Source organism: Veillonella sp. CHU594 (assembly GCF_003992265.1).
GTDB lineage: Bacteria > Bacillota > Negativicutes > Veillonellales > Veillonellaceae > F0422.
The window spans coordinates 1-57,671 of sequence record NZ_RQVB01000007.1 but is presented as its reverse complement, the minus strand read 5'-3'; the positions used below and the strand labels follow the sequence as shown (position 1 = coordinate 57,671).

Here is a 57,671-nt window from a genome sequence, read left to right as displayed (position 1 = left end):
TTTGGCTATCGTAAATCTATCTTAGGTAGTTTAGTGGCTATGGCTATTGTAACGGGGCTTATGAGTACTGTGCAAAGTTATGAATATGGCTTAGTGTTGCGCTTCTTATTAGGTATTGTATCAGGCCCTGTACAATCTGCTTGTTTGAAAGCTATTGGAGAGCATTTCAGTGCAGAACAACGTGGTACCGCTGTAGGTATTTTCATGAGTTGTACATCATTTGGGATTACCGTGGTTAACGGATATGCACCATTTGTGGCTGTTCATTACGGATGGCAAATGGCATTTTTAATTACCGCTTTATTGCCATTACTAGTATTCTTTTTAGCTTTGTTTACGGTGAAAGAAGTACAAGCTTTCAGAAAGAACCATACAGTAGAAGTACAAGGAACAGAGCCACGGTGCATGTCATTAGCACAAAGCTTACGTTTTGTAGGAACAAACCGCAACATTTTATTGTTAGCAGTGATGGGATTTTTCGCAACAGGCACTACTTGGGGTGTTACCACTTGGGCTAACTTGTATTTAGTGAAACAATTGCATGTGACACCTATCTTTGCAGGCGCTATTATGAGTATTTACGGTATTGCAGCAGTGATTGCCAAACCGACTATCGGATTCATTTCAGATAGAATTTCTTTACCACGAAACTATTTAGCGGCCATCGTTATGTTTTTGTTCTCTCCAGCTTTGCTAATCTTTGCGAACACAACCAATCCAGATATGTTATACATTACAGCCCCTCTATTAGGTATGGGAGCATTTATGTATAGCCCATTAACCAATGCTATCATTATCCAAGCAGCACCACCAGAACTAAGAGGTACCACAGCAGGGTTCGTAAATCTATTTAACCAAATTGGCGCACTCACAGCACCTATCATTTTGTCCACAGTATTAACAGCTACTGGCAATTACCAAACAGCCTTAATGGCATTGTCCATCTCCCCAATTATTGGAGCTATTTTATTGTCATTAATTCGACTAAAATAAGAATATACGCTTTTATGAGGTACTCCTTATAACTTTGAGGAACATAATGTAAAAGTGGCATGTCCAAAGAACACCATAAAGATATTATCGTGACGCAAGTTTCATTTGCGAAGATTCAGATTTTGTGAGACAATAAGAGTAAAGAAAAGGAATTTTCAAGTCTATGTCGAATTATAGTGATATAGGCAAGTTACATAGTAGCACAGTGACAATATGGAGGAGGTCTTACTATGGTGGAATATAAAAAAATAATTGTTCCTGCAGATGGATCGGAAAATGGTAAAAGAGCGTTAGAACATGCATTGGCAATTGTTAAACGTAATGATGCGGAATTGATTTTAGTGCACGTAGCAAACATTGTATCCGCAATTTCTAATTTTGACCAAACTCCAATCAGTGGTGGTTATGTATCTGAACAAATTGCTGAAGATATGGAAGAAACAGGTAAAAAAATCTTGAGCGAAGTAGCAGAAGAGGTACCAGCTGATATGAAAGTTAAATGCGTCTTTGAAGTAGGGTCTCCTGGACCTGCTGTATTAGCGGTAGCTAAAAAATATGATGCAGACTTAATTGTTATGGGGAGCCGTGGATTGGGACCTTTAAAAGGTTTATTTATGGGTAGTGTAAGTAGTTATGTAACTAGTCATTCCACATGTCCAGTATTGATTGTTAAATAATAGGATATAAGGCTTTGTTCTCTGAGCAAAGCCTTTTTTTATGGAGAGGCATATGAATGTAAAACATATACATTGGTTGCACAAAGAGCTTGACCAATGGAAAGAAGAGGGAATTATTTCAGAAGAACAGAGCCATCAGCTACAAGCAAAGTACGGTTTTATCCCTAAAGAGGGCCCATCTTGGACACGATTAATTACAGTTTTAGCTGGAGCTATACTTATTTTGTTGGGAATTATTTTGCTTTTTGCGGGATACTGGTATGGTTTTTCACCTAATGGACGATTTGATTGGTCCTTGGCAATCTTGTTATTAGCTATTGCTGTGGTCGGTGGTGGTGTATGGAAAGCAAAGCCAGCTAGCATGATAGCAGAAAGCATTACTGTTATTTATATGGGACTGTTGACAGCCACTACTTTGTTGGTAGCAGATACTTTCTATACAGGCGAGCATATGGGGCTATATGTGCTTATCATTCTTTGCTGTGCCTTGCCGATTATTTATGTCTTGGATTCGGCTCTAGGTATGATTTTGTATCTTATTGGTGTATTGGGGTGGAGTTTTTCTAGCCATCCTTTAAATACTTGGGTAGGGCCTGTAGCAGTGGGAGGACTTTTATTAGTAGCAGTACCATACTATATCCGTAGATTTGGTAAGTATCAAGGGTCGAAAGATTCCTTGTTAGTATCTGTATCTTGGGCCTTTATTGGTGCCATTTTTGGTGAAGTATTCTTCATCTTATCCACCTATGAGCCACAAATGAATTTATTTTTTATTAGTGTATTGGGCGCCGTTACCTACGGCTTAGGAACATTAGAAAAGAAAATTGCCCTCTTAGCACTTCCTTGTAAAGGCGTAGGTGCCATTGCTCTGTTGTACACCATTGTGGAAGGTACTTACATTAGTACATGGATGCGCATTGGTGAAAGCACCATGGCATGGTGGCTATGGTTTTGCATGGTATTGAGCTTAGGCATAGCAGTTCTTGTATTGCGTCGTTTAGTATTAGCTAAGCGTATTGAAAGCACTATCGGATTGATTCCTTTTGTAATCTTTGGATGCTATGTGGTCACTGTCTCTGGGGCGACACCTATTTTGACGTCCATCCTATTTAATGCATATATTTTAGTAGCAGCTTTAGGGACTTTTATTCGTGGCACCTTGGTGAAAAAGGTGAGCTTATTGAATAGTAGTATTTTGACGCTAATTGCTATGTTTGGTGCTCGATTCTTTGATCCTAGCTTTACTTTTGTGGAGCGAGGTGTATCGTTCTTAGTGTTAGGGGGCATTGTATTAGGTATCAATGCCTTATATTTATGGCGTAAACGACTACAAAGGGTTAAGGTAAATCAGCGTGTTCGACAAGCTCGTCGTCAGTCAACAGATCCAACAGTGGAGGAATTCACGTTAGGAGAGCAAGTTATATCAAAGGACGTGAAAGTAGTAGACTCTGAGGGTGTAGTGAAGGAGGAAGAACGATGAGATATCAAAAATGGATTGTCTTTGCTCTGGCTGCTATCGTTGCCTTGCTAAGTCAATTCTATATTCAACAACGATATACGACCTTGCTACAAGGTGGTGCGGAATACCAATGGCCTGTGAAAGTAAGTCGACATATTGGATGGGTTCCGTCAGATTACTTAGAGATAGAGTTTTTAGGGTCTTATGCGAATTGGGAAGGGAAGCAAACTCCAGAAGTAGGACATGAAGTATATATTGTTGTAACACCTAAACAGTCTGGTGTATTGCAAGTGGTATCCGCCACTGATGAAACTCCAAAAGATCAAGAATACATTCGGGCTAATGTGAAACGATTTGATCATGGTGTAGTGGAGTTTTCAATTCCTTTCAATCGTGTGAAAGTAGACCTTAGCAAGGTAGATAGTAAGTTTTATACCAATTATCGTGGTACTTTAATTGGCACCTTGAAATTACGTGATGGCTATGGAGTCGTCACTGGTGTTTATGCCAAGGGGGTACCATTGGAATTAGCTACGCCAGAGAGCGTAGTGGATCAAGAAAAAGATTCACGAGTTCTTTTGGAAAAAATTGGTGATACAGAACAAGAAAAAGATGATATAATAGTAATACCGAACTCTAATTAGAGGACGGACTACTATATGATAGCGAGGTTAAGATGGAAACAAATCAACAAGAGTTGGAAACACAATTGTTAGCTGAACTATTTAAGGTCCTTGGTGATCCAACGCGGTTGCGTATTGTTAGACATCTGCTTCAGAAAGAAATGTGTGTAACTGAAATTGCAGATGCTATGGATATGGGCCAGTCAGCTATATCTCATCAGTTGCGTGTGTTGCGTCAAGCAAGACTTGTAACATTTAGAAAAGAAGGAAAAACAGCTTGGTATCGCTTAAATGATGACCATGTAATTGTTCTTATTCGTCAAGGATTAGAACACGTGGGACATCAATAAGTGTAGAACATGTAGAAGGGTTGCGAAAGCAGCCCTTTTTGCATGGAAAAACCCTATTCAACATTGTACTGATGTAGTGTTGAATAGGGTTTTATTATTGTATGTTTTTATGTAAGGATGGAATATATCGTAGTAGTTCTTGTGTATGAGTACGTATCTAGAATGCTAGGTTGTCTATCTAAATAGTATTTATACGTTATTTATACAGAATTTATGTAGTGTGCCTGTATAAGCGAATTGACGTATCATAGTATTAGTTATAAGGGAAATACATAGTAGGCCAATAAAATTGCCAGTGGCATGGTGAAAGAAGAAAGAACTGTAGTAGCTAGTACGATTTGCGTAGCTAGTTCTGGATTGTTGTTCATCTCCACTGCCATGAGGGCAGTGTTTACTGCAGATGGGACTGCGTAAGCGATGATAATGCTTTGCGCTGCAATAGCACTTAGTGGTGTGTAGTACATGGTAATAGGAAGTACTACAATTAATGCTAATACAGGACCTGCGATTAACCGCAAGAAAGATGTAATCATTACATCTTTTTTGATAAAGTTCCAAGGTGTTCGATTCAACTGTACTCCTAGAGTCAGCATAGCGGCACCAACAAAGCAGCGCCCAAAAATATCTAAAGGCCCCCATATAATGGTTTGGGTGAAATCGATAGGAATGTAGTAATGAGCTATGATAGATATAGGTACGCAATAAATGATAGGAATATGTAAGATAGTACGTAAAGATTCTGCAGTGGTTAACTTTCCTTTGCCAGCTTGATAGAATCCCAAGGAATTACAGAATACAGTTTGGATAATAAAAGTAGCGATAATAGCGATAACCCCATCATGTAAATAGGGGGTAGATCCATCGATGATGTATGGATCATTGGCAAAGACGAAAGTCCCTAAGGCTACTCCTAAGTTACCAATGTTGGAAAACATCACTGCATTGCGAACAATTTCTGTTTTTCCTAAGTCATAGCCTTGCCATTTTGCTACGATGCCAGCTAGGGCGGAGTTGGCAAATAAGATAATGAAAGCACAGGCGAATATTTCAAAACTTTCATGGGTTAAATTGGTGACATAAAAAGATTTTAGAATATAGGCTGGTAAAAATAAATAAAAATTTAGTTTGCTTAGCGTTCGTAAATCGAGGTGAAACCATCGGTCTAAGAGAACCCCCATCAGTGTGAGTAATAGGATGGGGACGATACTAGTCAGTATGATGTGAAAAAATAATTCCATAATGCATAGCCTCCTTATGTAGTATAGTTGTCACATCTATTGTACCACATGTGACTAAAATTATTTGGCGCAGTGTTGTTTTTCTAGTATAATGAGAATATGTAGTAAGCTTCTAAGTGTATATATTTAAATTAGGGAGGATATCATTATGAAGCGTAATTGGTTAATGGGTTTAGTTATGGCAGGTATGTTAGCCTTAGCTGGCTGCGGTGGACAACAAGGAACAACGACGTCTACAGCACCATCCACGAATGAAACCATCACTGTATCTGCAGCAGCTAGTATGCAAGGAGCATTGGAAGAGTTAAAAGCAGACTATGTGAAAAAACATAACTTAAAACCTGAACAAGTGAATATTGTCTATGCAGGTTCTGGCACTTTACGTCAACAAATTGAAGAGGGTGCGCCATCCAGTATCTTTATTTCTGCGAACAAAAAGAATATGGATCAATTAAATGAAAAAGGTTTAATGGATAATATCCGCCCATTCGTAGCAAACACATTGGTAATGATCGTACCAAAAGGTAAAGAGGCTGTGACATTAGACAATATTGCGAATGCAAAACGCGTAGCTATCGGTACAGTAGAAACAGTGCCAGCTGGTAAATATGCAAAAGAATCTTTAACAAAAGCTAATTTGTGGGATGCAGTAGAACCGAATATTGTATTTGCGAAAGACGTAAAAGCAGTCGGTGCGTATATTGCTGAAGGCGCAGCTGATGTAGGATTTGTATATAAAACTGATGCATTGGCATTGAAAGATAAAGTAGATATTTCTGCAACAGTAGATGCTAAATTACATGCACCAATTGAGTATCCTATCGGTGTGGTGAAAAAGAACCAAAATAAATTAACAGAAGATTTCTATGCGTTCCTAACAAGTAAAGAAGCTAGCGAAGTATTGGCTAAATGGGGATTCGCTGAGCCTACTAAAAAATGATAGCTTTACAGTTATCCATAGAAGTCGCATTCATAGCACTTATAATTAACGCTATTTTCGGGCTAAGTTTGAACTATGTGATGAAACACTATGCCTTTCCAGGGAAATCTTTAATTGATTCCTTTTTTACACTGCCTTTGGTATTACCACCGGTGGTATTAGGCTTTGTGCTACTCATCATATTCACGCCAGGTAATGCCTTTGGCGCTTGGTTAGAATCTCACGGAATTCGTGTGGTATTCTCTAAGATAGGCGCTATTATTGCATCTGCAGTGGTGAGCTTTCCGTTATTTTATCAATCAGTGCGAACAGCCTTAGCTGCCATTGATAGCGATATGGAAGATGTAGCTCGCACCTTGGGAGCCTCCGAATTTCGCGTGTTCTGGTCGATTTCCTTGCCATTGGCGTGGAAAGGAATCCTCAGCGGTTCCATTCTGTGTTTTGCGCGTGGACTTGGTGAATTCGGGGCTACTATTTTGATCGCTGGAAATATTCCAGGTGTGACGAGAACTATGCCATTAGCCATTTATTCTCTCGTAGAATTTGGCGATTATAACGGTGCATTTGAATTAGTGATTTATATTTGTATTTTAACATTGGGGCTTGTGTGGGCCATTCAAGGTCTAACCAAAGGTTCCCTCTTCTCAAATCGGTAAGGAGGTACTATGATTTCCTTTGATATCGTCATAGAACGAGGGACTTTTGTTGTGAAAGCCCAAGGCACATTACAAGAAGGCATTACTACATTGATGGGCCCTTCTGGAAGTGGAAAATCTACATTTTTGAAAGCTTTGTGTGGATTGTTGACGCCAAAAGAAGGTAGGATTACAGCCAATAATGAGGTATGGTTCGAAAAGGGAACAGGCGTACCTACCCAAGAACGACACATTGGCTATATGCCGCAAGGCAATATTGTATTTCCTCATATGACTGTAGAGGAGAATATTCGGTACAGTAAACAAGGTTCTCCAGAGCTATTCGATCATATTGTGGAGCGTTTGCGATTGACACCACATCTTAAGAAGAAAGCCAAAGGCTTATCTGGTGGGGAGCAACAACGGGTGGCCTTAGGACGAGCACTGTACTCAAAACCAGTATTACTTATCCTAGACGAACCGCTTACGGCGTTAGATGTGAACTTACGTGCTCAGTTGCAACAAGATTTAGTAGCTATTATTTCTGAATGGGCTATCCCCTGCTTATGGGTCACGCACAGTGAAGAAGAGGCTGCTGCGGTAGGGAATCATCGACTGTTGTGTCGTGATGGGATGATTGCAGAAGAGGCGTAAATAGCATGATAGCATAATAGAGGAATGTTGATACACTTAGGTCAGCGTTCCTCTATATTACTTTTCCCCTATTTAGGAGGATATGCTAGTATCATTGTGCTGTGATACGAACATGTGTCCTTCAATGTTTTGGGGGCATATGTGTTTATTTCTTTACAGTAACAGCTCATATGAAGTATAATACTACTGATTATGACTATTTTTAAATGACATAGGAATTATCAAGAGAACTGTCGAAACACATACAAAGGAGGAACCAAATTCGTAAAGGCGAATAGCGCAAGCACTGGAAAGAGACAGCTTTCACAGTAGACGAGGTAGAGGAGTATCGAAATTCAGCGGATGCCTCTCGGCTAGCTTCAGTCGTAAAGGTAGAGCAAAACACCAAGGTAACTAGGTGCACAAAGGCTACTTTCAGAAGCAACAAGAATGAATTAATCAAGGAGGAATATACCATGTGTGGTATCGTAGGATATATTGGATTTGAAAATGCAGCAGATTTTATGCTGGAAGGTTTGGAGAAATTAGAATACCGTGGATATGATTCTGCAGGGATTGCCGTAGTAGGCGAAAATAATGTAATTAAAGTACAAAAGAAAATGGGACGCTTGGCGAATTTGGAAGCTGTGGTGAAAGCAGATCCTAACCAAGGTCATATTGGTATCGGTCATACTCGTTGGGCAACTCATGGTCGTCCAAGCGATATGAATGCGCACCCACATACAAGTACAGATGGCAAATTTGCCGTAGTGCACAATGGTATCATTGAAAACTACATGCCATTGAAAGAAGAATTATTGGCTAAAGGTGTTGAATTTACGTCTGAAACAGATACAGAAGTAGTAGCTCACTTATTGAGCGATATGTACGATGGCAATTTTGAAAGTACAGTTCGTCGCATGTTAGAACGCATCGAAGGCTCGTACTCTTTGGTGATGATCTGTGCCGATGAACCAAATAAAATCATTGCTACAAAAAAAGATAATCCATTGGTAGTGGGCTTAGGAAAAGGGGAAAACTTCATCGCTTCCGATATCCCAGCTATTATTCAACGCACTCGTGAAACATATATCATCAACGACAACGAAGTTGTTATTGTGACACCAGATAGCGTGACAATCACGGACCGAGCTGGTCAACCAGTACAAAAAGATATTTATCATGTCACATGGAATGCAGAAGCGGCTGAAAAAGGTGGCTATGAGCACTTCATGTTAAAAGAAATTTACGAACAACCAAAAGCGATTCGTGATACGTTGAGCGGTCGTATTAATAAAGATGCTACAGAAGTAGTGTATGATGAATTAAACTGGACACCAGATACAGTGAAAGGTATAAAACGTATCTTGATTACAGCGTGTGGTACAGCGTACCATGCAGGGTTAGTAGCGAAATATTACATTGAGCAATTAGCTCGTATTCCAGTAGAAGTAGATATCGCTTCTGAATACCGTTACCGTACACCATTAACGGATGAAGATACCTTATGCATCGTCATCAGCCAATCTGGTGAAACTAGCGATACATTGTCTGCCTTGAAAGAAGCAAAACGCTTAGGTGCTAAATCTTTAGGTATTACTAACGTAGTGGGTTCCGCCGTATCTCGTGAAGCGGATCAAGTAATCTACACTTGGGCAGGTCCTGAAATCGCCGTAGCATCCACAAAAGCGTACACCACACAATTAGTAGCTTTATTGTTATTAGCAGTGTACTTAGGTCAATTAAATGGTCGCATCGATGAAGCAGTAAAACACGAAATTTTGACAAATTTACAAGAATTGCCTACATTAACTCATGAAATCTTTGAAAACGTAGACGAAATTAAAGCCTTTGCCAACCATTATGGTTACAAAGAGGATGCATTCTTCTTAGGACGTTTAATCGACTATGCCGTAGCTATGGAAGGGTCTTTGAAATTGAAAGAAATTTCTTACATCCATGCAGAAGCCTATGCAGGTGGTGAGTTGAAACATGGTACTTTGGCATTGATTGAAGAAGGCATTCCTGTTATCGCCTTGGCAACACAAGAATCGGTACGTGAAAAAATGATGAGCAACATCAAAGAAGTAAAAGCTCGTGATGCTATCGTAATCGGTGTGGGTATGAAAGGTGACGAAGAATTGGCGAAATATGTGGACCATACTATCTTCGTGCCAAAAACTGACGCTTTCACAGTGCCTATCTTAGCCGTTGTACCATTGCAATTGTTGTCCTATTATGCAGCTATCACTCGCGGTGCTGATGTAGATAAACCAAGAAACTTGGCAAAATCTGTAACCGTAGAATAGGAGATACTATGTCTGTTATATTTTCCGGAATACAACCTAGCGGTGAGTTAACCATTGGCAATTACCTTGGAGCTCTTCGCAACTTCTTAACATTCCAAGATGACCATGATTGTTTTTACTGTATCGTGAACCAACATGCCATCACAGTACAACAAGATCCAAAGGATTTAATCCACAACACTCGAAGCCTTGCTGCCTTATATTTAGCAGTAGGTTTGGACCCTAATAAAGTGACTTTGTTTGTGCAATCCGAAGTACCTGCTCATGCGCAGTTGGGTTGGATTTTAACAACCTTAAGCTCCATCGGTGAATTAGAGCGTATGACGCAATACAAAGATAAATCGGCGAAACAAGGGGAAACCATCCCAGCTGGTTTGTTGACATATCCACCATTGATGGCAGCAGATATTTTGTTATACCAAACCAACTATGTGCCTGTAGGGGATGACCAACGTCAACATATCGAGCTTACTCGTGACTTGGCGCAACGTTTCAATTTCAAATATGGTGAAGTATTTGCTATGCCAGAAATTAAAACTACCGTAGGTGGTGCTCGTGTCATGTCCTTACAAGATCCAACGAAAAAAATGAGTAAGTCCGATGATAATAATTGGGCGACTATTCGCTTGTTGGATACACCAGATGTAGTGGTGAAGAAGATTAAAAAGGCAGCTACTGACTCTGAAGGGGTCGTGCGCTACGATAAAGAAAAACAGCCAGGTATCTCCAACTTGATGGGCATTTACAATGCTTTAACAGGAGATTCCTTTGAGGCTATTGAAGCTATGTATGCTGGTAAAAACTATGGAACTTTCAAAGGTGATATTGCAGATCTATTAGTAGGAGCGATGACACCGATCCATGAACGGTATGCAGAATTAATCGACAGTCCAGAGCTAGATACGATTTTGACAGAAGGTGCTGAAAAAGCAGCCGCTGTGGCGAATGTAACATTGGCTCGTGTAGAAGAAGCTATGGGCCTACGACGTAAGTAATAGTAAGATGTAATGAGATGCTTTTGGGGCATTTCATTACATCTTTTTAATCATCTATACTAAGACGTTGTGAGGAAGTATAGTGGGATATGTATGAAGCAGACAAGTAGATGCTGTCTATAAAGGTGTTGAGTGGAAATACATAGAGGTTGGAGTGCTATTTGGGAGAGGAACTATGAAACGTGAAGAATTAGAGAACATGTTTCCCTGTGGAACGATTCAAGAAGAATTACATAATTCCTCTGTTATGATATGGGGGTTTCAACTAGTGTATGCAGCTATCGCTGCTTGGGGACTGTATCGTGGAGTGCTTCTATATCGAGAACTGGGTCATAGCTTCAATATGTGGATGCTTCTTCTTATGGTGGTATCTGCCTATGCATTATTGCGCATGTACCAGCAAGACGATGTGGAGATTTATATTGCTACAGAAGGGCTCATTCTAAAACGAACACCTATATTGGTAAAAGAACGAATTGAACGCTTTTTTGCACCAGACTTATATTTGACCTTTGTTCATTATCAAGGCATCATGGGATTTGGAGAAGACTGGAAAACCTTGTATGTGCAAACAGAAACGGGCGGTATATATATCGTGCCTATTAGCTTACAGTTTTTGAGTCATCGAGATAAAATGAAAGTCTTAGAGGCACTGAATCGATATAAAAATACTTGAATAGGACTAGAAAACATGTTACCCTCTTATCAAGGAGTAATATCTGTTCGTTATCCGGCAGGGGCTATTTTCGCACGAGGGAGAAAATCTATATGTTTGGTGTATTGCTAATTCATGCGGCTTATGCAGTCTTGATGGTTGCCTTTAGTTTTAGAATCATGGTAGTTCCTCATGCTATTGCAGTAGCATTTATGGGTATCTATATGATTGTTGAAAAAGGACTTATCGTTGCGCCTATTCTATCGTTTGTATACTCATTTTTTGCTATCCTATTGGCTACTTCTGATGAAGCCACTTGGGATGACGGTACAGGTAATGAACTCATTTGGTTTTGGGTAATCTTTTGTTCTGGACTATCCTATGTTATCTTTGAGTTCCTCTACTAACCTATCATATATAGATATAATTTAAAGATCAGCTTAAGGTGTAATCTATAGATTCTAACTTTTTGTTCTGACATAGTTTCTTTATAATGATATTTCAAAACCGCTGCAACGGTTCTTGGATTACGTAGATGGTCATACTGCATCGGATGAGTTACTAAGAGATCTTGAAAGTGCCGTAGATGAAGCAAAACATTGTGAGGCTTGGAGGGAGGAATATTCAATGCTATCAATGGATCATTATACATATTGGAAAGAAGGCGTGGCTGAAGGTCGGGCAGAAGGTAAAGCTGAGGTTGTCATTCAGATGTTGCGTAAGCATTTGTCCTTAGAAATGATTGCAGAAGTCACTAACTTTACTGTAGAAGAAGTAAAGGCTATTGCGAAAGAGCATGCATTGATATAAAACATATAGGTAAAGAGCAAATCAGCGATATAGTGAGTACATAACTTACTATATCGCTTTTTGTTTTGATAGTTAGTTATTGGAGGGGCGTTGTCAGTATAAATTACTTTCATAATACATGATAAAATTTTTGCGATTTATCTCTTTACAACTTTAATTAACTAAAGTATAATGTAATCATGAAATAGAGATTACATAACTGTAGAGAGGAGAAAGTATTATGAATTGGCTACAAAAATGTTCTAAAACAGTATTAGCAGCAGCTAGTGCACTGGTAATTGTGGGGTTAGTGGCAGGTTGTGGGGCGTCTACGAAGCAGGCGAACACAGAGGTGCCGAAAAAAATTGTTATCGGCTTAGATGATAACTTCCCTCCTATGGGATTTAAAGATGAAAAAGGTGAACTCGTAGGTTTTGATATCGATCTTGCGAAAGAAGTGGCAAAGCGTATTGGTTCTGAAGTGGAATTTAAATCTATCGATTGGGATAGTAAAGAAGCAGAACTAAAATCTAAACGTATTGATGTGTTGTGGAATGGTTTAACCATTACGAAGGAACGGGAGCGCAACATCTTGTTCTCTAAACCATATCTTCGTGGGGACCAAATTATTGCCGTAAAATCTGATTCTGGGATTGCTGACAAATCCCAACTTGATGGCAAACGCGTAGGCGTTCAATCAGGTTCTACTGGTTTAGAAGCGGTAAAAAATGATCCACAATCTAAAAACTTTAAAGAAATCAAAGAATATGGCGATTATGTGAATGCTTTCATGGATCTAGAATTAGGCCGTATTGATGCGGTCGTGGTGGATGAAATGGTAGGCCGTTATTTAATCGGCAAAAAAGGTAATAATGTATTTACTGTAGCCACAGGCTCCTTCGCCAGTGAAAAAGTAGGTGTAGGTATGCGCAAGGAAGAGGAAGCGTTGAAAGCAAAAGTTGACGCTGCGTTACAAGAAGTGATGAATGATGGTACGGCTGACAAATTGGCGCAAAAATGGTTTGGCGACACATCTATCTTGACGAAAGAGGAGTATAAATAAACATGGACGTATTGGAGTATATGTTACAAATAGTTCCGGCTATTGCTGGCGGATTCCAAGTGACCTTGTCCTTGTTCTTCATCGTCATCATCTTGTCAGTGCCAGGAGGATTACTCTTGGCACTGCTCCGATTGAGTACAAACCGAGTGGTGACAACGATCGTGGATGCTTACGTATACGTGATGCGTGGCACCCCGTTAATGTTACAAATTTTGCTCATCTATTACGGTTTGCCATTTATGATTGATGGATTTGAACTCACAGATATGACGGCGGCGGTACTGTCCTTCGTGTTGAATTACATTGCCTACTTATGTGAAATTTTCCGTAGTGGCATTCAATCCATTCCAAAAGGGCAGTATGAAGGAGCGAAGGTATTAGGCTTTACCTATGTGCAGACGATGTACAAAATCATTTTGCCACAGGTCATCAAAAGGGTCTTGCCACCATTGGCAAATGAAACGATTACACTACTGAAAGATACCTCTCTGGTGTATGTCTTAGCTATGAATGATATTTTACGAATCACTCGTAGCATTGTACAACGTGATTTCGATATTACAGCATTCATCGTGGCTGGCGTATTCTACTTGGCCATGACATTTGTGTTGACGAAACTGTATCAATATTTAGAACGCCGTATGGCGATTTACGAAGATTAGGAGGAAACCATGGCTTTCATAGACATGTTACATATTGAAAAGAGCTTTGGCTCAGTGGCGGTCTTGCAAGACGTGTCACTATCCATGGAACGTGGCGAAGTGGTGTCCATCATCGGTCCCTCTGGATCGGGCAAATCCACCTTTCTTCGTTGCTTGGGACAACTAGAAACCATACAAAAAGGAACCATCCTCGTTGATGGGGCAACCTTAGTAGACACGCCGGCGAACACGGGAGCAGCAATCTACGTAGGGAAAGAAGAACAGCAACAAATCTTGCTGAAAATGGGGATGGTATTCCAATCTTTCAACCTATTTCCACATATGACCGTCCTAGAAAACATCATGGTCGCCCCTCGTATGGTGAAAGGAATGAAAGACGCAGATATATTACCTATAGCTCAGTCCTTGCTAGAAAAAGTAGGCCTTTGGGATAAACGAGACGTATACCCAAGCACCTTGTCAGGGGGACAAAAACAACGGGTCGCTATTGCTAGAGCCTTGGCAATGAAACCAGAAATCATGCTTTTCGATGAACCTACATCAGCCTTGGATCCAGAGTTCACTAGTGAAGTATTACGGACTATCAAGGAACTAGCCGAAGAAGATATGACCATGATCATCGTCACCCATGAAATGGCATTCGCTCGTGAAGTAGCAGACAGAGTCATCTTCATGGCAGACGGTAAAATACAAGAAGAAGGAACCCCAGAACAGGTCTTCGGGAAACCACAAAACCCAAGAACACAAGCGTTCCTAAACTCCATGCTGCGAGTATAAAAACAATATATCGAACTTAAATTACCGTACGGAGCACCAGTTACAAATAATACTGTATGATATTTGTAGCGAGGTGCGCCGTATTTTTGTGTACAACTATACTTTATATCCTATACGTATTTCTTCGGAGATAAGCACAATCTGTTTCCTTGAGGATCTCCCTCACATACTGATGATCATACACAATTTTATAGGCAGACCCAAAGGAGATGATTGCCTTTGACTAATGGAGGTATGATGTTTGGAGAGATAAGTAAGTAGGCTAGCTTGATTATACAAGATAAAGGTTGAGAAGAATGCGGTATGCTCCGCAGCAAACATTACGAAGTGCCGTTTGTGAGGAAGCATGCCGCATTCTGACTGACTAGTAAAGGGAAATATAGCCTACTTACCAAGGATAAAATGCCCTCAGTCAAAGGCGAACATAAATTGCCAATCCGCCATGAGATTGTGTATAATAAGAGGTATGTATAATCCGATTGTAATGGGAAATGAGGAATGACGATGCGAATTGATGGTCGTAGTTTAAAAGAAATACGCCCTGTGAAAATTACTAGGCATTACACTGCCTATGCAGAGGGATCTGTACTAATTGAATGTGGCAATACAAAAGTCCTTTGTACGGCTAGCGTTGAGGATCGCGTTCCCCGCTTTTTGAAAGGCACTGGCACAGGGTGGGTGACAGCAGAATACTCCTTGTTACCACGAGCTACACATACTCGTGTACCTAGAGAGGCAGCAAAAGGTAAACAGACAGGGCGCACGGTGGAAATCCAACGTTTGATTGGTCGTGCCTTGCGAGCTGTTGTAGACTTAGAAGCTTTAGGCGAAGTATCGATTACGGTAGACTGTGATGTACTACAAGCTGATGGTGGCACTCGTACTGTCTCGATTACAGGGGCTTTTGTGGCTTTAGTAGATGCTATCTATTCTATGTACGATGGATATGGTAAGTTTCCTGTAACGGACTATTTAGCAGCTATTTCTATGGGAATCGGTGAAGATGGTCCTATGCTAGACTTGTGCTATGAAGAAGATAGTGCAGCCATTGTGGATATGAATGTGGTTTGTACCGGTAAAGGCCAATTAGTAGAAGTGCAAGGAACAGGTGAACATGGGACTTTCACAAGAGATGAGTTGAATAGCCTATTAGATTTAGGTGAAGCTGGTACACAACAACTAATGGCAGTACAACGTGAAGCATTAGGTGAAATTGGTAACATGGTGGGTCATGAAAATGCACCGAAAGCAGTGGTATTAGCCACACGGAATAAAGGAAAAATTCGAGAGTTTACCGCAGCCTTTGAAGAATTAGGCTTTGAAGTGCGTACTATAGATGACGTTGTAGATATTGACGAACCAGAAGAAATTGGCACTACCTTTATGGAAAATGCAGAATTAAAGGCTTTATACTATGCAGAGGCTTGTGGTTTACCTTGCGTGGCAGATGATTCTGGCTTAGAAGTAGATGCCTTAGGCGGTGCACCAGGTGTATATTCTGCGCGCTATGCAGGACTGCATCGCAGTGATGAAGATAATAATCGGCGATTAGTAGCGGAATTGGTGGATGTTACTCCAAGTGATAGAACAGCACGTTATCAATGTGCTCTTGTATGGGCTACTCCGGATGGACAATGTGTTCGAGCTACAGGCACTTGTGAAGGACTTATTCAGTTAAGCCCAATGGGAAAAGGTGGATTCGGTTACGATCCATACTTTTACATTCCAAAATTAAAAACGACGATGGCCAATATTTCTATGGAACAAAAGCAAGCTATTAGCCATCGAGGTAAGGCGCTACGGGCATTGGTGGAGCAATTGCGACACACTATAATTAAGTAATTAATAAAAAAATGAAAATTTTATATCGAAAGTCTTGAATATATTTATTTAATTCGATATAATAATGGTAGGTATTATAAGGAAGGCAGATATTAAGTTATGGATACATCTGTAAAATCAAATAAAATGAAACTCTATGGGTTTAACAATTTAACGAAAACCTTGAGTTTTAATATTTATGATATTTGTTATACGCGTACAGAAGAAGAAAAACGCCAATATATTGAATACATTGACGAAGTTTACAATGCACAGCGCCTGACTGATATTTTAACAGAGGTTTCACATATTATCGGAGCCAATGTGTTGAATGTGGCAAAGCAAGACTATGATCCACAAGGAGCAAGTGTAACTATCCTGATTTCGGAAGAACCTGTTGATAAAGTAGATAAAGATGATGTGGTAATGCATCTCGATAAATCTCACTTGACGGTTCATACCTACCCTGAAAGTCATCCAGACAATGGAGTCAGTACATTCCGTGCAGATATCGACGTGTCCACATGTGGTCAAATCTCTCCGCTCAACGCATTAAACTATCTTATCGATAGTTTTGATTCTGATATCATCAGCTTAGATTATAGAGTGCGTGGATTCACTCGTGATATTCATGGTAAAAAATTATTCATGGATCATCGCATGAACTCCATTCAAAATTACATTAACTCTAAAACACGTAATCTCTACAATATGATCGATGTGAATGTGTATCAAGAAAATATTTTCCATACCAAAATGATGCTGAAAGAGTACGACATTAATAATTATTTGTTTGGTATTACCGAAGAAGATTTGACGCTAAAAGAGCGCAAACAAATTAACCAACAACTCAAACAAGAGATGGCGGAAATATTCTACGGTAGAAACTTACCATCATTGAAAATCTAGGAGGTTTTCCCATGGACGTAAAACAAGAGGCAATTGAAAAACGCTTGGAACTAAAAGGTTTCTTGCAAACTGGAACAAAATACGAATTAAAAGATGCTCATGACTTAACGGTAGCATACACTCCAGGTGTAGCAGAGCCATGCCTTCATATCAAAGAAGATGAAGACAAATCCTTCGACTTAACGTGTCGTTCTAATATGGTAGCCGTTGTATCTGACGGTACTCGCGTATTGGGTTTAGGTGATATCGGAGCAGCTGCTGCGATTCCAGTTATGGAAGGTAAATCCCTATTGTTTAAACGCTTTGGTAATGTAGATTGCATTCCTTTGGTGATTGATACAAAAGATCCAGACGTGTTAATTAATACTGTAAAATTAGTGCAAAAAAACTTTGCTGGCATTAACTTAGAAGATATTTCTTCTCCTAAATGCTACGAAATCGAAAATCGCTTGAAAAAAGAGTTAGAAATCCCTGTATTCCATGATGATCAACATGGTACAGCTATCGCTTGCTTAGCAGGTGTAAAAGCAGCCCTTCGCTTTGTGAAAAAAGATTTATCCAAAGTTAAAATCGTTGTAAACGGTGCTGGTGCAGCGGGTGCTAATATTGCTCGTCTATTATACTTAGCAGGCGCTCGTAACATTACATTAATGGTAAGCTCCGGTGTATTGAACAAAGACTACAAACGTCTTGATTCTTTACAAGCTGAGTTGATCAAAACATTGGGTCAAGAAACAAAAACTGGCAACTTAGCAGAGATTGCAAAAGGCGCTGACGTATTGTTAGGTGTATCTGCTGCTGGTGCTTTCACAAAAGAAATTTTGGAAAGCTTAGCGGAAGATGCTATTGTATTTGCTATGGCTAACCCAGTTCCAGAAGTTATGTACGAAGAAGCGAAAGCAGCTGGCGTACGTGTTATGGGTACAGGTCGTAGTGATGCGCCTAACCAAATCAATAATGTGAATGTATTCCCTGGCATCTTCCGTGGAGCCATCGATGTACAAGCACGTGAAATTAATGATGAAATGAAATTAGCAGCCGCTGAAGCATTAGCAGCTCTTGTAACCGATGAAGAATTAGCAGAAGACTACGTAGTAGCCAATGCATTCGATAAACGTGTTCCATTAGCAGTGGCAAAAGCAGTAGCTGAAACAGCAATCAAAACGGGTGTAGCTCGTAAAACAGAAGTTCCTTACTAAGAATAGGAATTGATATATAGTATAGAGGTAGGTTGAGTGTAGACTCAATCTACCTCTATCTTTTTTTATTTTGTTTATAGATGACATCTAACAAAAAATTAGAAAACCTAAAAAATATTTAGAAAAAGTATTGAATTATGAATATGACGGTGCTATAATAAAGGCATACCTAATAAATTGTTAGATAGCCTAAAAAATAGTTAGGAGACAATTATGAAATTAGAACAATTAAAGGTAATTGCGCATGGTATTGCGACACAATTTGGAGCTTCATGTGAAGTGTTGATTCACGACGTGCAAATAGAGACATTAGAGAGTTCTATTGTGTATATTGAGCATGGAGATATTTCTAACCGAGATGTAGGTGATGGCGCCTCGCATGCAGTACTAGATGCGATACGAAATGACGATGGTCAGTGTCAGGGTAAACAAGCTTATCTCACACGAACCAAAGATGGAAGAGTTCTTCGATCGACGACGATGTATATACGTGATGATAATGATAAATTACAGTATTTATTGTGTATCAACTATGATATTACTGATTTTATTACATTGCAAAACTCTTTAGATCGGATTATTACATCCAGTAATCATGCGTGGGAAACAAAAGGTGAACGAATTGTTACATCTGTTAGCGATTTGTTGAGCGATATGTTATCTCAAGCTGAAAAAGTAGTAGGGCGACCAGCACATTTAATGAATAAGAATGAGCGCTTGGAAGCAATACGATATTTATATTGCCAGGGCGCTTTTTTGATTTCAAAGGCATCTGATAAAATATCGGAATATTTCAACGTTTCTAAATTTACTTTATATAATGATTTGAACCAAGTAAAAGAGGAGGAAGAGTTACATGGAACGAATTCAATGGGTTAAGAACACTATGCCCGCTTCAGAGGATTTGAACACCTGTGCAATGAATGTAAAAGAAAGTGAAGGTGTGCGCGAGTTTCATAAGAGTTTCCCACAATATCAGGAAACACCGCTTACTGAATTACCACGCATGGCAGAACACTTAGGATTAGGCCGTTTATTCATTAAAGATGAATCCTATCGTTTCGGTTTAAATGCATTCAAAGTGTTAGGCGGTTCTTATGCAATTGCGAAATTCATTGCTAAAGAAACAGGTAAACAAGTATCTGATTTGCCATATGACATCTTGACATCAAAAGAATTGCGTGATGAATTTGGACAAGCTACATTCTTCACAGCTACTGATGGAAACCATGGTCGTGGTGTTGCTTGGGCAGCAAACAAACTAGGTCAAAAATCAGTGGTATTTATGCCAAAAGGTTCCACAGAAACTCGTAAACAAAATATTGCAGCAGAAGGTGCTACAGTAACTATCGAAGAAATGAACTATGATGACTGTGTACGCTTAGCTACAGCAGAATCCAAAAAAGTAGATCATGGTGTTGTTATCCAAGATACAGCTTGGGATGGTTATGAAGAAATCCCTACATGGATCATGCAAGGCTACGGCACAATGGCTCTAGAAGCTACTGAACAATTAGAAAAAGCTGGCGTAGATGTACCTACACACGTAATTGTACAAGCAGGGGTTGGTTCCTTAGCTGGTGCTGTTACTGGTTATGTGGTAAATCGTTATAAAAATGCACCTGTGAAACCTAAAATTGTAGTAGTAGAAGCATCTGCAGCGGATTGCTTGTACAAAGGCGCTAAAGCAGGCGATGGAGATTTACGTATCGTAGGCGGCGACTTACAAACAATCATGGCAGGACTTGCTTGTGGCGAACCGAATACGATTTCTTGGGATATTTTGAAAAACCATGTGGATGTATTTGTATCTGCACCAGATTGGGTAGCATCCTTAGGTATGAGAATGTCTGCAGCACCAATCAAAGGCGATGCAAGCATTATCTCTGGAGAATCTGGAGCTGTTCCATTTGGTTTAGTAGCAGCCGCTATGACTATGGAAGAATATAAAGATTTGAAAGAAGAATTAGGACTTACTAAAGATTCTAAAGTACTTTGCTTCTCCACAGAAGGAGACACTGACCCAACACGTTATCAAGAAATTGTGTGGCAAGGAAAATTTTAATCTAACTATTTAAGTCATATACAGTTAATTTTAACTTTAACGTATACGTATATGTGTGTTTAAGGAGGAAATGGTAATGGATTTACAAGCAGTAAAAAAAGCAGCAGAAGCTTATGGACCAGCGATGACAAAATTTTTAAGAGAAATCGTCGCATTCCCTGGTGAAAGTGCGGAAGAAGAACAACACGTTCGCCGCATTGAAAAAGAAATGAAAGACTTAGGATTCGATGAAGTAGAAGTGGATCCTATGGGTAACATTCTTGGATATATGGGAACTGGTAAAACATTGATTGCTTTTGACGGACATATTGATACTGTAGGTATTGGTAACCGTGACAACTGGAACTTTGATCCATATGAGGGGTTTGAAAGCGACACTGAAATCGGTGGCCGTGGTGTATCTGACCAATTAGGTGGTATCGTATCCGCAGTATACGGTGCAAAAATCATGAAAGACTTAGGTTTATTGAATGATAAATACCGTGTATTAGTAGTTGGTACAGTACAAGAAGAAGATTGCGACGGATTGTGCTGGGAATACATTATTAAAGAACGTGGCATTCGTCCAGAATTCGTAGTATCCACAGAACCAACTGATGGCGGTATCTATCGCGGTCAACGTGGTCGTATGGAAATCCGTATCGATGTAGAAGGCGTATCTTGCCATGGTTCTGCACCAGATCGCGGTGATAATGCCATCTACAAAATGGCTGACATTTTACAAGATGTTCGTGCATTAAATGCAAACAATTCTACAGAGACTACTCGTGTTCGTGGCTTAGAAAAAATGTTGGATCCAAAATTCAACCCTGACCATTATGAAGAAGCTCGTTTCTTGGGCCGTGGCACAGTAACAACTTCCCAAATTTTCTACACATCCCCAAGCCGTTGTGCAGTAGCAGACTCTTGCGCAGTATCTCTTGACCGTCGTATGACAGCAGGTGAAACATGGCAAAGTTGCTTAAAAGAAATCGAAGATTTACCAGCTGTACAAAAATACGGTGCAAAAGTATCCATGTACGAATATGCTCGTCCATCCTGGACTGGTTTAACATATCCAATCGAATGCTACTTCCCAACATGGGTAATTCCTAAAGATCATAAAGTAACAAAAGCATTGGAAGAATCTTACATCTCCTTATACGGTACAGAACGTATTGGTGCAGAAGTTACATTGGCAGAACGTAAAGCTCGTCCATTAACTGATAAATGGACATTCTCTACAAATGGCGTATCCATCATGGGACGTAATGGTATTCCTTGTATCGGTTTCGGTCCTGGCGCAGAAGCACAAGCACATGCTCCTAACGAAATCACATGGAAACAAGACCTTGTAACATGTGCAGCAGTATATGCAATCTTACCTACAAACTATTGCAAATAATAGTTTACATTTTATAAAGCTATAAATTATTAATGAGGTGCAAAAAATGGCAGATTTCAAAAAATGTGTAGACGCATTAGCTAAGTTAGACACAAAAAACATGTACAACAATGACTTCTTCTTGACTTGGGAAAAAACAGACGACGAATTACAAGCTGTTTGGGCTGTAGCTGATGCATTACGTGCATTGCGTGAGCGCAATATCTCTACAAAAGTATTCGACAGTGGTTTAGGTATCTCCTTATTCCGTGATAACTCCACTCGTACTCGTTTCTCCTTCGCATCTGCTTGTAACTTATTAGGTTTAGAAGTACAAGACTTAGATGAAGGAAAATCTCAAATCGCTCATGGCGAAACTGTACGTGAAACAGCTAACATGATCTCCTTCATGGCTGACATCATCGGTATCCGTGATGATATGTATATCGGTAAAGGTAATGCATACATGCATGCAGTAGCTGATGCAGTAGAAGAAGGCCATAAAGACGGTGTATTAGAACAACGTCCTACATTGGTAAACTTACAATGTGATATTGACCATCCAACACAATTGATGGCTGATACAGCTCACCTTATCAATGAATTTGGTGGACTTGAAAACTTAAAAGGTAAAAAAGTGGCTATGACTTGGGCATACTCCCCATCCTATGGTAAACCGCTTTCCGTACCACAAGGTGCTATCGGTTTATTCACTCGTTTAGGTATGGAAGTTGTATTAGCGCATCCAGAAGGATACGAAGTAATGCCAGAAGTTGAAGAAGTTGCTAAAAAACAAGCACAAGCTAGTGGCGGATCTTTCAAACGTACAAACGACATGAAAGAAGCTTTCAAAGATGCTGATATCGTATATCCTAAATCCTGGGCACCTTTCGCAGCAATGGAAGAAAGAACTGACTTATATGGCAAAGGCGATACAGCAGGCATTAAAGAATTAGAAGGTCGTTTATTAGAACAAAATGCACAACATAAAGATTGGGCTTGCACAGAAGATATGATGAGTCTTACAAAAGACGGTAAAGCATTATACTTACATTGCTTACCAGCTGATATCACTGGCTTAAGCTGTGAAGAAGGTGAAGTTGACGCATCCGTATTTGATCGTTATCGTGTACCTCTTTACAAAGAAGCAAGCTATAAACCATATGTAATTGCTGCTATGATTTTATTAAGCAAATTTGAAAATCCAGTAGAATTATTAAAAGAGCTAGAAGAAAAGGGAACAGAAAGAGTTCTCCGCTAAGAGCAAAGGGGCTGTCTGTTCAGACAGTCCCTTATTTTAATCCCTACAAAGTAGTTAGGAATATATACACCATAGAGAGGTACCCTATGAAAAAACGTGTTGTTATCGCTTTAGGGGGCAATGCCCTAGGCAATACATTACCAGAACAAATGATTGCGGTGAAAGAAACATCGAAAGCAATCGTAGATTTAATTGAAGCAGATTGTGATGTGATCGTTACTCATGGTAATGGCCCTCAAATCGGTATGATCAATAATGCTATGGCTGCATTAACTAGAGAAGTAGAAGGTCAACCTAATACTCCGTTGTCTGTATGCGTAGCCATGAGCCAAGCGTATATCGGATATGATTTACAAAACGCATTGCGTGAAGAGTTGTTGAACAGAGGTATTACAGATTTACCTGTGACAACAATGGTTACACAAGTTCGTGTAGATGCAGATGATCCAGCATTCTTAGATCCAACAAAACCAATTGGTCACTTTATGACAAAAGAAGAAGCTGTACATGCAGTGAACCAATATGATTATGTGGTAAAAGAAGATGCAGGTCGTGGCTATCGCCGTGTAGTAGCATCTCCAGCGCCAAAAGAAATCATTGAATTACAAGCTATCAAAGGCTTAATCGGTCATGAATTAGTAATCGCTTGCGGTGGTGGCGGTATCCCTGTAGTTCGTGAAGGCAATCATTTAACAGGTGCATCTGCAGTTATTGATAAAGACTGGACTAGTAGCTTACTAGCACAAGAAGTTGATGCAGATGTATTGATTATCTTAACAGCTATTGAAAAAGCAGCGATTAATTATGGTAAAGAAAACCAACAATGGTTAGAACATATTACAGTAGAAGAAGCACAAAAACATATCGACAATGGTGAATTTGCAGCAGGCTCTATGAAACCAAAAATGGAAGCAGCTGTAGCTTTTGCTAAATCTAAAGCAGGTAGAAAAGCAATTATCACACAACTAGAAAAATCTAGAGAAGGTATTGAAGGAAAAACAGGCACTCACATCGAATTATAATAGTAGTATTTCATTGAATACTGTTTTTCATAGAAAGGAGCCTATCTATGATTTTATTAGGAAAAGGAACTGTCGTTACACGCAATCCATTACAACCGATTATTGAAGACGGTGGCGTATTAATGGATGGCACTAAAATTGTGGCAGTAGACTCATACGAAACATTGCGCAAACAATATCCAAAAGCATATCGAGTAAATGCTCATGGGCGCTTGATTATGCCTGGTTTTGTCAATGCTCATCACCATATTTATTCTGCCTTAGCCCGCGGATTATATATCCCTGGTAATAACCCAACAAATTTTAAAGAAATTTTAGATGGATTGTGGTTCTACCTAGATAAACGTCTTGCTAAAGAAGACGTCTGGGCAAGTGCTATTGTGACCTATATGGCATGTATCGAAAATGGTGTGACTTCCATATTTGACCATCATGCAAGTTATGGGGAAACAGAAGGTAGCTTATCTGTTATTAGCGAAGTTGCTCAAGACTTCGGCGTTCGTTCTTGCTTGTGCTATGAAGTAAGTGATCGGAATGGACAAGAGGAAATGGAGAAAGCTGTAGCAGAAAACGTACGCTTTGGTAAAGAAGCAAAAGAAAATCCTGAAACAATCGCAGCTATGATGGGGTTACATGCATCTTTCACATTGAGTAAAGATACATTGGCTTATGTTCGTGAACAAAACGTAGACAATTTGGGATATCACATCCATGTAGCAGAAGGTACTACAGATCAAGAAGATAGCCAAGAGAAATATGGTATGCGCGCAGTGCATCGCTTGCATGAAGATGGCATCCTAGGACCAAAAACGATTGCTGGACATTGTATCCATGTAGATGATAGTGAAGTAAAGGTATTAGCTGAAACTGGAACCATGGTGGCTCATAATCCAGAAAGTAATATGGGTAATGCGGTAGGAGCACCTAATGTATTAAAACTTATGGAAGCAGGTATTCCAGTGGGTCTTGGTACAGATGGATATACTAGCGATATGTTAGAATCCTACAAAGTAGCAAATTGCTTAGTGAAACATAACATGCAACATCCAAATGTTGGTTGGACTGAAATTCCACATATGTTATTCAACACTAACCCAGCAATGATTGAAAAATTCTTCCCTGTAAAAGTTGGTACCTTGACACCGGGGGCAGAAGCAGATGTAATTGTTTTAGATTATATTCCTAGAACAGATTTACATGCTGATAATATTAATGGTCATTTACTATTTGGCCTAAATGGTCTTAATGTAATTACAACTATTTCTGGTGGTAAGGTACGTATGCTAGATCGTCAATTATGTGGCATGAATAAAGAAGAATTGCTACGAGAAGTACGACAAATTTCCCATCGTTTATGGAAACGATTAGTCCCATAATACACTTTCAGTAAGGAGTGAATACTATGAGCGATATCATGTATCCGGTAAGTTTCGGACATTTAATGAACCATATTCTAACAGAATATGCTACCCACAATCGAGTATATAATGTGGAGCGCATGCACACAACAGGTACGGATCAACGGTTATCCTTATTTGGTCGTAACCTGGAAAATCCATTAGGCCCTGCAGCAGGTCCACATACTCAATTAGCTCAAAACTTAGTAGCAGCCTATGTTGGGGGTTCCCGATTCTTAGAATTAAAAACAGTACAAATTATGTTCGGTGAAGAATTGGGTATCCCAAGACCATGTATTTATTCAAAAGATGAAGCATACAATGTGGAATGGTCCTCTGAGTACCATTGCCATGCAGCTGCTGATGAATACATTAAAGCATGGTTTGCTATTAAATTAATTAGTAAAGAATGGGGCATCGGCGATCCAGATGGATTCATCTTTATTATGAGTGTTGGCTACAACTTAGCGGGCATTAAAAGTGAAGATGTAGATTCCTATATGGAATGTTTACGTGCAGCACGTACTAAACCAGTTTGGAAAGAATGCGAAGAATGGGCATTAGCTAATGTACATCAATTTAAAAATGTAACAGAAGAGTACATTCGAAATATTGATGACAACATTTGCCAAGGTATTACATTATCCACAATGCACGGCTGTCCTGCAGGCGAAATTGAATCGATTTGTACATACCTAATGAAAGAAAAACATCTAAATTTATATCTAAAATGTAATCCAACATTATTAGGCTATGATCGTGTAAGAGAATTATTAGATCAAGTAGAATTTGGATATATTGATTTTGATGCACATCAATTTGAAGTAGACTTATCTTTTAAAGAAGCAGTGCCAATGATTGAACGATTGTTGACGATTGCAGAAGAAGAAGGTTTAGTGTTCGGTGTGAAACTGACAAATACATTCCCTGTTTCGATTCACGAAAAAGAATTACCAGGTGAGCAAATGTATATGTCTGGTAAATCCTTATTACCATTATCTATCGGTGTAGCTCAATTATTGAGTGAAACATTTGGCGAACGCTTACCAATGTCTTATAGCGGTGGTGCAGATGCGAAAAATATTGCAGCTTTATTCCGCACAGGTATTTGGCCAATCACAGTATGTACAACCTTATTACAAGGTTTAGGTTATAACCAATTGGATAACTTGGCTAAATTAGTAGAAGCAGAAGATTACGATACTGCTAAGGTAATTAAACCAACAGAAATCAAATCTTTTGCGGAGGCAATGGGAACAGCTCCAACATACAAAAAATCTGCAGCTGCTAAGAAAAAACGCGAAGAGCAACCAGGTTTCCCAACAGCTCATGACAAAAATCATGAATGCCGTGTTGTATGTGGTACTTGCGTACGTGTATGTCCAAATAGAACGAATGAATGTATTACTGTAGATGGTAAAAAATTAATTATTCATATTGATGAGTCTTGTAATGAATGTGGTAACTGTGCTTGTCATTGCGTACAACCATGTTTCCCATATAAAGATAAATTAACATATTTTATTGATGAAGAACGCTTATTAGCAAGCGATAATGACGGCTTTTATATTCAAGGTAAGGAATGCGGATATCGTTTCCAAGGCGCTACAGGTCGCACAGCGATTGATGCCTTACCAGAGGTGTTGAAAGGAGTTGTGGAAGCGTTCATTAAAGAACTTCCATATTATATCTATGATACTCATTGAACAAGGATATCTTGTACTCCCAACGGGAGTCATGCAAGGGACGATAGCAATTGAAAACGATACAATTGTAGAGGTAGCTCCTCATATTGAGGCAAAACCAGGAGATGTACGAATCGATGCAAAAGGGCGCTATGTGTTGCCTGGAGGAATCGATACACATACCCATTTTGAAATGACCAACGCTTTTGCCACCACGGCAGACGATTTTGAAAGTGGTACAAAAGCAGCCATTATGGGGGGGACCACGACGATTATTAATTTTGCATCGCCTTTTGAAGAATCTTTGTTAGAAGGTTTGCGACGCGATAAGAAACGGGCGGAAGGACGTTGCTCTTGTGACTATAAATTTCATATGGAATTATTAGATATGAATGAGCAAGTAGCAGCGGAAATTCCTAAGGTCGTTGAAGAAGGCGTCGCATCCTTCAAAGTATATATGGCCTACAGCTTTAGTATTGACGATCGGTCAATTTATGAAGCAATCAAAGCAATCGCCCCAACCGGTGCGTTGGTGGCAGCCCACTGTGAGAATGGAGCGATGATTGCAGCTAAGGTACAGGAAATGAGAGAGGAAGGAGATACAGAAGCAAAGTATCATCCGCTTTCAAAACCAGATACCATAGAAGCAGAAGCAATGCATCGTTTCATTCGACTAGGGGAATTAGCAGATTATCCAGTACATATTGTACATGTGAGCTCTGCAGCAGGATTAGATGTGATTGAGGAACGCAGAAAGAATGGGGCAAAAGTGACCTGTGAAACCTGTCCTCAATACTTATTACTGACAGATGAATTGTATAATCAGCCGGATGGAAAAGGATTGAGATATATCTTAAGTCCACCTCTTAGAAAACAAAGAGATGTGGAGATTTTGCAAGCAGCGGTAGAACGTGGAGTTTTCCAAACTTTATGTACGGATCACTGCAATTATACATTAGCGCAAAAAGCGCAGGGTCTTGGTGACTTTACGAAAACACCAGGTGGTTTGCCAGGTGTAGAAGAGCGGATGATTCTAATGTGGGATATGTTTGTTCATAGTGGACGAATCGACCCTGTAGAATATATGAAATTAACTAGCGAAACACCAGCTAAGTTATATGGATTATATCCAAAAAAAGGAACGTTACAGGTAGGAAGTGATGCGGATATTGTGATACTTTCACCAGATGTAACAGAATGTATGACTTCGGATAAAACTCATAGTCGGTCAGATTATACACCTTATGAAGGAATGACTGTACATGGTCGAATAGATGATGTATTTTTACGTGGGCACCATGTGGTGCAAGATAGAAAATTAGTGGAAGCCTATAAAGGGGAGTTCCAACAATAATTGGAGGGAGGTCTCTGTATGTACCGATTTCAAGTTAACGGTATTTGGCGTGAGGTGGAAGAAGATAAACGACTAATGGATTATCTTCGTGATGACCTACGCTTAACCGGAACAAAGGACGGTTGTAGTGCAGGTGCTTGTGGAGCTTGTACAATTCTCATTGATGGGAAAAAGGTAAAAGCTTGTATAGGTAAAGTTTCGCAAATGGAAGGCAAATCAATTATTACCATTGAAGGCCTTACAGAACGTGAAAAAGAAGTGTATGTATATGCTTTTGCGGAATGTGGAGCTGTACAATGTGGTTTCTGTATTCCGGGCATGATTATCAGTGCTAAAGCATTATTGGATACTACATTAGAACCTACAAGGGCAGATGTTCAAAAAGCTTTATTGGGAAATATTTGTCGTTGTACAGGATATGTAAAAATTGAAGATGCTATTTTATTAGCGGCTCGTTTATTTAAAGAGAACGCACCAGTTCCTAAAAATGATGCAGATGGTACTGTAGGATCTCGCTTACATCGTATAGATGCGGCTGAAAAAGCATTGGGTACAGGATTATATGCAGATGACATGGTGGTAGATGGCATGATTTATGCCAAAGCGATCCGTTCTAAATATCCACGTGCTCGTGTTGATGCAATCCATATTGAAGAAGCTTTGGCACATCCTCAATGTGTGACTGTATTAACGGCGAAAGATGTACCTTTCAATAAAACAGGTCATATTGTTCCTGACTGGGATGTTATGATTGCAGAAGGTGATATTACTCGCTATGTAGGTGATGCTATTGCTGTAGTAGCAGTAAAAGAGAAAAAATATTTGCAAGAAGTATGTAATTTGGTAACGGTAGATTATACAGAATTAAAACCTGTATTAACTCCAGAAGAAGCTTTGGCAGAAGATGCACCATTATTACATCCAAATGGAAATATCCTATCTCATCAAGCGTTAAATCGTGGGAATGCTGATGAAGTCATTGCCAATGCGGCTCATGTGGTAACAAGACATTACTCTACACCACAAACAGATCATGCATTTATGGAACCTGAGTGTGCAATTGCTGTGAAAACAGAAGATGGCATACAATTATACACAGGTGGACAAAGTATCTATGATGAGCAACATGAAGTATCTCGCATGTTAGGCTTGGAAGAATCTCAAGTTAAGGTACATAGTATGTTAGTAGGTGGCGGTTTCGGTGGTAAAGAGGATATGAGTGTGCAACATCATGCAGCACTTGTAGCTTGGAAAACTGGACTTCCAACGAAAGTACAATTAACTCGTCAAGAAAGTTTAGATGTACATCCAAAACGTCATGCAATGGAAATGGATATTACTACTGCATGTGATGAAAACGGTAAATTGTTAGCTACAAAAGTTAAAATTGTATCCGACTGTGGTGCTTATGCATCTTTAGGTGGCCCAGTATTACAACGGGCAGGTACACACTCTAGTGGACCATATAACTTTGAACATTTCTCTATGGATGGTATTTGTGTGTATACGAATACTGTACCAGGTGGTGCATTCCGTGGTTTTGGTGTAACACAAACTATATTTGGACAAGAGATCAATATCGACTTACTAGCTAAAGAGGTAGGCATGGACCCTTGGGAATTCCGTTATAAAAATGCGGTTCGCCCTGGTGATTACTTGCCGAATGGACAATTATGTACACCGGATACTGGTATAGCTGAATGCTTAGAAGCAGTAAAAGATGCATACTATGCGAGTGATCGTACAGGTCTTGCGATTTGCTTGAAAAATAGTGGGGTTGGTGTAGGATTGCCAGATACTGGTCGAGTTATTTTAGAAGTTCGTGATGGTAAAGTACGTATTCGTACATCTGCTGCATGTATTGGTCAAGGTGTAGGCACAGTGGCATCTCAGATTGTATGTGAAGCCACAAAATTGTCTCCAGATCAAATTATAGTAGAAGCACCAGATACGGAACGTACACCAAACTCTGGAACTACAACAGCATCACGACAAACGGTATTTACAGGGGAAGCAACACGTAGAGCGGCTATAAAATTAGCAGAATTGTTAGCCACTAAAACGTTAGCTGAACTTGAAGGAATAGAAGTTTATGAAGAGTTCCTTGGCGTTACGGATCCATTTGATTCGGACAAAGATCATCCTAAGAGCCATGTGGCTTATGGATATGGAGCTTGCGTAGCTACGATTGGAGATGATAACAAAGTAAGTGAACTTCATGTGGCCTATGATGTAGGACGAGTTGTAAACCCACAATCTTGTGAAGGGCAAGTAGAGGGTGGAGCTATCATGGGTATGGGCTATGGTGTAACAGAAGACTTCAAGTACAATGAAGGTAAGGTAGTTACAAAATATGGCACATTAGGCTTGTTAAGAGCTACACAACGTCCAGAAATTAAATGTACATTCATAGAAAAAGGTACACCAGACCAATATGCATATGGTGCTAAAGGTATTGGGGAAATCAGTAGTATCCCAATTGCTCCAGCTATTGCCAATGCATATAATCGTTTGGACGGTATGGAACGTCGTTCTTTACCACTTGAGAAAACTGGATATCGAAAATAATCAGTAAGGGAGAGAGTGTGCTCAGTCTATGAAGTTCGATGTTGTAGCAAGTATGCGAGTGCTTGCTACTTCATCAGATGATGTCTAAAATTCAAAACATGATATAAGCATAAGACTAGTATATTCTATTAAGTAATATGAGGTGATTCATATGGCACATCAAATTCAGGGAGTTAATCATGTAGACGGAATGTTACCAATTCCTAAATTGTTTGCTTACGGTTTACAACACGTATTGGCAATGTATGCAGGAGCAGTAGCGGTTCCAATTATCATAGCACAAGCTATGGGGTTATCAGAGGCGCAGTTGATTCAATTAATTAACGCAGATTTATTTACTTGTGGGATTGCCACTTTGATCCAAACGTTAGGATTTTGGAAAATCGGCGCAAAAATTCCTTTGATTCAAGGGATTACATTTGCTGCGGTATCTCCAATGATTTTAATTGGTCAAGAGCATGGTATGACAAGTATTTACGGGGCCGTTATCGTAGCCGGGATAGTCACATTCTTGATTTCTCATCTATTTAGTCGTTTAATCCGCTTTTTTCCACCTGTAGTTACAGGTACTATTATTACAATTATCGGTATTACATTAATGCCTGTATCCGTTCGTTGGGTAGGGGGAGGTAACCCTAGTTCACCTGAATTTGCAAGTCCAATTAACTTGCTACTGGCTACCTTAACATTGGCAATCGTAGTAGCAGTGTATCGATTTGGTAAAGGATTCTGGAGTAATGTAGCAGTTTTAGTAGGTTTAGTAGTTGGAACATTAGCGTCAATGGCACTGGGTGTAGCTAACTTAGGGGCCGTTGGTCAAGCAGAATGGTTTGCAGTCGTAACACCATTAGCGTTCGGATGGCCAACATTTGAATTTTCCTCTATTATTTCTATGGTCATTGTTATGCTTGTTGTTATGACAGAAACGACTGGTGACTGTATTGCAATTGGTGAAATCGTTGAGAAACCAATTGGTAAAAAAGAATTGGCTGATTGCTTACGTGCAGATGGTTTTGCAACTATGATTGGTGGATTCTTAAATAGTTTCCCACATACAGCATTTGCGCAAAACGTAGGTTTAGTAGCTGTAACAAACGTAAAAAGCCGTTTCGTAGTAGCTGCTTCTGGTGTTATTTTAGTAGCATTAGGATTATTCCCTAAAATGGCAGCGGTTGTAGCAAGTATTCCTAACCCTGTATTAGGTGGTGCTGGTATTGCTATGTTTGGTATGATTATTGCGAGTGGTATTCGCTCTTTATCTAAAGTACAATTTGATGGTACTTACAATCTTATGATTGTAGCCATCAGTATTGGTGTGAGTATGATTCCGTTAGCAGTACCAAGTTTCTATAATCATTTCCCTGAATGGTTAAAAATTGTTCTTCATAGTGGTATTACATTCGGTAGCTTAATGGCAGTCATTCTTAATGTATTGTTAAATGGCTATGGCAATGAAACGCATGTGGTCCAAAAAACTCGTCGTGAAAAAGCGATTGCTCGTTTGGATAAATGGAAAGCAGAACGTAAAGTTCGTAGAAATCAATCTATTTAATCAAAATACTGTATATGGTTAGACTTAGGTTACATATATAAGTGCTTTCTTTATACAGAAAGTAGCACGAAAATAGGTAAGCACCAATTATATGTATAATTGGTGCTTACTTTATTTTTAATATGTAATATTCTAGCTATAAGGGTGTTTGTGTTGTAATAGATCTAAGCTATTTAATATAGTATCTACTTCATCAGCTGTGTTGTGGTAGCCAAAGGAAAAGCGAACTGTTCCTTTAGGATAGGTACCTAGTACTTGATGAGCAGTAGGAGCGCAGTGCAACCCAACTCTAGTGATAATATGATAATCTTGTTCCAGTTTGTGAGCCAGTTCTGCTGGATCACAATGAGTAGGAGAAATAGAAATCACGGCTGTCCGATTTTGAATGTCGGGAATTCCGTGAATAGTATATTTCGATAATTCTTGCAAACCACATATGAATTGCTTGGTCAAAGACAATTCATGTTGGTAAATACTCTCGATACCTATTGTATTGAGATAGGATAGACTAGCATGGAGGCCGAGGATTCCAGGAATATTGGGCGTACCTGGTTCAAAGCGATCGGGAAAGGTAGTGGGAATCTCTAAGGTATGAGAAAAACTACCTGTGCCACCACTTAGTATGGGCTGTATTTGATGAGCTACATCTTTTGTAAGGAGAAAGCCGCCGATACCTTGAGGCCCAAGTAACCCTTTATGACCAGTAAAGCATAGAACGTCGATATTCATATCTTTCATATGGATAGGTAAGATACCAGCTGATTGGGCAGCATCTACGATACATAATAGATTGTGTTCTCTGCAAAAAGCTCCGAGTTCAGCGATAGGTTGTATGGTACCGCATACATTAGAGACATGAGTCACTAGAATAGCCTTTGTAGTAGGTAAGAGAAGTGATTCTAAGGTGGAGGTAATCATTTCACCTTGAGGTGTGCTTGGAATAGTGGAGTAAGAAACACCTTTCATAGATAATTGATGGAGCGGACGCATGACTGCGTTATGCTCTAAACTGGAGATTAGGAAGTGATCACCAGCGGAAAAAAGACCTTGTAAGACCATATTTAGACTAGTTGTCACATTGGGAGTAAAGATGATGTATTTTGGACTAGGTCCACCTAATAGTTGTTGTAACTGTTGGCGTGTTTCTAGGATCAAACGTTCCACTTGGTACGCATCTTCGTTAGAGGAGCGATGAACAGAAGCTCCATTATAGGAAATGTAATCATACATAGCTTGCGCTACAGTGGGCGCTTTCGGGAAAGAGGTACTGCTATTATCTGCATAGATAGACTTCATAATTATAACTCCTTTTAATATGTATATTATATTTAGTATAAAGTAATGCGTGCAAAATATCAATTTGTAGGGACTGAAGTAAACTAGTCGAAGAGGTAATGTTTAGTAGGAGAGGTACTATGAGTGTAATAAGTGAAAAGCAAAGAATTATTATTGCTGGATTAATTATTGGTGCGATTGCTAGTTTATTAGTGCTAGCGGGAAACCCACAAAATATGGGTTTTTGTATTGCCTGTTTCATTCGTGATTCTGTAGGTGGCTTGGGTCTGCATAGAGCAGCACCAGTACAATACATTCGTCCAGAGATTATTGGATTAGTGTTAGGAGCCTTTTTATTATCTTGGTTCCGTGGAGAGAGAGCGGCTAAAGGTGGTTCCGCTCCAGCAACACGATTTACCTTAGGGTTCTTTACTATGATTGGCTGTCTTATTTTCTTAGGATGTCCATTCCGTATGATTTTGCGCTTAGCAGGTGGTGACTGGAATGCAATCATGGGTCTATTAGGATTCACAGGTGGTATTGCAGTAGGTACAGTATTCTTAAAACGTGGATATTCCTTGGGTAGAACGTACATTGTATCTAAAATGGATTCCTATATTATGCCAGCAGCACAGGTGATTCTATTAGGTCTTGTGGTGGCAGCGCCAGCGTTCATTTTCTTTACTGAAAAAGGACCAGGTGCCATTCATGCTCCGTTATGGATTTCTTTAGCAGCTGGTTTAGTAGTAGGTGGCTTGGCACAATATAGCCGTCTTTGTATGGTAGGTGGTATCCGAGATATCATTTTATTTAAAGAAACAAAATTAATTCTTGGTTTTATTGCGATTCTTGTAGCAGCGTTCCTAGTGAACATTTCTGTAGGTAACTTCCATCCTGGTTTTGTGAAACAACCAATTGCGCATACAGATGGATTGTGGAACTTCTTAGGTATGGCCTTGGCAGGTTTATGCTGTACATTAATGGGTGGTTGTCCATTGCGTCAATTAATCTTATCTGGTGAAGGTAACTCCGATTCCACAATTACAGTAGTGGGCCTAGCAGCAGGCGCAGCATTCGCACATAACTTTGGATTAGCAGCCACTGGTACAGGTGTTCCAGTAGCGGGCCAAATTGCGGTAGGTGTAGGTTTTGTGATTGCCTTAGTAATTGCTGTTAAAAATATGCGTAAATAGGAAACATAGGAGGTAAGCATGATTGATGTAAGAGGACTATCTTGTCCAGAACCAGTTATTATGGTACAAAAAGCAATGGCATCAGGTGACAGTGAATATACTGTACAATCTGATTCTAAAACAGCGGTAGAAAATATTACTCGATTTGTATTGGCTCAAGGTTATACAATCGTGTCTAAAGAAGAGAATGGTGAGTATATCCTCACTGTTACAAAACAATAATATGGAATATGTAGCAACATTTTATTCTCATTTTGGAGCTATACAATTTGAACAGTTTTGTAAACAAAGAGCGATTACTGTACATTTACAGCCTGTACCGAGGTGGTTAAGCTCTTCTTGTGGTACATGTGCAATTTTCCAAGTGGATCGATGCATTGTTGAAGACATTCCTGAAGATATTTTAGAAGATATAGAGCAGGTTGTAGAGAAACAAACAGAAGGATATAGAGAGATCTATAAAAGTAATTAAACATCTTGCAAACTATATCTCATATAAAGTTGATATTAGGCATACATAAACTTAGTCTCGAATAATGATAGATTCATTGTAGTTCGAAGTAGTTTGTGTATGCCTATTTTTATAGCAATGATTGTGAGTAACATATGATGTATATGGATTATGCATATATAGATGCTTAGTATCTGAGATAATTCATATGCCAAAATCTTCATATACATGGTACAATAAGGATATAGAGATGTTGGAGTCAGGAGGTATAAGTATGCTTATGTTTATGCAAGTGCAACAGCCTAAAACAGTAGAAGAGGCACATGCACTCATGGTGAAGCAAAAGATGGCACCTATCTTAGCTGGTGGTTGCTGGACGCGATTGGGAAATCGTAAATGGCCTATGGTGATTGACTTGTCTGAATTAGGTCTCCGTTATATTGTAGAGGACGAAACGGAATACCGCATTGGTGCCATGGCTACACAGCGAGATGTAGAGGTGTACGAACCATTTAAAACATTCTGTAGAGGAGTGCTCCCAAAAGCTGTGAAAGATATTTTAGGTGTTCAATTCCGCAGTATGGCTACCATGGGGGGATCGGTAGCAGCAAAATTCGGTTTCTCTGATATTATTCCTGCCTTATTAGCATTACGAGCAGAAGTACGTTTGTTTGAAGCGGGCCGTATGCCGATAGAACAATATTTAACGTATGGAACAAGAGATTTATTACTTGAAATTATTGTGCCAAAACAAGAAGTACCCGTAGGGATTGAAGCATTACGGAAATCTACTTCAGATTTTCCTTATTTAACGGGATCTGCACGATTAGATGATCAAGGCTACTCGGTATATATTGGTTGTCGACCAGGTAACCCAGCATTAGCTGCGAAATCTTGCCAGATTATTAACGAAAAAGGATTGGACGCTTTGGATGAAGCGGTAATCTTGATTCAAGAGGATTTATCCTTTCAAAGTAACTCACATGCAAGTGCAGAGTATCGCTTAGAGATGGCAAAAAACATGTTTAAACGATTGGTAAAAGAGGTGGCACAATGGAAATAATGTTACAAGTGAACGGAGTGAAACGAAATATTCTCATCGAAACGGATGAAATGTTATTAGAAACATTGCGTAACTTAGGCTTTTACAGTGTGCGTTGCGGCTGTGATACAACAAACTGCGGTTTATGCACTGTATGGGTAGATGGTGATCCTATATTATCTTGTGCATACCCTACATTCAGAGCTGTGGGTCATGAAATCACTACCTTAGAAGGTGTAGCAGAGGAAGCTGCAGAATTAGCGGATTGTTTGGCTGAAGAAGGGGCTGATCAATGTGGCTACTGTACAACCGGTATGATGATGAGTGCCATTGCATTAAGCCGTAAATACCCAAATGCTACTGATGAGGAAATTAAAGCTTACCTAAACAACAATTTATGCCGTTGTACTGGTTATGAATCGCATATGCGAGGGATTCGTAAATTTTTAGGAGGCAAAACACTATGAAACATTTAGGACAAAGTTATAAAAAAACAGACTCCGCAACGATTTTAAGTGGTAAAGCCGCCTATACAGAAGATTTTATTCCATCCAATGCGTTATGTATTAAGATACTTCGCAGTCCTCATGCCTTTGCTAAAATTGTGGATATTAATATTGATGCCGCTTTAAAAATACCTGGTGTGGAAGCAATATATACCTATAAAGACGTGCCACAAACTCGATTTACCTTAGCTGGTCAAAGTTATCCAGAGCCATCTGCGTATGATATGTTGATTTTAGATCAAGTGGTTCGCTATGTGGGGGATGAAGTAGCTTTAGTCGTGGCTGTGGATGAACGGACAGCATTGAAAGCTATGCCTCTTATCAAAGTAAAATATGAGGTCTATGAACCAGTCTTGGATATGCATACAGCTATCGATCATCCTAGCATCATTCACGCTGAAGATGACTTTCACTATAACTTTCCAGTAGGGGGAGATCCTAAGCGAAACATTGCTTGTTCCTATAGTCATGTAGTAGGTGACTTAGAAGCAGAATTGGCAAAGTGTGATTATGTTGTAGAAGAGTCTTACTTTGACCAAGCTACCTTACAATCGGCGATGGAAACTTTTAGGACCTTTGCTACCATAGACCAATTTAATCGTCTTGTGATTACAAGTTCGACACAGGTACCATTCCATATTCGTAGACATGTGGCGCATGCTTTGGGGCTTTCTGCGGCCCAAATTCGCGTTATCAAGCCTCGTATTGGCGGTGGTTTCGGATCTAAACAAACGGGTTGTACAGAAATGTTCCCAGCTTTTGTAACATGGAAATTGAAAAAACCATCCTATATCGTGTACGATCGTCACGAAGCGAATAACTGTTCCACTAGCCGACATGCAAGGGATTGGAAAGTTCGTGTAGGTGCCACAAAAGATGGTATTATCCAAGTTATTGACATGGTAGCTGTATCCGATGCAGGAGCACATGGTAGTCATGCCTTGACTACTTTCACAGCAGGGGAACATAAATCGTTACCACTATATAATAAAACAAAAGCGATTCGCTATGAATCTAATGTAGTGTATACTAACCATATGCCAGGCGGTGCATTCCGTGGGTATGGTGCTACAGAAGCCTTGTGGCCACTGGAGTGTGCTATTACGAAGTTGGCGCATGCTATGGGTGTGGATGAAATTGATTTACGTTTGAAAAACTTAATTGGTGTAGGGGAAACTGCGCAATCCTTCCATCCAGGTGAAGTGTTGGCATCTGGTCTATTGAAAGAAGCCATCCAAAAAGCGAAAGAAATGTCTAATTGGGACAATCGTCCAAAATCATGGAAAATCGATGACCGCCATAGGGGTGGTTTAGGAGTAGCTCTTGCGTTCCAAGGATCGGGGATTGCCAATATTGACTCTGCCTCGGTAGAAGTGCGCATGCTGGATGACGGTACGTATATGTTATTTACGGGGTCAACAGATATGGGCCAAGGATCCAACACGGCGTTAGCACAAATTGCTTGTGAAACTTTGGGCTGTCCCATGGATATGATGGTTGTCTATGAAGCAGATACTGACGTTGTACCATTCGATCCAGGCTCTTATGCATCGAGTACGACTTATGTGACAGGGACTGCTACGAAACTGGCTTGTGATGAGTTGAAAGAAAAAATCTTGCAAGAATTTGGCCGTATCTTAGAAGTGGATCCAAGTACATTATCCTTTGATGGAGAAAAAGCATGGACTGAAGATGGTTCTAAAACGATGACTACCAAAGAGTTAGCGCCGAAACTTGTATCAGGACCGAAAGGACATTACTTAAGTGGTATGGCTACTTGGGGCAGTCAAACCTCTCCACCTCCTTTCATGGTGGGCATTGCAGAGGTGAAAGTAGACCTTGAAACTGGTAAAGTAACGCCTGAAAACTACTATGCAGTAGTTGACTGTGGTACTGTTGTCAATAGAAACCTAGCCACTGTACAAACAGAAGGTGGTGTTGTGCAAGGTATCGGTATGGCATTATATGAAGAAATTCGCTATTCTTCTCGTGGTGTGTTAGAAACAAACAATTTCATGCATTATAAATTACCAACACGGTTAGATACTGGTAATGTTCATGTAGACTTTGTGGAATCCTATGAACCAACTGGTGCTTACGGTATTAAATCCATTGGGGAAGTTGTTATCAATACATCTTGTCCAGCTATTCAAGGGGCTATCTTGAATGCTACAGGTGCTGAGGTAACTACATTGCCAATGATTCCAGAACGCGTGTATATGGCGTTACAAAAAAATAAGTAGAGTAAGTAATAGGAGAGTCAAGATGAGTGATAGGAAGTATTGGGAGTCCTTACTAGAACCTGGGATACTTGCTGTCGTAGGGGCTGGTGGCAAAACAACTGTTGTATCTAAACTAGGTGCTGCGGCAGTCAGTCTAGAGCGACCAGTAGTGGTAACGACTACAACAAAGATGGGATCTGAACAAGTGGCTCCTTGGAACCCCTACTATGGGGATGACCTAACACTTGGGGAAACTCATATAGAACAACAATTGGCACAAGGACGGATGGGTTCTTGGTTTCAATCCGTAGCAGGCCATAAGGTACTAGGATTAGATCCAGAGTTGCTAGATAGAGTACAAGAGCGTCATCCAGATTGGTCGATTATCATAGAGGCAGATGGAGCAAAAACTAAGTGGTTAAAAGCCCCTAAACCTCACGAACCAGTGATACCGACTAAAACGGCGACTACCATTGCAGTAGTGAATATGCAGGTGTTAGGCAAACCGCTCACAGAGGACTATGTACATCGCATAAAAGAAGTACAGGCTATCATGGAGGTTCCACTAGGGGATAGGATAACTCCAGAAGGAGTTGTAAGACTGCTACGACACGAGCAAGGTGTCTTTCAATATGCTCGGGGGAAACGGATCGTATTCTGTACAGGTTGTGATACGGTGGATTCAACAGTGGTGGATGCATTTTTACAAGCTTTGCAATCCCTTTCATTGCACAAAGTGGTGTTGGCTAATGGATATCGTGAAAATTGTTGCATACAAAGGATACTAACATGGCAATAGGATGTGTATTATTAGGGGCTGGACAATCGAAGCGTATGGGATGTGCTAAGCAATTGTTGACCTATCAAGGACATACCTTGCTAGAGAGTGCCCTCTCGAAGTATAGCAGGATACAACCTCTAGCGGTAGTTATTGACCCATGTATGGGTGTGAAGGATATGGTGCATAAGGTACAGGGGATTCCTGTGCCTAATGAGCATCCACAATGGGGGCAGGGTACATCTATCCGATTAGGAGTAGAGGCCTTATTGCAATGGGAACACACACAGAAAGAACGTTTAGAGGCAATCGTATGTGGTGTGATTGACCAACCTCTATTGAATGTGCAAGTCATTGACGACTTGTGTAACACTTTCAGAGATATTGGCGACGAGAAAGCCATTGTACAGCCACAGTATGGACCGAACCAAGAACGAGGTAATCCCGTAGTATTTGGAAGATATTGGGCGGATGCATTATGCTTAATTCCTGGAGATATGGGAGGGCGTGTCATTTTGAGAGGTGAAGGAGCTCCTCATGTTACATATGTATGGCTTGAAAGGCAATGTACTATGCATAGTGGTATAGATGTTGATACGAAAGAAGACTATGACCGTATTGTGAGCGAAGGAGGACGTTATGAAACCAATGATTCTCATCCGTAGCGGTGGAGATGTGGCATCTGGCGCTATTTATCGATTGTGGCGAGCAGGGTATCCTGTGGTGATTAATGAAATTGCGATTCCTACCATGATTCGTAGAGAAGTGTCCTATGGGAATGCAGTGCATCGAGGAGAAATGATCTTAGAGCGATTGCGCTCACGTCATGTACCTTTACAAGATGTAGCGAAATTGTTAGCTAGCCGGGAGGCAATTCCTGTGGTCACTGAGCCTTATGAAAACGTACTCACTACGATGAAACCAACCATCGTAGTGGATGCTATTTTGGCGAAGCGAAATGTGGGAACTCAAAAAAGTGATGCTCCTTTAGTCATTGGATGCGGTCCCGGATTCAATGCTGGCAAGGATGTGCATGTTGTAGTTGAAACTATGCGTGGTCATACCTTAGGACGATGTATTTATGAAGGTCCAGCTTTAGCCAATACGGGGATTCCTGGCAATGTGGGAGGCTATACTCATGAGCGAGTGATAAAATCCCCAACGGAAGGTCTATTTGTAGCGAAAAGTCATATTGGAGATCAAGTAGAGGCGGGTTCTATCATAGGCTATGTAGAGGATGTACCAGTGCATGCAAAAATTAAAGGTACTTTACGAGGTATCTTAGCCTCTAATATATTAGTAACGAAAGGCTTTAAATTAGCGGATGTGGACGCACGATGTGAAGAGAGCCATTGCTTTACTATATCAGATAAAGCATTAGCTGTCGGCGGTGGTGTGATGGAGGCCATCACTGCTTGGGAATATGAGCAGATAAAGGAGTAGTACCATGAATCTGATTGATATTGCGCAAGAACGTATGGCAAAGGATGAATCATCGTTGATTGTAACGATTTTATCTGGAGAGCGACAAGGAGATAAAGTGATGTATAGCCATACTGGTGACGTGGTGTATGGCAATGCTATTGAAGGCTTTACAGTACCTCAAAGAATAGAACCACAATTATTTTCTATTGAAGATATGGAATGTTTTCTACAACCAGTAGAAAAAGATCCAGAAGTCCTCATACTAGGGGCTGGTCACGTAAGCCGTTGTGTGGCTGACCAATTTTTATTCATTGGTTGTGGCGTTACCGTAGTGGATGACCGAGCGGAATACTTACAAGAAAACTTTTTTGATTCTCGTGTAAAACGAGTGCATTTAGATTTCAAATCATTAAAGGATAATTTGAATCTTCATGCCTATACAGGCATAGTGGTAGTCACTAGAGCTCATGAGTTCGATAGTATATGCTTGCACCAAGTGCGTCATGTGTTGCCAACCTATGTGGGTGTGATGGGCAGTCAAAAACGTATTTTCCATGCTTTTGAAGTGTTGAAAGAAGAAGGTTGGACACAGCAAGAGCTAGATATGTTATATGGCCCTATTGGATTAGATTTAGGAGCCCAAACACCAGAAGAGATAGCACTTTCTATCGTAGCAGAATACATGGCGGTGTCCTATCGTAAACAAGGTGGTTTTTTATCGAAAAAGAGGTATGCACATGAAGTATGAGTTTATAGAATATCTACAACAACATAAGCAAGATACATTGGCAGTGACAACGATTTTAAAAACTCATGGCTCCACACCACGCAAAGCGGGTACTACTATGATTGTGCATCCTGATGGATCTATCTTTGGCACCATTGGTGGTGGTCGTGCGGAAAATGAAATTCGTTTAAGTGCGGTAGATGCATTAAAAAAGAAAGAACGTTTTCGTCGTATTTATGTGGATTTGAACGATGATGTGGCGATTAAAGAAGGTATGGTCTGTGGCGGTAACATGGATGTACTCATCGAAACTTACCATGTATAACCAATAGGTTTACTAGAAAAAAATACCAATATAGGATACAATAAAAGGGTACATGCATGAGCATGTACCCTTATTTGTATTAGAAAGGATAGGAGATATTCTATGCTGTTTCAATTACAAACTACATTAGCCACATTGCGGTTCTTAGATATCGTAGATATTATATTTGTAGCGACGCTATTTTATTGGTTATATCGTCTAGTTAAAAATACAAGAGCCTTAGGCTTATTAAAAGGCTTGGGTGTGTTAGTTGTTCTTAATATTGTGGCACACTTCATGGGTTTGCATACCATAAGTTGGATTATGCAACAAAGTGTGGCAGTCCTTATGATTGCGTTACCTATTGTGTTTCAGCCAGAATTACGACGTCTCTTGGAACAATTGGGTAGTGGTACTGGATTTTTCTCATCCCGTACTAAAATTTCTAAAGAAGAGCTCACATCCATTGTGAAAGAAGTAGTTATTGCTTGCCGTAGTATGTCTCGTCGCAAGATAGGGGCTCTCATGGTCTTTGAACGAAAGATGAAGCTAGATGTATTATCTATGCAAGGGACTCGTATTGACGGACTCGTGACTAGTGAATTATTGATGAATTTATTTTATCCTAAATCTCCTCTTCATGATGGAGCAGTGATCATTCGTAATGGCCGTATTGAGACTGCCGCAAGCTTACTTCCAGTAAGTCAAAATCGTGATGTGAGTAAAGAATTGGGTACACGACACCGCTCAGCTTTGGGGCAAAGTGAAGAAAGCGATGCCTTAGTGGTAGTGGTTAGCGAAGAGACGGGACAAATTTCTTATGCCTTAGGAGGGCAGATTCACCGTGGTGTCACAGAAGATACGTTGCGCACAGTTATGTTGTCCTTATTGGAGCCAACACCAAGTGCAGTCAGTTCTTTACTTAAAATAAAACGAGGTGAATCGAAATGATGCATTGGATAACAGGTTTAAAACATAATTGGGGGATGAAATTATTTTGTCTATTTTGTGCCATTGGTATGTGGGTATTTGTTATGAAGGACCAAAATCCTGTGATAGAGATGACATATACTGTACCAGTACAAGTGCAAAACTTGGATCCCAACTATTTAGTAGAAGGTGTACCTACGGAAGTGCGTGTCCATTTACGAGGACCTCGCAATGCTATCTTTGATATTAATCCGTCTGTACTGAAAGCCTATGTAAATTTAAAGAATGCTCATGTAGGACAGGAAAATATAGCCATTAACTTTACGGCACCTACAGGGACTTTCATTGACAGTATGACCCCTGAAAATGTGACCGTTACGGTGGATGAATATATGGTAAAAGAATTGCAAGTGCAGGCACAACCATTGGGGACAGTGCCTAATGACATTGCCATTAAAGAGTCTAAAATTATGCCTACGACGGTAACTATTGCGGGGCCAGCTCACCTTGTGAGCAAGGCTACTTATGCGGTGATTCGGATTAATTTAGATAAACATCGTGAAAGCTTTACTGAAGTAGGAGAAATTCTGCCAGTAGATACATCTGGAAATGTGGTAGAAGGTCTTACTGTTACACCAAAGGGAGCTCAAATTCAATATGATTTAGAGCGTATTCGTATGGAGAAAAAGGTACCTGTTCAAGCCAATGTAGTAGGTAATGTGCCAGTTGGATATACAGTGAAACGAGTGGTAGTGGAACCAAAAGAATTGACGATTGTAGGAAAAGAATCCATTTTAAATGGTATTGATGGAGTGAAAACCATTGATATTCCAGTCAATGGCGCTACAGGTAGTTTTACGGGGAACTATAGCTTTGTATTACCAGAAGGTGTGGCTACGTCGACAGACCGAGTTGTAGTAAAAGTAGAAATAGAACCTCATATGTAGGAGATAGTCATGTTACGTATCATAAACTTTCGGATACCCGTACAAGATGCTGAACGGTTAGAAGAATTATTGATTAAAAAATATAGCCCTTTACAAGGACGTATTACAGCAATTCATGTGGTACGACGGGCTGTGGATGCGAGAAAGAAACCGCATATTACTTTCGTGTACACTATGTTCTTAGAAGTAGACCAAGAACAACAATTGATGAAAAAACTAAGTCGGTATAAAGATATTACTTTGATGGAACCTGAAATGCCGGAACCTATTGTGCGTGGTACTATGCCTATGCAACATCGACCAGTGGTGGTAGGTTTTGGACCGGCGGGCATGCTAGCGGCCTTTTACTTAGCTCGAGAAGGGTATCGTCCTATCGTGTTAGAACGAGGTCAAGATGTAGACCAACGTACCTTAGATGTAGAACAGTTTTGGAAAGAAGGTATTTTCAAACCTGAATCGAATGTACAGTTTGGTGAAGGTGGAGCAGGTACCTTTTCAGACGGTAAATTAACCACTCGTGTAACCCATCCAAGACTTCATGAGATTGCTACGTACTTTGTAGAATTTGGAGCTCCTGAAGAAATTTTATATAAACATAAACCTCATGTAGGAACAGATATTTTGCGCCATATGGTAAAAGCTATGCGACAGCAGATTATTGCATGGGGTGGAGAAGTTCGTTTTGGTGCGCAAGTTACAGATATTGAAGTACAAGACCAAGTTGTAACCGGTGTTGTTATTAATGGAACAGAACGAATCCCTGCAGATATTGTGATGTTAGGAGTTGGTCATAGTGCGCGCGATACCTATCGTATGCTCTATGACAGAGGTGTTCATTTAGAAGGGAAATCCTTTGCTATCGGTGTTCGTATCGAGCATGATCAAGATGTGATCGATACGTCACAATATGGAGTGCATCCAGCAGATATTGGATTAGGAGCTGCAGAATATTCCTTGGTGTATCACGATAAAGAACAAGATCGTTCTTGCTATAGTTTCTGTATGTGCCCAGGAGGACAAGTGGTTGCCAGCGCGTCCGAAGAGGGAGGCGTTGTGACCAATGGTATGAGTTTATACGCTCGTGACAGTGGGATTGCGAATAGTGCGTTGGTGGTCACGGTAGGACCTCGAGACTTTGGAGATCATCCATTAGCTGGGGTGGACTTTCAACGAAAATGGGAAGAACAGGCTTTTATCGTGGGAGGTCGCAATTACCATGCGCCAATTCAGACGGTAGGGCATTTCTTAGGTCGTACAGAGACAAATGATGTACAACGTAAGGCATATAGCTATGAACCTGGTGTGACACCAGCAGATATTCGCCAATGCTTGCCGGAGTATGTGACGAATACATTAGCGGAGGCGTTGCCATATTTTGGGAGACGCATACAAGGTTTTGATGCGGACCATGTGTGTATGACTGGGGTGGAAACACGAACATCAGCACCGCTTCGCATCGTGCGAGACGAAAATAGACTTTCACAGTCCACGAAGGGATTATATCCCATCGGGGAAGGTGCAGGATATGCAGGAGGCATCATGAGTGCCGCCTTAGATGGGGCAGAAACTGCCATACTAATTATGAATACATATGGCCCTTTGAAAGGAGATCATCATGAGTAGATTATTCGGTACAGATGGGGTACGAGGTTTAGTGAATGAATTTTTAACGCCAGAGTTGGCCTATCATTTAGGTCGTGCAGCGGCGTCTTACTTTGGACAATCCGTTGATCGTCCAACCTTCTTAATTGGACGTGACACACGTATATCGGGAGGTATGCTAGAAAATGCCTTAGCCTCTGGTATTTGCGCTGTAGGTGGAGATGTGATTATTTTAGGAGAAGCACCGACACCAGCGATTGCCTATTTAGTGCGTCAGAAAGGATGTACTGCAGGGGTTGTCATTTCTGCATCCCATAATCCGTATCCAGATAATGGTATTAAATTCTTCGACGGTAATGGATTTAAATTGCCAGATGCTGTAGAAGATGAAATTGAAAAATTATGTACAGCTAGTGCAGACGATTGCTTGCCACGACCAACAAAAGGTGATATTGGTCAAATCTTCTACCATCAAGACTGGGTGGAAGAATATGTAAACTTCGTAGTATCCACTAGTGATATGCTAACTGGTTTGAAAGTAGTCTATGACGGAGCCCATGGGGCAGCTTCTTATGTGGGGCCTAAGATCCTTCGCCAATTAGGAGCAGAGGTAGTTGCTATCAATGTAACACCAACGGGTACAAATATTAACGATAATGCAGGGTCTACTCATTTAGAGGGCTTGCAAGAGGCAGTGCTAAGAGAAGGCGCTCAGGTTGGTATTGCCAATGATGGTGATGCAGATCGTTGTTTAATGGTTGATGAAAAAGGCCAAGTCTTAGACGGTGACCAAATTATGTTGCTTTGCGGTTTACACTTGAAAGAGCAAGGTAAATTGAAAGAGAACATGATTGTAGGCACAGTGATGAGCAATATCGGATTCCATAAGGCGGCTAAAGAATTGGGTATGCAAACATGTAGCACTGCTGTGGGAGACCGTTATGTGTTGGAAAAAATGCTAGCTGAAGGGTATTCGATTGGTGGTGAACAGTCTGGACATGTGATCTTCTTGGATTACAATAGCACTGGCGATGGTTTATTGACGGCAGTACAAACCTTATCCATTATGAAAGAAAAAGGAAAATCCCTATCGGAGCTAGCTGGTTTGATGACGAAATACCCACAATTGTTGGTGAATGTACGCGTCTTAACTAAAGCAGGTTGGGAAACGAATACAGCCATCCAAGATGTTATTCGTGAAGCAGAAGAAGAACTGGGTGCTAATGGTCGTATCTTAGTGCGTCCATCTGGTACTGAGCCATTGATTCGCGTTATGGCGGAAGGTCCGGAGCAAGAACAATTGGATGAATTATGCCATCGTATTGGACATGTAATCCGCATTGAACAAGGAGAAGCCTAATGTTTCGGTTAGTGACGGATGAAGAAACCTATGAACAGGGAACTTGGCACGATGTAGAGAAGGTATTACATCAAATTGTAGCAGATGAACGCGTGTTCTTTAGTTTGTTTTGGGACACACCAAAAGAAAACTGCCACTTTGTCCAAGCTATTATGGATGAAGATCATCCAGATCAATTAAATCTGGAAATTGCTTTAGATATAGACGGATATAATCACATGTATGTAAAACGATATGTCACTACCAAGTGGTGTATAGAGACTTTACAATCCATGGATAGAGAGAGTCGTATACCAGATGTAACCGATTGGGAGTTCGTTGGAGCATTTCCACAAGGATAGACTTTTACATATACAAAAAGAGGAAAGTTGATAATTTTTAATTAACTTTCCTCTTTTTATTAGGAACTAGTTTGTTACAGTCCCTTTATAGTTAGTTATAGATTATTCTGCAATCGGTGCTTGTAATAATTGATTGCCTGTATCCATACCAACTGGAGCAGGGCTTACCAAATATAGGCAAAGCACGATGAGGATGGTTAAACCGATGATTAACCAAGAGAATTTACCAGACTTACTGAATCCGTAGTATCCAAACATGCGGATACCGAAGGCACAACCAACGGCAGCAATTAAGGAGGCCAAAGAGAATTGATTTTCTAGTACAAACAAAACCATGGTACCAGCAAAAGCACCAATCACTGTGACCATAGGCACAATGCGATCAAATGGAGATGGGAAATTTCGTTTTACCCCATGAATATAGGAGGAGATTTCCAATCCGAATAGGCCTAATAGTAGGGATAGGGATGGCCAAACAGCAGTCCAAGATTGCCGCATAGCATAGCGATTAGCACCTACATAGTAGGCAAACCAAGTTAAGCCTAACATGGCAATACCTACCAAAAGGAAGTACCATGTATCAGGAATATGACGGTATGCTAAGACACCAACAATAGTCCAACCAGCTGCAAGTAAGGAGGAAACTCCAATTTGTCGTAGGGTAGGACGCTCTGCTTGTGGAATGCGTTTGTATAAGGCTGCACCTAATTCCAAGATAAAGAAGAAAATAAATAAACCGATAGATAAGTGCGGAGATACGAGACTTAATCCAAAAGAGATAACAAGAGGGATCGCTAACTTCCAACCTGGAAAGAAGGTCAACTCTTTAAAATCTAATCGTACATCCTGTGTTTCTAAGGTGAATGTATTATACAAAGTGAATGTCAACATAAATGACACAACTTCTACTGGTGTAGCACCCCAATATAATAGGGTCGGTACCAGTAAGAATGAGATGGTAATCCCCGTAAACCGGGAGATAAACGCTGCTACGATACCTATCGTAAAGTAAGGTAGTAGGGCAAAGATATACTCCATGATGAACTCCTTTTCAAATAATGATAGACTTACTTTTAGTATACGTTACTTTAGAGCGCATAGCAAGGATATCAATGGATAGATTTTTCTTTAGGTAATATATCTTTTACAATGCGACGAATCGTTTCTGGATGGCATCCGTAATGGGTGGCAATTTCAGCTATGGAAAGTCCTTCTCGTTGGTGGAAGGTCTGTATAGCATGGGCGAAGTCGCGGATACGTCGTGCTTTTTGATAGACCCCATGACGGATTAATAGATTACGAATAGTATGATACTTAGTCTGATAGGTGCTCGCTAATTGTTGTAAGGAGGTACCTTGTACATAGTCAGAAATAATGGAGTATGTAGGAAGTTGATCTTTATTCCCACGTAATATAATCCCTTGTTCTCGTAATCTCGAGGCAATGGTAGAGGCTTTGACATCATATAGTTTACCAATATGAATGGTAGAGAGTTTGTGTTGTGTATAGAGATGACAAATATCATCGATAGGTAAGTCAATGCGTTTCATACTATTTCGAAGAGGAATACCATGACGTTGTAAGATATGAATAATCGTAGAAGGTGCCACCTGTAATTCTCGACCAATCATGGCGGCACTAGATCCTTTATCGTAGGATTCTAGGATATAGGAGATAGGTAATGCTGTTAGGGAAGAACTAGGGCGAGGTTCTTTTAGGTGCCATTCATGTAAACGGCTATAGATGGTTCGAGAGGACACATGAAAGTGCTGGGCGATGGCGTTGATGGATGTACCATTTGTATAGAGTGCAATTAGTTCTTCTTTGGGAATGCAGGGAGTTCTATTGTGAAAAGGAATCTCATAGTCTCGTAGGCGTTGACAAATAGTGCTTTGACTGCAGTGTAATTGCTTGGCAATAGTGCTTGTGCTTATGTGTTTCGTCACATATAAGTGGTATAGTAATTCATAAGGAATGGGAATAATGAACTTTTTTTGCTGCCTCATAAGATGCCTCCTTGTGAAAGATAGATTACTTTCAGTATGCATAGAATGAAGCATGTTGTCCACTCACTGGTAGGAGGGTGTGTGACTGGTAGGAAATTTTCTATCACCTATGGAGGAAGGAGACGACTATCGTGTATAATAAAAGGAACAGTTTTAATGATAGAAGGAGATACTATGAAAGATATGATTCATTATATTGCGATGCTACCAGCTATCGCTATTGCTATATCTATATTTAACTATGCTCAGGCGAAGATGGCCATCCACCTAGGGGATACGACACCGAGACAATGGGGGCGAGATACAATCAATCCCTTTGCTCATATTGATTTACTTGGTATTTTGGTGATGCTCATTGCTAGCGTGGGGTGGAGTAAACCAATTCCATTTTCACCGTATCACTTTAAAAATCCACGGACTGGGATGATACAAATTGCTTTAGCAGGTCTAGGCGCTAATATTTTAGTGGCATTCTTAGCCTATGCTGGTATGTCTGTGGCTATGCAAGTCAGCACAGTAAGCACTGGTTTACAAATGGTTATGTCCTATATTGTGACCTTGTGCATAGGCTTTGGGGTCTTTAACATGTTACCAGTACCAGGCTTTATTGGATTTTATGTGCTACTGCAATATTTGCCTTATGAGTGGCAAGAAAAACTGTTAGGCGCTCAGTTGTGGTTCTTTATCGGTATTTTGGTGTTGGGACAATTTGGATTCTTAGGAGCTATCATCCGTCCAGTATTTGCAGTGATTTTAGGTATTTTTGAAAGTATAGTTCAGTTGATTCTATAACAGAATAGTATGCGTTTTTTGTATATATAGATAGTTATTGTATTTGGTTATAGAAATAATTCATAATTAAAAATAAATCTTGCTAGTCATTCTCAGAAGGTGTAGAATAAAAGCGTTATAAATTTTATATTTCATAGGAGGGTATCCATCATGAAAAAAAGTAAGTTAGCAATTCTTGCATTAGCTTTAGTAGGTGCAGTTTCTGTAGGTGCAAATGCGTCTGCTCATGGCGTGTGGTTTGCAGAACGTATTGATCAACCAACATTGGTATTAGGAGAAGGCCCTGTAGATAACGGATATATGCCATCTATGGTAAAAAGTTTTGAAGCTTATGATGTAGCGTATAATCCATTGGACTTAAAAGTGATTCCTCATGAGCACAATGTAACTATCGAAAAAAATGAAATGTTAGGCACAACAGCAACTACATTTGACTATGGTTACTTTACAAAAGATAAAGACGGTAAAACGCATAGAGCTATGATGAAAGATGTACCAAATGCGGTAAAATCCACTCATGCAGTAAAATACAATGTAAACTACTGGAATGCAGCAGTAAAACCTGAACGTTTGAATATGCCAATCGAAATCGTTCCAAGTGTTAACCCATTGACATTGCGTAAAGGCGACACTTATGAAATCCAAGTGTTCAAAGATGGCATGCCTTATGCTAACGCTCCATTGATCAAAGACGTTCTTAACGACTTGACTAATGAAAGCCAAGCTGACGCGCAAGGTAAAGCAATGGTTACAGTAGCTGCTAACGGCGTGAACGTAGTAGGCGTAGAAGTAGCATTCCCAACTGAAACAAAAGGAGAACAAACTAAATACTTCTCTAGCTTGTCCTTTACGATTCAACCAGAATAAGACGTCTCTTGTAACGCTATAAAAACTTGTGGCGGTCTTAATTAGATAAAGGAAAGAGCACGGTATACCCCCTCTCAAACGGTATTTCATAATGTTTGTTCGGGGGCATACCGTGCTCTTTTTTTGTTTGTCTTATTTAGATAGTACGATTCGCCACAAGTTTTTTACGCCTAACTGCATTCCTTTGGGGGGAGGAAGAGTTGGGCTCATCTCTTCCTATAATAGGGGGAGGTGGTACTATGACACTATTCGAAGTTTTAATGTTATTAATTCAGTTCGGATTGCTTGTTGTAGCAGTTTTGACTTATATGCAAATGTAAGTGAAAAGCCTAACGTCAACATAAGTGTTCGCAGCACTTATACACGTTAGGCATCATCACTTTTTTAGTTGTTTGAGATGAGCCTAACGCCTAAGACACGTTGATGGCTCTTCTTGTTTATGTCTATATTATAGCATATTTTAAGAAAAATACTACTTTATAGAAAATAAAAGCCCCCATTAGTCTGCTAATGGAGGCTTTTGTGTTATTTATCAAAGGCTAAATGATATCTTTTTTGATAGTGTGGTATACTTAAGTATATTAAGGGTGGTATTTAAAAATGGTGTGATAGTCTACAAGGTAGTACTAAAGCGGAGGCATTTAATCATATGGAAGCAAAAACATTTGATAATGTTCAAGAGATTGTTCGTGATGATTTAGCTAATACAATACAAAAAGGAAGTAAGGTATCTATAGCAGCAGCCTTTTTTTCGATGTATGCTTATAGAGAACTAAAAGAGCAACTAGAATCGATAGAAGAGTTCCGATTTATATTTACATCGCCTACGTTTATCAAGGATAAGGAAGAAAAACAAAAACGAGAATTTTATATTCCGCGGATACAGCGTGAAAGTAGCTTGTACGGTACAGAATTTGAAATAAAGTTACGTAATGAAATGACACAAAAAGCAATTGCTAAAGAGTGTGCTGATTGGATACGAAAAAAAGCTACTTTTAAATCAAATGCTACGACACAGTATATTCAAGGCTTGATGACGGTCACTAATGAGGAGCATCAGTATTTGTATAGCCCAATATCTAGTTTTACTACAGTGGATATAGGTTGTGAACATGGTAATAACACCTTTAATTTGGTGACTCGATTTGAAGGCGCAGCAGCACAACAATACTTTGAAAAATTTGAAGAACTATGGAATGATCCTGAAAAGTTACAAAATGTAACAGAAACCGTTATAGAAATGATTTCAAATGCCTACCAAGAAAACTCCCCAGAGTTTATTTATTTTATGACCTTGTACCATGTATTTAGCGAGTTTTTGGAAGATATTTCTGAAGATGAAATGCCAAATGAAGCTAATGGATTTAAGAATAGTAAAATTTGGAATATGCTCTATGACTTTCAACAAGATGCGGTACTGGCTATTATCAACAAGTTAGAACGATACAATGGTTGTATTTTGGCAGATAGCGTAGGGTTAGGGAAAACTTTCACAGCCTTGGCGGTTATTAAATATTATGAAAAACGCAATAAAAGCATCTTAGTGTTATGTCCTAAAAAGTTAAGTAATAACTGGAACACCTATAGAGATAATTATGTGAATAATCCTATCGCCACGGATCGACTCAATTACGATGTGTTATTCCATACAGATTTATCGAGAAATAGTGGTTTCTCAAATGGATTAGAACTAGACAGAATTAATTGGGGCAACTATGATTTAGTTGTCATTGATGAGTCTCACAATTTCCGAAATGGAGTGGGTACCCATGCGAATACTAAAGAAAATAGATATACGAAATTAATGGATAAAATCATTCGAACTGGTGTAAAAACAAAAGTGCTCATGCTCTCTGCGACGCCGGTGAATAATCATTTCTTGGACTTGAAACATCAATTAGCTCTAGCCTATGAAGGAGATTCGGAAAATCTCAGCAGCAAATTAGACACCCATAAATCAGTAGAAGATATCTTTAAACAAGCACAACGGGTCTTTAATGAATGGAGCAAACTGGAACCAGTAAATCGAACCACGCAAGTATTACTAGAGATGCTAGACTTTGATTTCTTTGAACTCTTAGATAGCGTGACCATTGCTCGGTCTAGAAAACATATTGAAAAGTACTATGATACCGCTAAGATTGGTAAATTTCCAGAACGGAAAAAGCCTATCTCCATGCGCCCACCATTAACAGATATAGGCGATGCCATCAATTACAATCAAATCTATGAACACTTAGCGCAACTGACCCTATCGGTTTATACACCATCTAACTTTATCTTCCCTAGCAAGCTAGATAAATATAAGGACTTGTCTCATAATAAGGGTGAAAGTTTAACACAAACAGGCCGTGAACTGGGGATTCGTCGTTTAATGAGCATTAATTTGCTAAAACGGCTAGAAAGCTCGGTCTATTCATTCTTACTTACCCTGCGACGTATTGATGCTTATATTAATAATACTTTACAGGCTATCGTTCACTTTGAATCATATGGAAATAGTACTTTGGATGTATATGATATGAGCGATTCTGACTGGGATAGTGATGATGAGAATACAGAATACTTCACGGTAGGGAATAAGATAAAAATTGAGCTCGCCGATATGGATTATGTATCTTGGCGTAGGGACTTACTTAAAGATAAAGAAGTATTGGATTTAATTATCATAATGGTAGAAGATATAACACCAGAACACGATAGTAAACTACAAGAACTATTGAAGTTAGTCTCTCATAAAATAGAAAATCCTATTAATGATGCCAATAAAAAAGTGATAATCTTCTCTGCCTTTTCGGATACAGCGGAGTATTTGTATGCACATGTAAGCCAATATATCAAAGAGATATATAACTTAGATACAGCTTTGATAACAGGATCTGTTGATGGGAAAACAACAATTAAAGGATTTAGATCTTCTATGAATGATGTGTTGACTTGTTTCTCTCCACTTTCAAAGGAAAAAGCAGTAGTGATGCCGGATAACCCAACGGAAATCGACATTTTAATTGCTACAGACTGTATCTCGGAAGGACAAAACTTGCAAGATTGCGACTATCTAGTGAACTACGATATCCATTGGAATCCAGTGCGCATCATCCAACGATTTGGACGTATTGACCGGATTGGCAGTAGCAATGAGTACATTCAGCTAGTGAACTTCTGGCCTGATTTAAACTTAGACGAATATATTAATCTGAAAGCGCGCGTAGAATCGCGCATGAAAATCTCTATTATGACATCCACAGGAGATGACGATTTAATTAACGCTGAGGAAAAAGGTGACTTGGAATACCGGAAACAGCAATTGCAACGTTTGCAAGAGGAAGTGGTGGACATCGAAGATATGTCTAGTGGTATTTCCATTATGGATTTAGGATTGAACGAATTTAGATTGGACTTGTTGGAACATGTGAAAACCCATGGCGATATGGATACAAAACCGAAGGGATTACATGCAGTGGTACCCGCTACGGACGAATTGCCACCAGGCATCATATTTGTGTTAAAAAATATCAATCAACAGATCAATATCGATAATAAAAACCGAATCCATCCGTTCTATATGGTCTATATGGGACAAGATGGTGAGGTAATTTGTGACTATTTAAATCCGAAACGTATGTTAGACGATATTCGCCTGCTTTGCAAAGGGAAAACGGAACCTATCCAAGAATTGTATCGACAATTCAACCATGATACGAAGGACGGTAGCGATATGAAAGAGGTTTCTGCTTTGTTGCGAGAGACCATCCGATCCATTGTGAATAGTAAAGAAGAAAGCGATATTGATAGCTTGTTCTCTCCAGGTGGAACCTCTGCCTTGTTATCCGACGTATCAGGATTAGATGATTTTGAACTCATTTGTTTCTTAGTAGTTGCATAAGGACTGAGTAACTATGTTGGCATTACCAAAAAGTACAGAATATGGCAAACGCATACCTAAGCAGAAATTCTATGAGCACATGGATATTTCAGCGCAGTTGAAACGAATCTTTGTGGAACAAGTGAAAGCTATCCAGTGGCGGCATAAGTTGGCAACCTCTACATTTAATGTAGGAGTGGGTCAAGAGGTGACAGAGATAGAAGTTTTTGAAATTACTTTGACTAGACCACAACTTGATGAGGCTTTACTACGGCAGATAGATATGTCAATTCCCTATCACATTGTCTTTATCTTGTCCTATGAGGGGAAATACCAAGTATGGACGGCCTATAAAGAGCTGGCCCAAGGGGGTACGAAGGAATTTAAGGTGCAGGCTTATTATCATACGGATTGGCTGGTAGAAGAGGATATCCCCTTGCGCATTGTAGGACTGGATCTTGATAAGGTGTATGAAAACTTTGTGCGTCAAATTGGTGGGGACCGCTTGCAAGCTAGCGATGCTGGTGAAAGTCTAACGGAATCGGTGAAAAAAGATGAGCGGCGAAAGGTCCTTACAAAGCAGATTGATGTGTTGCAGAAAAAAATACGCAAAGAAAAGCAGTTGAAATTACAAATGGAAATGAGGCAAGAGGTGAAGCGGTTGCAAAAAGAATTGTCTCTTATTTCGCTATGAAATCTTGTGGCGGTCTTAATTTGATAAAGGAAAGAGCACGGTATGTCCCCCTCTCAAACGGTATTTCATAATGTTTGTTCGGGGGCACACAGTGCTCTTTTTTGTTTGTCTTATTTAGTTAGTACGATTCGCCACAAGGTTTCTACGCCTAATTGCGTTCCTAAGGAGAAAATCATATCATAATATAAACGATTTGCTAAATTTTGTGATATAATAAGTGCATAGAAGAGTTATCAATGTGAGTTGGGCTCATCTCTTCCTGTAATGGGAGGAGGTGGTACTATGACGAAGTATGAAAAGATTAGTTTAATCATTTCTATTTTGACATTGGTAGTTAACATCATTGCCTTATATAAGTAAGCAATGAAAATGCCTAACGTAAAAGAGGTCTCTCACACCTCAACACGTTAGGCACATTTCATTCAAAATCCTTTGAGATGAGCCTAACGCCACAGACACGTTGATGGCTCTTCTTGTTTATGTCTATATTCTAGCATACTTCTAAAAAAAATACTACTTATTTCGCTAGTTAGCCTTGTGACGATTAGATCTAGCACATAAAAAAGAAAGACCGCACCACATCCCTTCAGAAATTATACAGTAGTTATGTTTGATTAGGGGGATGGTGCGGTCTTTTGTGTTTAAATGATTTTGGTACGGAGGATTGCCAAAAGGCTACTAATCGTAATAGTATTTGAGATATGATTGTATTTTAAATAGTGGACATGCATCGTGGTATAATAATATTAAGGAATAGTTTTATGCAGGCATAACCTTTGTAAATAATTATTTTAATGAAGAGTTACTTTAATTGGTGTTAAGTCCTTGTAGCTTATTTCAATTAATGAATGATGAGACTTTTGATTATGTAGATTTATTGAGTTTGTATAAAAAATAAGCGTATTGATAGAGGGAGAGAACTCATGACATCTGATGAATTGGACAGAATAATAAGAGGAAAAAATATTAATTTTTTGATTGGTTCGGGTGCTAGTGTAGGGGTTTATAAAACATTATCTTTTGGAGAGAAGTATCCTACATTTGAAGAGTTGGTATGTCATAAAGAACTTACTGATGATGCCAGAATAATCCTTTACATGTATTATTTTCTTGAAATAATAGAGCCTATGAATGAATTAAACATTAATGAATTAAATAATGAAAAAGAAATGTCTGTATGTGAAAATTATTATAAATTGGTGCAGATTTTGTACGAATATTTACAGGCTGAAAGTAACGAAACACCCAAACGAATAAATATATATACAACTAAATATGATTTACTTTTCGAGAAAACATATCATTCTATCTAAAAATAAAATCAATAGATATATATCAACGATTAGTCTA

The 57,671-nt window shown here is 39.7% G+C and carries 55 protein-coding genes and 1 pseudogene (1 of these 56 running past the window's edge); 52 read left to right on the top strand and 4 right to left on the bottom strand.

The features are described 5' to 3' along the window. The 5 genes from EO111_RS05650 to EO111_RS05630 form a co-directional block, all read left to right on the top strand. A protein-coding gene (locus tag EO111_RS05650; RefSeq protein WP_062401530.1) for an MFS transporter crosses the window boundary here: on the top strand, positions 1 to 993 show its 3' portion. Its footprint begins 216 nt before the window's first position; only the last 993 of its 1,209 coding nucleotides appear in the window; its start codon lies off the left edge, out of view; it ends in the stop codon at positions 991 to 993. A gap of 230 nt (positions 994 to 1,223) precedes the next feature. After that, positions 1,224 to 1,670 (top strand): universal stress protein, encoded by a 447-nt coding sequence (locus EO111_RS05645; protein ID WP_009353425.1) that lies wholly within the window; start codon positions 1,224 to 1,226, stop codon positions 1,668 to 1,670. 52 nt (positions 1,671 to 1,722) lie between these two features. Further along, positions 1,723 to 3,150: a DUF2157 domain-containing protein gene (locus EO111_RS05640; protein ID WP_164725657.1), complete on the top strand. Its 1,428-nt coding sequence runs from the start codon at positions 1,723 to 1,725 to the stop codon at positions 3,148 to 3,150. Continuing rightward, positions 3,147 to 3,773, top strand: coding sequence for a hypothetical protein (locus tag EO111_RS05635; RefSeq protein WP_126940422.1), 627 nt, complete (start codon positions 3,147 to 3,149; stop codon positions 3,771 to 3,773). Before EO111_RS05640 ends, EO111_RS05635 begins: the two co-directional genes overlap by 4 nt. A gap of 32 nt (positions 3,774 to 3,805) precedes the next feature. Further along, the gene (locus EO111_RS05630) at positions 3,806 to 4,102 is read left to right on the top strand and encodes a metalloregulator ArsR/SmtB family transcription factor (protein ID WP_126937104.1); all 297 of its coding nucleotides are present in this window, start codon (positions 3,806 to 3,808) and stop codon (positions 4,100 to 4,102) included. A gap of 257 nt (positions 4,103 to 4,359) precedes the next feature. Here EO111_RS05630 and EO111_RS05625 read toward each other — a convergent pair whose 3' ends face one another. Continuing rightward, a complete protein-coding gene (locus EO111_RS05625; protein ID WP_127010961.1) occupies positions 4,360 to 5,340 on the bottom strand; it encodes an AEC family transporter in 981 nt (326 codons plus the stop codon). Between the two features lie 148 nt (positions 5,341 to 5,488). Between EO111_RS05625 and modA the strand changes: the two genes are divergently transcribed. The 25 genes and pseudogenes from modA to EO111_RS05505 all read left to right on the top strand — a co-directional run bounded on the left by modA (position 5,489) and on the right by EO111_RS05505 (position 32,994). Next, positions 5,489 to 6,280, top strand: coding sequence for a molybdate ABC transporter substrate-binding protein (modA, locus tag EO111_RS05620; protein WP_062401537.1), 792 nt, complete (start codon positions 5,489 to 5,491; stop codon positions 6,278 to 6,280). Beyond that, entirely contained in the window at positions 6,277 to 6,936 is a 660-nt protein-coding gene (modB, locus tag EO111_RS05615; RefSeq protein ID WP_127010960.1) for a molybdate ABC transporter permease subunit, read from the top strand. Before modA ends, modB begins: the two co-directional genes overlap by 4 nt. 9 nt (positions 6,937 to 6,945) lie before the next feature. Beyond that, the gene (locus tag EO111_RS05610; RefSeq protein WP_062401546.1) at positions 6,946 to 7,569 is read left to right on the top strand and encodes an ATP-binding cassette domain-containing protein; all 624 of its coding nucleotides are present in this window, start codon (positions 6,946 to 6,948) and stop codon (positions 7,567 to 7,569) included. 455 nt (positions 7,570 to 8,024) lie between these two features. Beyond that, positions 8,025 to 9,857, top strand: a complete 1,833-nt coding sequence (gene glmS, locus EO111_RS05605; RefSeq protein WP_126940417.1) for a glutamine--fructose-6-phosphate transaminase (isomerizing) — start codon at positions 8,025 to 8,027, stop codon at positions 9,855 to 9,857. 8 nt (positions 9,858 to 9,865) lie between these two features. Continuing rightward, positions 9,866 to 10,852 carry a tryptophan--tRNA ligase gene (gene trpS, locus EO111_RS05600; protein WP_127010959.1) on the top strand — a complete coding sequence of 329 codons (987 nt, stop codon included), beginning with the start codon at positions 9,866 to 9,868 and terminating at the stop codon, positions 10,850 to 10,852. Positions 10,853 to 11,027: 175 nt separating this feature from the next. Beyond that, positions 11,028 to 11,528: a hypothetical protein gene (locus tag EO111_RS05595; protein ID WP_127010958.1), complete on the top strand. Its 501-nt coding sequence runs from the start codon at positions 11,028 to 11,030 to the stop codon at positions 11,526 to 11,528. Between the two features lie 92 nt (positions 11,529 to 11,620). Beyond that, positions 11,621 to 11,914: a hypothetical protein gene (locus tag EO111_RS05590; protein ID WP_009353364.1), complete on the top strand. Its 294-nt coding sequence runs from the start codon at positions 11,621 to 11,623 to the stop codon at positions 11,912 to 11,914. Positions 11,915 to 12,134: 220 nt separating this feature from the next. Beyond that, the gene (locus EO111_RS08315; RefSeq protein ID WP_009353398.1) at positions 12,135 to 12,317 is read left to right on the top strand and encodes a hypothetical protein; all 183 of its coding nucleotides are present in this window, start codon (positions 12,135 to 12,137) and stop codon (positions 12,315 to 12,317) included. Between the two features lie 220 nt (positions 12,318 to 12,537). Further along, positions 12,538 to 13,359 carry an amino acid ABC transporter substrate-binding protein gene (locus EO111_RS05580; protein WP_127010956.1) on the top strand — a complete coding sequence of 274 codons (822 nt, stop codon included), beginning with the start codon at positions 12,538 to 12,540 and terminating at the stop codon, positions 13,357 to 13,359. A 2-nt stretch (positions 13,360 to 13,361) separates the two neighbouring features. Further along, positions 13,362 to 14,021: an amino acid ABC transporter permease gene (locus EO111_RS05575; protein ID WP_206168781.1), complete on the top strand. Its 660-nt coding sequence runs from the start codon at positions 13,362 to 13,364 to the stop codon at positions 14,019 to 14,021. Between the two features lie 9 nt (positions 14,022 to 14,030). Then, positions 14,031 to 14,798: an amino acid ABC transporter ATP-binding protein gene (locus EO111_RS05570; protein ID WP_127010955.1), complete on the top strand. Its 768-nt coding sequence runs from the start codon at positions 14,031 to 14,033 to the stop codon at positions 14,796 to 14,798. A 504-nt stretch (positions 14,799 to 15,302) separates the two neighbouring features. Beyond that, positions 15,303 to 16,028 (top strand): annotated as a pseudogene (rph, locus tag EO111_RS08400) (ribonuclease PH); the annotation flags it as partial. Beyond that, positions 16,020 to 16,640, top strand: a complete 621-nt coding sequence (locus EO111_RS08395; RefSeq protein WP_231723404.1) for an XTP/dITP diphosphatase — start codon at positions 16,020 to 16,022, stop codon at positions 16,638 to 16,640. The pseudogene rph and the gene EO111_RS08395, both read left to right, overlap by 9 nt. A gap of 99 nt (positions 16,641 to 16,739) precedes the next feature. Beyond that, positions 16,740 to 17,528 carry an adenosylmethionine decarboxylase gene (gene speD, locus EO111_RS05560; RefSeq protein WP_009353328.1) on the top strand — a complete coding sequence of 263 codons (789 nt, stop codon included), beginning with the start codon at positions 16,740 to 16,742 and terminating at the stop codon, positions 17,526 to 17,528. An 11-nt stretch (positions 17,529 to 17,539) separates the two neighbouring features. Continuing rightward, entirely contained in the window at positions 17,540 to 18,727 is a 1,188-nt protein-coding gene (locus EO111_RS05555) for an NADP-dependent malic enzyme (protein WP_062401570.1), read from the top strand. Between the two features lie 210 nt (positions 18,728 to 18,937). Next, positions 18,938 to 19,606, top strand: coding sequence for a helix-turn-helix transcriptional regulator (locus tag EO111_RS05550; RefSeq protein ID WP_126940411.1), 669 nt, complete (start codon positions 18,938 to 18,940; stop codon positions 19,604 to 19,606). Then, on the top strand, positions 19,584 to 20,792 hold the full coding sequence (dpaL, locus tag EO111_RS05545; protein WP_009353385.1) for a diaminopropionate ammonia-lyase: 1,209 nt from the start codon (positions 19,584 to 19,586) through the stop codon (positions 20,790 to 20,792). Before EO111_RS05550 ends, dpaL begins: the two co-directional genes overlap by 23 nt. A 76-nt stretch (positions 20,793 to 20,868) precedes the next feature. Further along, positions 20,869 to 22,176, top strand: a complete 1,308-nt coding sequence (locus EO111_RS05540; protein WP_062401573.1) for a YgeY family selenium metabolism-linked hydrolase — start codon at positions 20,869 to 20,871, stop codon at positions 22,174 to 22,176. Between the two features lie 46 nt (positions 22,177 to 22,222). Continuing rightward, on the top strand, positions 22,223 to 23,416 hold the full coding sequence (gene ygeW, locus EO111_RS05535) for a knotted carbamoyltransferase YgeW (RefSeq protein ID WP_062401575.1): 1,194 nt from the start codon (positions 22,223 to 22,225) through the stop codon (positions 23,414 to 23,416). Positions 23,417 to 23,502: 86 nt separating this feature from the next. Further along, the gene (gene arcC, locus EO111_RS05530) at positions 23,503 to 24,438 is read left to right on the top strand and encodes a carbamate kinase (protein WP_009353343.1); all 936 of its coding nucleotides are present in this window, start codon (positions 23,503 to 23,505) and stop codon (positions 24,436 to 24,438) included. A gap of 47 nt (positions 24,439 to 24,485) precedes the next feature. Beyond that, positions 24,486 to 25,814, top strand: coding sequence for a putative aminohydrolase SsnA (gene ssnA, locus EO111_RS05525; RefSeq protein WP_126940409.1), 1,329 nt, complete (start codon positions 24,486 to 24,488; stop codon positions 25,812 to 25,814). A 26-nt stretch (positions 25,815 to 25,840) separates the two neighbouring features. Then, positions 25,841 to 27,541, top strand: a complete 1,701-nt coding sequence (locus EO111_RS05520; protein WP_127010954.1) for a selenate reductase — start codon at positions 25,841 to 25,843, stop codon at positions 27,539 to 27,541. 31 nt (positions 27,542 to 27,572) lie between these two features. Further along, positions 27,573 to 28,874, top strand: coding sequence for a dihydropyrimidinase (hydA, locus tag EO111_RS05515; RefSeq protein ID WP_240626895.1), 1,302 nt, complete (start codon positions 27,573 to 27,575; stop codon positions 28,872 to 28,874). An 18-nt stretch (positions 28,875 to 28,892) separates the two neighbouring features. Then, a complete protein-coding gene (xdh, locus tag EO111_RS05510; RefSeq protein ID WP_126940408.1) occupies positions 28,893 to 31,442 on the top strand; it encodes a selenium-dependent xanthine dehydrogenase in 2,550 nt (849 codons plus the stop codon). A 151-nt stretch (positions 31,443 to 31,593) separates the two neighbouring features. Continuing rightward, positions 31,594 to 32,994: a nucleobase:cation symporter-2 family protein gene (locus EO111_RS05505; protein WP_009353298.1), complete on the top strand. Its 1,401-nt coding sequence runs from the start codon at positions 31,594 to 31,596 to the stop codon at positions 32,992 to 32,994. Positions 32,995 to 33,126: 132 nt separating this feature from the next. On the opposite strand, the gene EO111_RS05500 is transcribed toward EO111_RS05505, so the two are convergent. After that, positions 33,127 to 34,290 (bottom strand): aminotransferase class V-fold PLP-dependent enzyme, encoded by a 1,164-nt coding sequence (locus tag EO111_RS05500; RefSeq protein WP_126940406.1) that lies wholly within the window; start codon positions 34,288 to 34,290, stop codon positions 33,127 to 33,129. 119 nt (positions 34,291 to 34,409) lie between these two features. Here EO111_RS05500 and yedE point away from each other — a divergent pair, with 119 nt between their 5' ends. The 16 genes from yedE (at position 34,410) to EO111_RS05420 (ending at position 48,097) form a co-directional block, all read left to right on the top strand. Further along, positions 34,410 to 35,462 (top strand): YedE family putative selenium transporter, encoded by a 1,053-nt coding sequence (gene yedE, locus EO111_RS05495; RefSeq protein ID WP_127010952.1) that lies wholly within the window; start codon positions 34,410 to 34,412, stop codon positions 35,460 to 35,462. 18 nt (positions 35,463 to 35,480) lie between these two features. Further along, positions 35,481 to 35,684 (top strand): sulfurtransferase TusA family protein, encoded by a 204-nt coding sequence (locus tag EO111_RS05490; protein WP_126940404.1) that lies wholly within the window; start codon positions 35,481 to 35,483, stop codon positions 35,682 to 35,684. 1 nt (position 35,685) lies between these two features. Further along, positions 35,686 to 35,934, top strand: a complete 249-nt coding sequence (locus EO111_RS05485) for a DUF3343 domain-containing protein (RefSeq protein WP_126940403.1) — start codon at positions 35,686 to 35,688, stop codon at positions 35,932 to 35,934. 253 nt (positions 35,935 to 36,187) lie between these two features. Further along, the gene (locus tag EO111_RS05480; RefSeq protein WP_127010951.1) at positions 36,188 to 36,976 is read left to right on the top strand and encodes a xanthine dehydrogenase family protein subunit M; all 789 of its coding nucleotides are present in this window, start codon (positions 36,188 to 36,190) and stop codon (positions 36,974 to 36,976) included. Then, positions 36,967 to 37,422 carry a (2Fe-2S)-binding protein gene (locus EO111_RS05475; protein WP_009353384.1) on the top strand — a complete coding sequence of 152 codons (456 nt, stop codon included), beginning with the start codon at positions 36,967 to 36,969 and terminating at the stop codon, positions 37,420 to 37,422. The genes EO111_RS05480 and EO111_RS05475 overlap by 10 nt, the downstream gene beginning before the upstream one ends. After that, on the top strand, positions 37,419 to 39,704 hold the full coding sequence (locus tag EO111_RS05470; protein ID WP_126940401.1) for a xanthine dehydrogenase family protein molybdopterin-binding subunit: 2,286 nt from the start codon (positions 37,419 to 37,421) through the stop codon (positions 39,702 to 39,704). The genes EO111_RS05475 and EO111_RS05470 overlap by 4 nt, the downstream gene beginning before the upstream one ends. Positions 39,705 to 39,726: 22 nt before the next feature. Then, the gene (yqeC, locus tag EO111_RS05465) at positions 39,727 to 40,482 is read left to right on the top strand and encodes a selenium cofactor biosynthesis protein YqeC (RefSeq protein ID WP_127010950.1); all 756 of its coding nucleotides are present in this window, start codon (positions 39,727 to 39,729) and stop codon (positions 40,480 to 40,482) included. Then, entirely contained in the window at positions 40,473 to 41,126 is a 654-nt protein-coding gene (locus tag EO111_RS05460) for an NTP transferase domain-containing protein (protein WP_126940399.1), read from the top strand. Before yqeC ends, EO111_RS05460 begins: the two co-directional genes overlap by 10 nt. Then, entirely contained in the window at positions 41,101 to 41,904 is an 804-nt protein-coding gene (gene yqeB / locus EO111_RS05455; RefSeq protein ID WP_126940398.1) for a selenium-dependent molybdenum cofactor biosynthesis protein YqeB, read from the top strand. Before EO111_RS05460 ends, yqeB begins: the two co-directional genes overlap by 26 nt. Before the next feature lie 4 nt (positions 41,905 to 41,908). Further along, positions 41,909 to 42,634 carry an XdhC family protein gene (locus EO111_RS05450; RefSeq protein WP_126940397.1) on the top strand — a complete coding sequence of 242 codons (726 nt, stop codon included), beginning with the start codon at positions 41,909 to 41,911 and terminating at the stop codon, positions 42,632 to 42,634. After that, on the top strand, positions 42,624 to 42,938 hold the full coding sequence (locus EO111_RS05445; RefSeq protein WP_062401615.1) for an XdhC family protein: 315 nt from the start codon (positions 42,624 to 42,626) through the stop codon (positions 42,936 to 42,938). Before EO111_RS05450 ends, EO111_RS05445 begins: the two co-directional genes overlap by 11 nt. 102 nt (positions 42,939 to 43,040) lie before the next feature. Continuing rightward, positions 43,041 to 43,868, top strand: a complete 828-nt coding sequence (gene cdaA, locus EO111_RS05440) for a diadenylate cyclase CdaA (protein ID WP_126940396.1) — start codon at positions 43,041 to 43,043, stop codon at positions 43,866 to 43,868. Continuing rightward, positions 43,865 to 44,794 (top strand): YbbR-like domain-containing protein, encoded by a 930-nt coding sequence (locus tag EO111_RS05435; RefSeq protein WP_126940395.1) that lies wholly within the window; start codon positions 43,865 to 43,867, stop codon positions 44,792 to 44,794. Before cdaA ends, EO111_RS05435 begins: the two co-directional genes overlap by 4 nt. A 9-nt stretch (positions 44,795 to 44,803) precedes the next feature. Further along, a complete protein-coding gene (locus tag EO111_RS05430) occupies positions 44,804 to 46,417 on the top strand; it encodes an NAD(P)/FAD-dependent oxidoreductase (protein WP_126940394.1) in 1,614 nt (537 codons plus the stop codon). Next, entirely contained in the window at positions 46,410 to 47,756 is a 1,347-nt protein-coding gene (gene glmM, locus EO111_RS05425; protein ID WP_062401625.1) for a phosphoglucosamine mutase, read from the top strand. Before EO111_RS05430 ends, glmM begins: the two co-directional genes overlap by 8 nt. Beyond that, the gene (locus EO111_RS05420; protein ID WP_126940393.1) at positions 47,756 to 48,097 is read left to right on the top strand and encodes a hypothetical protein; all 342 of its coding nucleotides are present in this window, start codon (positions 47,756 to 47,758) and stop codon (positions 48,095 to 48,097) included. The genes glmM and EO111_RS05420 overlap by 1 nt, the downstream gene beginning before the upstream one ends. 102 nt (positions 48,098 to 48,199) lie before the next feature. Here the strand turns inward: EO111_RS05420 and EO111_RS05415 are convergent, their stop codons facing one another. Together EO111_RS05415 and EO111_RS05410 are read right to left on the bottom strand one after the other, a co-directional pair. Then, positions 48,200 to 49,135: a hypothetical protein gene (locus EO111_RS05415; RefSeq protein WP_009353371.1), complete on the bottom strand. Its 936-nt coding sequence runs from the start codon at positions 49,133 to 49,135 to the stop codon at positions 48,200 to 48,202. 71 nt (positions 49,136 to 49,206) lie between these two features. Continuing rightward, complete coding sequence (locus EO111_RS05410) at positions 49,207 to 50,103, bottom strand: helix-turn-helix domain-containing protein (protein ID WP_062401634.1); 897 nt, start codon at positions 50,101 to 50,103, stop codon at positions 49,207 to 49,209. 174 nt (positions 50,104 to 50,277) lie between these two features. On the opposite strand from EO111_RS05410, the gene EO111_RS05405 reads away from it, so the two are divergent. The 6 genes from EO111_RS05405 to EO111_RS05385 all read left to right on the top strand — a co-directional run bounded on the left by EO111_RS05405 (position 50,278) and on the right by EO111_RS05385 (position 57,634). Then, entirely contained in the window at positions 50,278 to 50,895 is a 618-nt protein-coding gene (locus EO111_RS05405) for a site-2 protease family protein (protein WP_126940391.1), read from the top strand. Positions 50,896 to 51,045: 150 nt separating this feature from the next. Continuing rightward, the gene (locus EO111_RS05400; RefSeq protein WP_062401641.1) at positions 51,046 to 51,762 is read left to right on the top strand and encodes a DUF4198 domain-containing protein; all 717 of its coding nucleotides are present in this window, start codon (positions 51,046 to 51,048) and stop codon (positions 51,760 to 51,762) included. A gap of 239 nt (positions 51,763 to 52,001) precedes the next feature. Next, entirely contained in the window at positions 52,002 to 52,082 is an 81-nt protein-coding gene (locus EO111_RS08460; protein ID WP_370447231.1) for a putative holin-like toxin, read from the top strand. Between the two features lie 329 nt (positions 52,083 to 52,411). Next, positions 52,412 to 55,648 (top strand): helicase-related protein, encoded by a 3,237-nt coding sequence (locus EO111_RS05395; protein ID WP_127010949.1) that lies wholly within the window; start codon positions 52,412 to 52,414, stop codon positions 55,646 to 55,648. 13 nt (positions 55,649 to 55,661) lie between these two features. Further along, on the top strand, positions 55,662 to 56,321 hold the full coding sequence (locus tag EO111_RS05390; RefSeq protein ID WP_127010948.1) for a DUF4391 domain-containing protein: 660 nt from the start codon (positions 55,662 to 55,664) through the stop codon (positions 56,319 to 56,321). Positions 56,322 to 57,244: 923 nt separating this feature from the next. Then, entirely contained in the window at positions 57,245 to 57,634 is a 390-nt protein-coding gene (locus tag EO111_RS05385; RefSeq protein ID WP_127010947.1) for a hypothetical protein, read from the top strand. Positions 57,635 to 57,671: the final 37 nt, after the last annotated feature.

Bases quoted from the DNA above. Each gene is read 5' to 3' on its own strand.
- EO111_RS05645 (WP_009353425.1), top strand. From the start codon at position 1,224: ATGGTGGAATATAAAAAAATAATTGTTCCTGCAGATGGATCGGAAAAT.
- EO111_RS05640 (WP_164725657.1), top strand. From the start codon at position 1,723: ATGAATGTAAAACATATACATTGGTTGCACAAAGAGCTTGACCAATGG.
- EO111_RS05635 (WP_126940422.1), top strand. From the start codon at position 3,147: ATGAGATATCAAAAATGGATTGTCTTTGCTCTGGCTGCTATCGTTGCC.
- EO111_RS05630 (WP_126937104.1), top strand. From the start codon at position 3,806: ATGGAAACAAATCAACAAGAGTTGGAAACACAATTGTTAGCTGAACTA.
- EO111_RS05625 (WP_127010961.1), bottom strand. From the start codon at position 5,340: ATGGAATTATTTTTTCACATCATACTGACTAGTATCGTCCCCATCCTA.
- modA (WP_062401537.1), top strand. From the start codon at position 5,489: ATGAAGCGTAATTGGTTAATGGGTTTAGTTATGGCAGGTATGTTAGCC.
- modB (WP_127010960.1), top strand. From the start codon at position 6,277: ATGATAGCTTTACAGTTATCCATAGAAGTCGCATTCATAGCACTTATA.
- EO111_RS05610 (WP_062401546.1), top strand. From the start codon at position 6,946: ATGATTTCCTTTGATATCGTCATAGAACGAGGGACTTTTGTTGTGAAA.
- glmS (WP_126940417.1), top strand. From the start codon at position 8,025: ATGTGTGGTATCGTAGGATATATTGGATTTGAAAATGCAGCAGATTTT.
- trpS (WP_127010959.1), top strand. From the start codon at position 9,866: ATGTCTGTTATATTTTCCGGAATACAACCTAGCGGTGAGTTAACCATT.
- EO111_RS05595 (WP_127010958.1), top strand. From the start codon at position 11,028: ATGAAACGTGAAGAATTAGAGAACATGTTTCCCTGTGGAACGATTCAA.
- EO111_RS05590 (WP_009353364.1), top strand. From the start codon at position 11,621: ATGTTTGGTGTATTGCTAATTCATGCGGCTTATGCAGTCTTGATGGTT.
- EO111_RS08315 (WP_009353398.1), top strand. From the start codon at position 12,135: ATGCTATCAATGGATCATTATACATATTGGAAAGAAGGCGTGGCTGAA.
- EO111_RS05580 (WP_127010956.1), top strand. From the start codon at position 12,538: ATGAATTGGCTACAAAAATGTTCTAAAACAGTATTAGCAGCAGCTAGT.
- EO111_RS05575 (WP_206168781.1), top strand. From the start codon at position 13,362: ATGGACGTATTGGAGTATATGTTACAAATAGTTCCGGCTATTGCTGGC.
- EO111_RS05570 (WP_127010955.1), top strand. From the start codon at position 14,031: ATGGCTTTCATAGACATGTTACATATTGAAAAGAGCTTTGGCTCAGTG.
- EO111_RS08395 (WP_231723404.1), top strand. From the start codon at position 16,020: ATGGTGGGTCATGAAAATGCACCGAAAGCAGTGGTATTAGCCACACGG.
- speD (WP_009353328.1), top strand. From the start codon at position 16,740: ATGGATACATCTGTAAAATCAAATAAAATGAAACTCTATGGGTTTAAC.
- EO111_RS05555 (WP_062401570.1), top strand. From the start codon at position 17,540: ATGGACGTAAAACAAGAGGCAATTGAAAAACGCTTGGAACTAAAAGGT.
- dpaL (WP_009353385.1), top strand. From the start codon at position 19,584: ATGGAACGAATTCAATGGGTTAAGAACACTATGCCCGCTTCAGAGGAT.
- EO111_RS05540 (WP_062401573.1), top strand. From the start codon at position 20,869: ATGGATTTACAAGCAGTAAAAAAAGCAGCAGAAGCTTATGGACCAGCG.
- ygeW (WP_062401575.1), top strand. From the start codon at position 22,223: ATGGCAGATTTCAAAAAATGTGTAGACGCATTAGCTAAGTTAGACACA.
- arcC (WP_009353343.1), top strand. From the start codon at position 23,503: ATGAAAAAACGTGTTGTTATCGCTTTAGGGGGCAATGCCCTAGGCAAT.
- ssnA (WP_126940409.1), top strand. From the start codon at position 24,486: ATGATTTTATTAGGAAAAGGAACTGTCGTTACACGCAATCCATTACAA.
- EO111_RS05520 (WP_127010954.1), top strand. From the start codon at position 25,841: ATGAGCGATATCATGTATCCGGTAAGTTTCGGACATTTAATGAACCAT.
- hydA (WP_240626895.1), top strand. From the start codon at position 27,573: ATGCAAGGGACGATAGCAATTGAAAACGATACAATTGTAGAGGTAGCT.
- xdh (WP_126940408.1), top strand. From the start codon at position 28,893: ATGTACCGATTTCAAGTTAACGGTATTTGGCGTGAGGTGGAAGAAGAT.
- EO111_RS05505 (WP_009353298.1), top strand. From the start codon at position 31,594: ATGGCACATCAAATTCAGGGAGTTAATCATGTAGACGGAATGTTACCA.
- EO111_RS05500 (WP_126940406.1), bottom strand. From the start codon at position 34,290: ATGAAGTCTATCTATGCAGATAATAGCAGTACCTCTTTCCCGAAAGCG.
- yedE (WP_127010952.1), top strand. From the start codon at position 34,410: ATGAGTGTAATAAGTGAAAAGCAAAGAATTATTATTGCTGGATTAATT.
- EO111_RS05490 (WP_126940404.1), top strand. From the start codon at position 35,481: ATGATTGATGTAAGAGGACTATCTTGTCCAGAACCAGTTATTATGGTA.
- EO111_RS05485 (WP_126940403.1), top strand. From the start codon at position 35,686: ATGGAATATGTAGCAACATTTTATTCTCATTTTGGAGCTATACAATTT.
- EO111_RS05480 (WP_127010951.1), top strand. From the start codon at position 36,188: ATGCTTATGTTTATGCAAGTGCAACAGCCTAAAACAGTAGAAGAGGCA.
- EO111_RS05475 (WP_009353384.1), top strand. From the start codon at position 36,967: ATGGAAATAATGTTACAAGTGAACGGAGTGAAACGAAATATTCTCATC.
- EO111_RS05470 (WP_126940401.1), top strand. From the start codon at position 37,419: ATGAAACATTTAGGACAAAGTTATAAAAAAACAGACTCCGCAACGATT.
- yqeC (WP_127010950.1), top strand. From the start codon at position 39,727: ATGAGTGATAGGAAGTATTGGGAGTCCTTACTAGAACCTGGGATACTT.
- EO111_RS05460 (WP_126940399.1), top strand. From the start codon at position 40,473: ATGGCAATAGGATGTGTATTATTAGGGGCTGGACAATCGAAGCGTATG.
- yqeB (WP_126940398.1), top strand. From the start codon at position 41,101: ATGAAACCAATGATTCTCATCCGTAGCGGTGGAGATGTGGCATCTGGC.
- EO111_RS05450 (WP_126940397.1), top strand. From the start codon at position 41,909: ATGAATCTGATTGATATTGCGCAAGAACGTATGGCAAAGGATGAATCA.
- EO111_RS05445 (WP_062401615.1), top strand. From the start codon at position 42,624: ATGAAGTATGAGTTTATAGAATATCTACAACAACATAAGCAAGATACA.
- cdaA (WP_126940396.1), top strand. From the start codon at position 43,041: ATGCTGTTTCAATTACAAACTACATTAGCCACATTGCGGTTCTTAGAT.
- EO111_RS05435 (WP_126940395.1), top strand. From the start codon at position 43,865: ATGATGCATTGGATAACAGGTTTAAAACATAATTGGGGGATGAAATTA.
- EO111_RS05430 (WP_126940394.1), top strand. From the start codon at position 44,804: ATGTTACGTATCATAAACTTTCGGATACCCGTACAAGATGCTGAACGG.
- glmM (WP_062401625.1), top strand. From the start codon at position 46,410: ATGAGTAGATTATTCGGTACAGATGGGGTACGAGGTTTAGTGAATGAA.
- EO111_RS05420 (WP_126940393.1), top strand. From the start codon at position 47,756: ATGTTTCGGTTAGTGACGGATGAAGAAACCTATGAACAGGGAACTTGG.
- EO111_RS05415 (WP_009353371.1), bottom strand. From the start codon at position 49,135: ATGGAGTATATCTTTGCCCTACTACCTTACTTTACGATAGGTATCGTA.
- EO111_RS05410 (WP_062401634.1), bottom strand. From the start codon at position 50,103: ATGAGGCAGCAAAAAAAGTTCATTATTCCCATTCCTTATGAATTACTA.
- EO111_RS05405 (WP_126940391.1), top strand. From the start codon at position 50,278: ATGAAAGATATGATTCATTATATTGCGATGCTACCAGCTATCGCTATT.
- EO111_RS05400 (WP_062401641.1), top strand. From the start codon at position 51,046: ATGAAAAAAAGTAAGTTAGCAATTCTTGCATTAGCTTTAGTAGGTGCA.
- EO111_RS08460 (WP_370447231.1), top strand. From the start codon at position 52,002: ATGACACTATTCGAAGTTTTAATGTTATTAATTCAGTTCGGATTGCTT.
- EO111_RS05395 (WP_127010949.1), top strand. From the start codon at position 52,412: ATGGAAGCAAAAACATTTGATAATGTTCAAGAGATTGTTCGTGATGAT.
- EO111_RS05390 (WP_127010948.1), top strand. From the start codon at position 55,662: ATGTTGGCATTACCAAAAAGTACAGAATATGGCAAACGCATACCTAAG.
- EO111_RS05385 (WP_127010947.1), top strand. From the start codon at position 57,245: ATGACATCTGATGAATTGGACAGAATAATAAGAGGAAAAAATATTAAT.